Consider the following 57671-nt stretch of genomic DNA (forward strand, 5'->3'; position numbering starts at 1 on the left):
GCACCTAAACTTTGCGACAAGAAATAGCGGTTCCACTGAAAACATTCTCACCCTTCCGTACGATGAGAATAATGCTGCAGGTTTTAACCTGGCTATGATGACCTTGCACTATTTGAATCAAAACACATTTGATCTAAGTGCACAGCCTTGGAATGGTTATGCTTCTCTCGAAGAATTCTACAATAACTTCGATGACAATGATGTTAGAAAGCAAAGTTTCATAGCTGGTCCTCAATTCTCTTCTGATGGATCTCGTTTAGAGGATCTTTCTTTTGAAGCTACGGATCCTGATGGAGCACCATTAACCTTCACTCCTCAAATCAACATGCTTGCTCCAAATGCTTTAAGACAAGCTGGTGTTAGAGTAGGGAAATTTGAATTGGCTCCTGGAGCAGGACAGGAATTGAGTAATGATTATCCACTATTCCGTTTGGCTGATATGATTTTGATTAAATCAGAAGCTGCTTTTAGACAAGGAAAAGTTGCTGAATCATTGGATGCATTGAACCAAGTAAGAACAAGAGCGGGTCTTGACCCATTAACAGAAATTACTTTAGATGCGATCTATGATGAAAGAGGATTCGAAATGTTTGCTGAAGCGAGCAGAAGAACAGATATGATACGATTTGGTAAGTTTGGCCAAGCATGGTGGGAAAAAGGAGCTTCTGAATCTTTCAGAAATATCTTCCCTATTCCACTTCAGCAGATCAATGCCAACCCTAATCTTGTACAGAACCCAGGTTATTAAATAACCCTTATTTGATAGTATTAAAAGGAAGTGCAACTACTGCACTTCCTTTTTTCACTTAAATTGCCAAGCAAATTCTTACTGGTTTAAAGATTGAAATCTCCGGATATCCCAAATTCAATTATTTAGCCCCATTCGTTAGGTATTTACTAATTCATCTATCAAACGATATATTACGAATCATGAAGACCATCCATAAACAACTGTACCTTTTCTCTCACATTCTTATTGTAGCACTTCTAAGCTGTATTTCATGCAAATCTGATTATCAAAGAATGGAAGATAATGAACTGGCTTCAGGCGAAACCTTCAACGAACTATTTTTAGGATTAGAGCTGGGAATGGAAAAAAAGACCTTTTATGAAAAGTGCTGGAAAATGAATCAAGAAGGCATCTTGCTCAATGGTCCAACTGAACTTTCTATAGAATACAAGGTGGAAATGCCATCAGGGCTTCCAACAAAAATGCGTTTTTACCCTAAATTTGATCAAAACAAAATTGTACTTGATGCCCGCAGATTATTCCTACGATGGATGGGCTCCCCGAAATTGAAGACTTAGCTGTAGAAAAACTCAGAGCAGACGTTGTCGCATTGTATGAGCAGTGGTATGGAGATGGTTTTATAGAAGTCAATAGCGAGGATGGTTCGCAGGTGGTCTTTGTAAAAATGGACGGGAACAGGCGAGTTAGGATTTATAAGAAGAATCTTTCCACAGTGAGAGCAGAAATCGTGGATCTGAAGATTCAAAAGCAGCTTGAAGAGTATCCATCATGAACAGTAAGACACTAACATTCCTCATTTTTATTTTGGCTACTTCTTGCGCCGAGAAAATAGAAGAATCTCCCACTTTATTCCAGTCCATAGACCCTATTTCAGCTGGAATATCTTTTCGAAATGACCTTCCATTTGATGAAGAGTTCAATATTTTCACCTACCGAAATTTCTATAATGGAGGCGGCGTAGCACTAGGAGATGTAAATAACGATGGATTACTGGACATCTACTTCACAGGTAATTTAGGCCCTAACAAACTTTACCTCAATAAAGGCAATTTTAAATTTGAGGATGTCACGGAAGCATCAGGAACTGCCGGGACTAGAGCTTGGAGTACAGGGGTAGCCATGGCAGATGTCAATGGCGATGGCCAACTGGATATATATGTGTGTAACTCCGGAGATATCGCCGGAGACAATAAACAGAATGAACTATTTATTAACCAAGGAGATGGCACCTTCACCGAAGAAGCTGAAATCTATGGTTTAGCAGATCAGGGCTTTTCTACTCACGCCGTTTTTTTCGATTATGATAAAGATGGTGACCTGGATGTTTACTTGCTAAACAACAGCTATCAAGCTATCGGTAGCTTCAATAAAATGCAAAATGAGCGACCAAAAAGGGATGCAGTTGGAGGTGATAAGCTGTTCAGGAATGATAATGGCAAATTCATAGATGTAAGCGAAGAAGCGGGAATCTATGGTTCCCTAATAGGTTTTGGACTCGGGATAACCATAGGAGACGTTAATCAGGATTCTTGGCCTGATATTTTCATTTCCAATGACTTCTTTGAGAAGGATTACCTCTACATCAACAATCAAGACGGTACTTTTACCGAATCCTTGGAAACAGCCATGCGCTCCATTTCTGCTGCTTCTATGGGTGCAGATATAGCTGACATCAATGGGGATGGAATGCTGGATATTTTTGTCACAGATATGCTTCCCGAGCCACAACAACGCCTGAAGCAAATAACCACTTTTGAAAACTGGGATAAATTTAAATTCAACAAAACTCACGGATACCACTACCAATTTTCCCGAAACATGCTCCACATCAATAATGGAGATGGAACTTTCAGTGAAATGGGCAGGCTTGCCAATATGGAAGCTACCGACTGGAGCTGGGGAGCCTTGATTTTTGACATGGACAATGACGGCAGGCGAGATTTGTTTGTCGCTAATGGAATCTATCAAGACATTACTGATTTAGATTACCTTAACTTCATAGATGATGACGCAACCAAAAGCAAAATCATCTCTCAGGAAGGCGTTAATTATAAAGCACTGATTGATCCAATCCCGATTAATCCTGTCCCTAATTACGCGTTTAGAAATCTAGGGGACTTAAAGTTTGAAAATATAGCTGATGCTTGGGGGCTCGGAAAAGCCATTCACTCGAATGGAGGAGCCTATGGGGATTTGAATAATGACGGTACACTTGATTTAATTATGCAACGTTAGCAATTCTCCTTCCTTATTCAAAAACATAGGAAGAGAATTATTCCCTGAAAACCATTCCCTGCAACTACAACTGATCGGAAAAGATAAAAACTCGCAAGCTATTGGAGCACAAGTGAAGCTCCTTGCTGGCGATCAGATTTTCTATATAGAGCAAATGCCTAACCGGGGTTTTGAATCTTCTGTAGATCCAAAATTGACGATTGGTCTTGGCAAAATTAAAAAAGTAGATCAAGTCAAAGTTTTATGGCCTGATGGAACTTACACACACGTTGAAAACGTCCTAGCGGATCAATTACTTACACTCAAATGGAGTGAATCCAAACCTCTTGCAGAAGGTGAGTATTTCTTTGAGCAACCGACTGAACCTTTTTTTCATCAGGAGGATAAGGTAAATATTGATTTCACACACAAGGAAAATCCCATGGTGGATTTTGATCGGGATCGTCTCACATTTCATATGTATTCTACAGAAGGGCCAGCTTTTGCGAAAGCTGATGTGAATGGAGACGGCGTTGATGATTTGTTTTTTGGTGGAGCAAAAGGATTTGCAGCGAAGTTATTTATAGGATCTAGCGATGGAAATTACATGTTCTCAAATCAAGCAACTTTTGAAGAAGATGCTGTTTCTGAAGACATGGATGCTGTTTTCTTTGATGCAAATGCAGATGGGACGCTTGATTTGCTCGTCGCATCTGGAGGTAACGAATCTGGACTAGGAGCACCTGAACTTACAGATAGATTATACTTAAATGACGGAAAAGGTAACTTCACCAAAAGTCAACAATCAAGTTTCAATTTAAACCGTGTAAGTAGCTCAGTAGTCCAAGTTCTTGATATCAATGAGGATGGAGCCCCCGATTTATTTGTCGGCGGTCGACTTGTCCCTTTTGTCTATGGAGCACCTGCAAACAGTAGCGTTTGGATTAATGATGGAGTTGGAAACTTCAGCGACCAAACAGGAACTTTCGCTCCCGAATTGAAAGAAATAGGAATGATTACTGATGCCAAAGTAGTAGATTGGGACAATGACGGCTTGAAAGATCTTGTTCTTGTTGGGGAGTGGACAGCTCCTATTTTCTTCAAAAATACAGGCGGTAAACTGCAAAAAATAGAGATGCCAGAGCTAGAAAACCTCAAAGGTTGGTATAGAACTCTGGAAGTGGCAGACTTGGACGGCAATGGACTTCCGGATTTGATTTTGGGAAATAACGGATTGAACTCACGTTTCAAGGTTTCTGATAGTACACCTGTCCGAATGTATCTGAATGACTTTGATCAAAATGGGTCCATAGAACACATTTTCACGCGTCAGGAAGGGGAAGTGCAAGTTCCTTACACGTTAAAGCATGAGCTTGAACGACAAATTCCTTCAGTGAAAAAGCGGTACATGCGATACAGCAATTACAATAACCAGACGCTCACAGACATTTTCCCTCAGGAAGTTTTGGATAGGTCCATCATAAACGAACTGAATAGCTTGGAGTCAGGCGTTTTGATGAACAATGGAACTGGTAAATTCTCCTGGAAGCCTTTTCCAAGAATGGCTCAGAGGTCCTATGTATTTGCAATTCATGTCTCTGACCTCGATGGAGATGGAATCCAAGATTTGATACTTGGTGGAAATCTTTTCAATGCTAAGCCTGAGGTAGGTAAATACGATGCCAGCTATGGAGATGTACTGATAGGTAAGGGAGATGGCACGTTTGATTATTGGCCAAACTTTAAAAATGGACTGAAACTAGCGGGAGACGTCAGAGCTTTTTCATCACTCGGAGACGGCAAAATATTGGTGGTAAAAAACAATGCTAAAGCTGAGATTTGGAAGTATTGAGCGTGTAGAAATGAGGAGATTATCAATTGTCTTTCTGGTTGGACTTGGAGTTGTTTTTTCTTGCCAGGAGAAAAAAACAGAGACACTTTTTGAGTTGATGGAGAATGAGCAGATCGGAATAACGTTTGAAAACTCACTCACCTCAACCGACTCACTGAACATTCTTGAATACTTGTATTTCTATAATGGAGGCGGAGTGGCTGCTGGAGACATCAACAATGATGGATTGGTGGATTTGTATTTTGCAGGGAATCAAGTTTCAAATCGCCTCTACCTCAACAAAGGCAATTTTCAGTTTGAAGACATTACTGAGTCTGCCGGAGTAAGTGGAAATGGTGGCTGGTCTACCGGAGTAAGTATGGCTGATGTGAATGGCGATGGCTGGCTGGACATCTATGTCTCCCAAATTGGGAATTACAAAGGATTATTGGGCAGAAACAGGCTTTATCTCAATCTTGGCAACAGCAAATTCGAAGAGAAAGCGGAGGAATATGGAGTCGATTTTATTGGCTTTGGCACCCAAGCTGCATTTTTAGATTTCGATAGGGATGGAGACTTGGACCTGTATCTCTTAACTCATTCTGTAAAATCTCCCGAGGTTTTTGCGAAAGCTGATCAAAGAAACATTCCTGATGCTTTGGGTGATAAGCTATTTAAAAACTTGACTTCCGAAGGAGAAATTGGATTCGAAGATGTCACGAAAGTTTCAGGAATTTATTCCAGTATTCTGGGTTTTGGACTTGGAGTCGGCACAGAAGATATCAATGGAGATGGCTGGCAAGATATTTATGTTTCTAACGACTTTACCGAAAATGATTACCTCTACCTGAACCAGCAGGATGGTACATTCAGAGAATCTGCACAAACCCTCATTTCAAGCACCAGCAGGTACAGCATGGGTAATGATCTGGCTGATATAAATGGAGATGGATTACCCGAAATTTTCACAACTGATATGTTGCCGATAGATCCAGCGATTTGGATGAAATCCGTGGGGGAAGACAAGCAAGAAGTGTATCAGATTAAAAAGAAATTTGGGTATTCCGATCAATACGTCCGTAACCATCTTCAACTCAACCAAGGCAGTGAAGGCTTCAGTGAGATCGCACTTTTTTCTGGGGTACATGCTTCAGACTGGAGTTGGTCTCCCTTGATTTTTGACATGGATAATGACGGATTACCTGATATTCATATCACTAATGGAATTGAAAAGCGCCCAAATGATCTTGATTTTATTCAATACAGTCAGCAAGCAGAGCCAAATTTGAGCATGACTGAGCTTCGCCGAAAGCAAATTGAGATGCTTCCAACTGTAAAACTCCCAAATCTCAGTTTTAGAAATAAAGGAGGATTGAAATTTGAAGATCAATCCAGGATATGGGGCTTGGATCAACCTAGTTACTCAAATGGCTCAACTTATGCTGATTTGGACAACGATGGCGATCTGGATTTGATCATCAATAACCTAAATCAACCTCCATTTATCTATCAAAATCACGCTGAAAAATCAGGCAATTCTTTTCTCCGAATCAATCTAGCAGGCAAAGGAAATAACCCTCTAGGTATGGGAGCCAAAGTTGGAGTTTATTATAATGGCAATTCTATTTTCCAACAATATTCTGGAAGCCGAGGATTCATGTCAGGTACTTCCTCCACGTTGGTTTTTGGCTTGGGAAAAGCTCAATCTATAGATTCCCTGTCCGTAGCTTGGCCAAGTGGCGATAGTGAGATTTTTCAAGTAGACTCAATCGACCAAACTTATACCCTAACCCAAGGCACTGGAAAACCATACATCATCCCAGAAAGCAAGAATCTCCAAGAAAACTCATTCCCTGAAGTGCGATGGGTACACCAGGAAAAAAATAATATCGATGAAACTAAACGGGAGTATCTGACTCCAAAAAGCTTTGCAAGCATGGGGCCTTCTTTAGCTGTTGGTGATGTTAATAATGACGGTTTGGATGATTTTTACGTAGGCGGAGCCTTGGATCAGCCAGGTGCACTTTTCCTCCAACTTCCCGATGGAGAATTTGTTGAAAAGGAAAACATTGTCTTCGAGCAGCTAGCTAAGGCAGAAGATATTGTTGCAGAGTTTGCAGACTTGAATGGTGATGGGAATCTTGACTTATATGTAGGAAGTGGTGGAAATGAATATAAAAGCGGTGCGCTATTCAACTTTGATCGCATATTTTATGGAAATGGCAAAGGAGACTTTCAGTTTAATCCGATGGCACTTCCTAAAATTGGAGAAAATACCTCCACCATAGCTATTCACGATGTAGACGCAGATGGAGATCTGGATATTTTCGTAGGCAGTTCTGTGGTTAGCGGAGATTATGGAGCTACGCCCAAAAGCGCATTGCTGATCAACCAAGGCAATGGAATGTTCATAGACAAGACCAAAGAATGGTTTGGCACATCTACTGAATTAGGAATGATTAACTCAGCTGTATGGGCTGATCTCAATGCAAACGGAGAAAGAGAATTGATCCTCACAGGAGACTGGCAAGGAATACGGGTTTTCGAAAATAATGATGGTAAATCCCTTAAAGAAAGAAAGGTCAATGGGCTAGAATATTCTGCCGGTTGGATTCAAAGTCTTTCTGTTGCTGATATAAATGGAGATGGAACTTTGGATATTCTGACAGGGAATCTTGGATTGAATTCCAAATTGAAAGCCAGTGTTGAGAAACCGCTTTGGCTATATCATGGAGATTTTGACGAAAATGGTCAGGCTGATCCTTTAATCTTTCACTACATGGGAGATCGCCTGGTGCCTTTTGCTACCCGGGACGATTTGATGAAGCAGATTCCAGGAATAAAGAAAAACATAGCTCCTACCAACAATATGCAGCGTTGTCAAGCCCAGGAGATCTTTTCTCAGAGGAAGTGCTGGAAAAGTCCTCGAAACATGCTGTATATGAATTTCGCTCAGGAGCCTACCTTCAGCAAACTGATGGAAGTTTTATATTTGATCCCTTTCCAGATCAAGCCCAACTTTCCCCTATTTTCTCTGTTTCTTGGTCAGAGTCTGAGAAGGCAATCCTACTTGGTGGTAACTTTGTAGATTTTAGAGTAGACCGTGGCAGGAACACCGCAGCCCCCTTCATATCCTTCCAATGGTCTCCAAATGGCTGGAATGAGACCTTATTTCAAAATGATATTCTGTTGAAGTCCGAAATTCGAATTATTAAAAAAATCAAAGTAGGAACGAGTCATTTTGGCCTTGCAGCAAGTAATTCGGGGCCTCTCTATTGGATAGCTCTGGACTGAAACCTTTTGATAGTTACTTAATTTCCAATAGCTTTGACGCCCGAACAGGTCAAGAAGAAATCCGTAATACCAAAGAGAGCAAGGATTTCCATCCCAATAAAACCACAAAATTAAATCCTAAAATATGCGTACCGTTAAATTCATGCTCTTTTCAGGCTTACTCCTGATTGCAGCTTCATGCGCAGAACAAGCCGATTACTCCCAAGCCATCACTGATGGACACTATATAAGTGAAGCTCAGGAAAAAATCACAGAAGTGATTATTCATGATATTTTCTCTCCACCAGTGGCAGCAAGAATCTACAGCTATGCCTCTTTGGCGGCTTATGAAGTAGCCGCATCAGTTGACCCCAATTCTGAGTCCCTTCTTGGGCAATTAAATGGTTCGGAGAAAGTAACTTTCACACCATCTGAAAAGGTGTACCCACCACTAGCTTCGCTTGCAGCTTATTATTATGTTGGAACGGGCTTGATCTTTTCCGAAGAATTAATGAATGAGCACAGGGATGCAACCTATAAAACCCTGAAAGCAAAGGGTATCCCAGAGGATGTTTTTGAAGCATCTATTGCCTACGGCAAAGAAGTGGGAGACGTAATTAAAGCATATTCATCAAAAGACAATTACCACCAAAGTCGATCTTTCCCAAAATTCACCGTAACGGAAGAAGAAGGAACTTGGCAGCCAACTCCGCCCGCATACATGGAGGCGATTGAACCGCATTGGAATAAAATCAGAACCTTCGTCTTGGACTCAGCTTCCCAATTCAGCCCCTTACCACCTCCTCCTTTTTCTACAGATCCTGAAAGTGAATTTTTCAGAGTAGCCAAAGAAGTATATGACATGGATAAAGGTGCTACTCAAGAACAAAAAAACATTGCCCTATTTTGGGATTGCAATCCCTACAAAATGAATGTAAAAGGTCATGTGATGTTTGCAGAAAAGAAAATCACACCGGGTGGTCACTGGATGAGCATCGCTGCAATTGTATCTAAAGCTGCAAAGAAAGATTGGAAAGAGACAGCAGAAGCACTAGCACTGACTGCTATTTCACTAAATGAAGCTTTTATTTCCTGCTGGGATGAAAAATACAGAAGCAATTTGATCAGACCAGAGACCTACATCAATCAACATATAGATGAACAATGGGTACCGCTTTTGCAAACACCACCATTCCCAGAGCATACCAGCGGCCATAGTGTAGCATCGGCAGCGGCTGCTTATACCTTAGCTCATTTATTTGGTGATGAGTTTCACATTGTTGATAGTTCTGAAGTAGCCTACGGCTTACCAGTTAGGGAATATGACTCTTTTTCTCAAGCCGCAGAAGAAGCTGCTTTGAGCAGGTTTTATGGAGGGATTCACTATAGACCAGCGATCGAATACGGGATCACCCAGGGAAGAGAATTAGCAGAATTCATCTGGACCAAAGTAGACACAAAGCCCAAAAGTGTAGCTAGTAACTAACAAAAAAGCATCCGCCACAACGGATGCTTTTTTGTTACCAAATCATGAAATAAGGCTAGTGAATGAACTCATCAGAGCTCATCTTGTTTATATTCATGGAGATATTCTCTATCTTAACTCCTCACCTTTTTGAATTGGACTTTTCCATTTCTCGTTTTTAAACTACTTATATATGTCAAAAACCATTATCGTTTCAAATCGCCTTCCTATCAGCTTAAGACATCGCAACGGCCGATTCGAGTTCAAACCAAGTGCAGGAGGATTAGCAACTGGACTGGGATCTATCTATAAAGAAGGAGAGAATATTTGGATCGGATGGCCGGGAAATACCGTTGACGACCCCGAGCAAAGAGCGGAGATCATCCTCGAACTTCACGATCTCAAAATGGCTCCAGTATTCTTATCCAAGGAAGATGTGGAAGAATTTTATGAAGGATTCAGTAACGAAACGCTCTGGCCAGCTTTTCATTATTTCACACAATACATGGTTTACAACCCAGAGCATTGGGAGGCTTATGTTCGTGTAAACCAGAAGTTTTGTGATGCTATATTGAAAAAAGCAGGTCCAGACGACACCATCTGGATTCATGATTATCAGTTGCTTTTACTTCCACAGATGCTGCGTGAAGTACTGCCTAATGCCACCATCGCCTTTTTCCAACATATCCCATTCCCATCTTATGAGATTATCCGGATGATACCTTGGAGAAAGGAATTGTTGGAGGGAGTTTGTGGAGCTGACTTAATTGGTTTCCACACCTATGATGACATGCGTCACTTCCTAAGTGCAGTCGGTAGGATTACAGGATTGTCTAGCGAAAGCGGCTACATCCAAGCTGAAAATAGAATCATCAATGTGGACTCATTCCCCATGGGAATTGACTACGATAAATTTGCGAAGCAAGCAAAAAGCAAGCGAACGCTACGCTTTGTAGAGGAATTTGGTAAGCAGGTAGAAGATCAAAAATTGCTGCTTACCATTGATCGCTTAGATTATTCCAAAGGAATTCCGCAGCGAATTCAAGCTTTTAATCAGTTACTAGAGCAGCACAAAGAACTTCATGGCAAAGTATCCATGATCATGATCGTGGTACCAAGTCGGGACAAAGTGCAATCCTATAAAGAGCTGAAAGAGGAGATTGACCTATTGGTGGGCCGGATCAATAGTGAGTACTCAACTTTGAATTGGGTACCGGTACACTATTTCTACAGAAGTTTTCCATTCGAAGAACTCAGTGCTTTTTACAACATGTCAGACATCGCGCTAGTAACTCCGCTGCGTGATGGTATGAACTTAGTTTGTAAGGAATTTGTGGCAAGCAAAACTGACCAGACCGGTGTATTGATTCTCTCTGAAATGGCTGGTGCATCCAAAGAGCTTCAAGATGCTATTCTCGTCAATCCTAACGATCGTCAAGGCGTAGTCGATGCCATATTCAATGCGCTGTCCATGCCACTGGATGAGCAAAAATTCAGAATAAATAGCATGCAGGAAAGCTTGAAGAAATACGATGTATTCCAGTGGGTGAAAGTGTTCATGGATCGTCTGGATCATGTTAAGAGAAAGCAGGAAGAGCTTACCTCCAAAGATGTAGATGCTAAAGTAATGAACGAGATTCAGGCAAGCTTCAAAAAGGCAAAAAATGCTGTTTTGTTCCTAGACTATGATGGTACGCTAACTGGATTTCACTCGGATCCTCAGAAGGCTATACCAGATGCAGAATTGAAAGGGATAGTAAAAGACCTTAGCAAACTGGCTCAAGTAGTTGTTATCTCAGGAAGAGATAAGGATACACTTGGAAGATGGTTTGAAGGTCAACATATAGACATGATTGCTGAGCATGGTGTGTGGGTCAAAAAGAAAGAAAACAAGGGAGATTGGGAACTGTATGCAGAAGTAGAGGACGGATGGAAAGATGATATCCGACAGATCATGGAATATTACGTTCTAAGAACTCCAGGAGCCTTCATCGAAGAAAAACACCACTCACTCGTTTGGCACTATAGAAAAGTAGAAAGTGGTCTGGGAGATCTCAGGATGCGAGAACTTTTCAGTCATCTTAAATATATGGCCAGAGGTCACAACTTGCAGGTTTTGGAAGGAAATATGGTCTTGGAAATCAAACGCCCAGATATCAATAAAGGCCGAGCAGCCACAGCAATGATGAAAGGCGCAGAATACGACTTTATCTTAGCGATTGGAGATGACTGGACCGATGAAGATACGTTCAAGGCGATGCCAAAAAATGCCTATTCCATCCGGGTGGGCTATGCATTTACCCAAGCAAATTTCAATATTAAATCAGTTAAGCAAGTGAGGCAATTGCTTCAGAAGTTGACTTCTTGATATCCGTATTAATTATCAAAAATGATGTAGGGGCGAAAGATTTTTCGCCCCTACTTTTGTGGCCTTTGCGTCACACTCCGTACCCACTGTGGCTGACTACCCTAAAGGTATTTTTTATACAGATTATCCAAGATTCTCTTATCAGTTTCGGTCAATGCGGAATCTATATCCCGCTGAATAAAATGCAATTTAAATGATTGAATCGCAGCTTGTGGATCACTTACGTCATAGCCAATAATTCGTAATGCCAAAACTGGATCTAACATAGTCTGTGGCAATGAGTCTGACCTTTCTATAGCGATAGGTGAACTATCCTGAGAAGATAGAACCGGGAAAACTACATCCTCATCATACCATAAGCCATACCCTTCCTCAGCCAGCATTTTCCAAGGGAAATAGGTACTCGGGTCAACTTTTCTAGATGGAGCAATATCCGAATGACCGATAAAATTGGCAGTTGGAATTCCATACTTCCACTTCAAGCGCTTGAGCAAAACCAATAAACTTTCGATCTGAGCCACAGTAAATGGTTCACTTCCATTATTATCTAACTCTATTCCGATAGAAGCTGAATTAAGATCAGTGTCATTCCCCCATCTCCCTCTTCCAGCATGCCAAGAGCGCAAATAATCATTCAGCATCTGAACGATCTCACCATCTCTACCTACGACATAATGAGAACTTACCTGAGTTCTGCTTAATGTGAATGTATTAATCGTTTGCTTCAATGAGTCTTGAGCTGTGTGGTGGATGATCACATAATTTGGCTTTCTAATGCTGAAGTTTGTAGTCCCAACCCATTCATCAGTAATGCTGAGGGTATCGTAATCCAGCTCAGCCTTTGTTTTCGGAATTTCTTGAATGGTAGCCGTGGCTTCTTTGACGGCCTTTTTATGCGCTTTATTATTCTTACGGTAAATGTCTTTGGAACAAGAAAAAAAGGCTAGTGAAAGGCAGATCAATAAGAAGGCAGCTGTAAATCTTTGGAAACTCATAAGTAGTACTAGTTAATTAGAACGGGAAACTACAAGGATTGTACTAAGTCTGAAAACCAACTGTAGAAAATTGATGGGTTATAAGAATAACCTTTGAGGTCTTTTTTGGGCCTCAAAGGATTTTTGTTCAAAAAAATTAAATCTTCGAGGAAATCCCGAAGTCTGACGACATTCGGGATTACACCTCAAAGGTTAAAAACGAATTATAAGAAATTTGGTCTGTCCAGCTTTTTGCCAATACGGAAAGCAGCATTCATTAATCCTACATGAGAATACGCCTGAGGAAAATTACCCCATTGGCTTCCTGTCTTCTGATCTACATCTTCGGAGAATAACTGCAAATGATTACAGTATTTCACTAAGGTTTCGAAGCCCTCTACAGCCTCATTCAATCTTCCTACGCAAGCTAGTGCCTCAATGTACCAGAATGCACAAATTAAGAACGTAGTCTCTGGCACACCAAAATCATCCATGTGCTTGTAACGATAGAATAGGAAATCCTTTGCCAACAACTCATCTTCCAAAGCTTTCAGATGATCATTTGCCCGCTCCAGATCTTCTCCAAAATATCCCATAGTGATCAACTGTAACGTGGAAGCGTCCATATAAGTGGACCCAATTGCCTGGCCATACGCCTTACGATCCGGGAGATAACACTCCTCTATTTTCTTAACTGCCATATCCCGAAGAACTATTGCTTTTTGATACATGCTGTCATCCTTCAGACGAATACCAATTTTTGCGGCAGCACAGGCTCCTGCCCAGTGAAACAAGAAGGTATAGCAGTGCTCCTGAGCTAGATTTCTAAACTCCCAGAGCCCCGCATCTTTCTCATTCATCGTGGCTTCGATCTTATTCAGCAGATTCATGATCATCGGCTTGGAGCTACTTCTCTCTTCTTCCGTGAAACGCTGATCTGAATAAAGTGGCAGCAAGGAAACTGATCCCTGGCCGTAGAGATCATTCTGAATGTGGGTATAAGCCTGATTACCAAAGCGAACTGGCTTCTCACCCATATACCCATCCAAATCTGAAATCTCCTCTATCAAAAGCGAATCTCCAGTGATGGAATATAACGGCTGGTAACGTCCATCAGGTTCAGGTCGTAGGTTATGTATAAACTCGAAGTACTTTTCTAATTCCTCAAAGTGGCCTAAGCTATTGAAACAAGTCAGCGTATAATAGCTATCCCGAATCCAGCAATAGCGGTAATCCCAGTTTCTGGTAGATCCGGGAGATTCTGGCAAACTGGTGGTAGAGGCAGCGATGATTGCTCCCGTATCTTCGTACTGGTGGATTTTCAGGATCAAAGCCGAGCGTAGTACTAGCTTCTGATGAAAATTCGAAATACTGGTGGACTTCACCCATTCTTGCCAATAAGCTGTAGTGGCATGTAAAAACCGCTCCGAGGTAGTTTCTATAGGAGCTTCCAAAGGTCTACCATAGGTAAGCACCAAGTAAACCGGCTTGTTCAAAGCAAAAGCTTTCCTGTCCATAATGTAGCTCAGCGGAGCGTTGGTAGAAAGTCTGAGCTCCTGATCTGTATCCATAAAGCGGATATGATTAGATCCCATACTCGATTTTAGCAATCTGGCTCCATGCTCAGCCGAAGGTTGGCATTTGATCAGAATTTTAGGCGAACCTGATATCGCTTCGATCTTGCGAATCAGCATCAGTGGCTTGTAGTAGCGATCGAAGTTTTTGAATCTGGGAGCAAAGTCAGTGACAGCATAGCTTCCCTCTTCGGATTTGACCGTTGTCTTCAGGACATTGGTGTTTTCCAAATACTCCTGAGAGGACTTAAAATTTCCAGACTCCGGATGAATGGTGAATTCTCCACCCTTCTCCCTGTCTAGCATTCCCCCAAAAATAAAATCAGAATCAAATCTTGGCAGACACATCCAGCTGATATTGGTGTCCAGTTCCACATGGGCGATAAAGGCGCAATTGCCGATCACCCCACTTCCATAGGTATGTTTTTGCATTAAGGTCAGGTTTGAAGTTGAAAAGTTAGGGCTTTTGGGTCAAGGTTCAAGAAAGGGAAAAAGAGTGCTTAATCCAAAAAATACGGGGATTTTAGCATTGCTCCTTTATAAATATGACTAGCCTCCTGTAAGGATTAAAATAAAACATCACTCACTCTTCTCATATTCAAGAAAATCAATTACCTGCTTTTTAAACAAACTGGGAATTCCTGATTCTGCATTGATTATTACATCCTCGCCATCTACAAAATAAGACTGGATCGCCTTGACTTCATAAGGTATTTGATCAAGCTGATTCATTTCATAGAATTTATTCTTTTTATCATAAAGCACAGAATAGGGATATCCCATATCATCCAACATTCGAACTAGATCACTTTTATCAATTCTTTGATTTTTACCCGCAAACACCCAGATCACCTCCAGTTCAGGGTAATTGAATTTTAGATCAATCCATCCTTTAGAGTTCATCTCCAAGAAAAAAAGATCCCTTTGAGTTAAATCCAAATAACCCACGAATTTCTTAGGACATTCCAGACAAAGTGGCTTAGAGTTTTCACCAATTCGCAATTCTTCTAAGCCTTCTGGAAATTTTATTGTAGTAGGATGATCTCTGCATGAACTTAGTAAAGTGATAGTTAGAAAAAGGCAAAGCGAGAGATAAATTTTTCTTTTAATCATTAAACTTAGTTGTGAGTAATATTGGATAGTCATAGTTCATTTCTTGGAGGTTAGGTGGTAAATCCCCTTCCAATTTCTTTTTCAATACCGAGTGATAGGTCAAAAACGTAATTTCTCCATTTTCCATTGCAATAGGGTCACTGTACACCTCTTCTTCAGAGGATGTGCCATCCCAATAGTTTGAATCCCCAGTCTCCTTATTGATGAGAAGTAATTTCTTGAAAGAACCTGCCTTACTTTGAATATGGATGTTAACCAAGTAATTGCTATCATCTTCAAAGACTGATTTTATCGTTGCAAATCCGTTTTCCTGTAGTCGACTAAATCCTACCATGAGATCTACATCCCAAAAGTTATCTGGAAGTGAATACTTTCCCATATCAATTTCCAAAATAGGCATTAATCCTGCCTCAGAATATTCATAAACTCGGTTGTTGAAAATTTCGGAATAGAGCAGGTTTTCACCTGATTCATAGAAATTTCGCTCCCCCATTGGTAGCATTTCATTCTCATAATCATTAGGCAAAAAAGTAGATTGAATGATCCCAATTGAATCTGTCAAAACAACCCGGTCAGCTACAATTGGGAGGTTATATCCACCAGCCAAAAGAAAATTACCAGAAGATGGAATGGTAAATGACCCTGCCAAATAATCGGTTTCAAAAACTGTAGTGAGCTCAGCGGCGTCTTCAATTTTAATGATAGTGGACTTATCGCCCAATGAAGACAAAACCAGCAGGTTGCCTTCATTATCAATTTGAAAATCCTGCAAACCCAGCAGTTGACCTGGCCCTTCACCTATCGGAGGCTGCGGCACCTAGATATTTCCCATCAGAAGAAAATTGATGCACTGCATTTCTTGTCCCAATGTCCATCACATAATAACTCTCTTCATTTTGGCGCACCCTCAAATCGAGCCCCATCAAGTTAAATTGATTGGTTTCTAATGGGATGAGTTCCAGAATTTCAAACTTTTCTAGGTTCATTAGTTCTGATTCCTCAAGTAGAACGTGAAGAATACTTTCGTCAGAAACTTTTTCAGAATTAGTTTTGCAGGAAAAAAAGGTTATTAAAATAAAAATCAGGGATAAGCGAAAGTACATATAATCAGTTTTTTAATTCAAAAAAAACAATATAACAATTAGAGGCAAACGAGCCTCTAATTATCACCTATTTATAGAGAACACTTATAGCATGCTTCATAAGCTGCAGAGCATAAATGCCCAGTTTGATAGTTTTCACAGTTATAGACTACAACTTCCCCAGAGCACCAATACATTCTTTGATAGCAAGGTTTTACAGGAACGTCTGCTTTAGCGTGGAAAGATACTCCTGTGCTCATCATAGCCCCAATAAAGGCCATTCCAAATAATAACTTTTTCATAAAATTGAATAATTAAATTGTTTAAAAAATCCCGGCCGGAATCAGGTCTCACTTAAGACTTCGGTATAAGTTTATTATTTTTTTTTAATCGCAAGGATTAGTTTGAAAATAACTAGAAACTTATTTACACAGCAAATACCTGTGTATTAACCTCATTTTTTACAATGAAAGTTACTTCATCTGTTATGCAGCTGCATAACTGAGACTGCTTTCTTAAACAACTTCTTTCCTAGATATATTCTGACACTGCTTCATGAAGGCAAAAAAAACTCACATACCCTAATATTTAAAAACTGCAATACCTGGATTTTGATCTTCTGTTAACGCGTAGATTTTTGATTCCTCTTCATCCACAGCAATAGATATAATTGGCACATCAGTCTGGAAGTGCGCTATAGGCCTTCCCGCCAAATCAAACTGAAATATATCCCGTGAAGTTTCACCGAGAGCTCTACCTTCAGCTAAAGTTTTTCCAATAAAAACAAGGAAGATGAAGTTCTTCGTCACACAGACGTCACTATATCCATATTTAGTGTTTTCATCAAGAACCGCGAATTTAACATCACCATCATTTCCAACATCATATTTAGTGTCCTCATTAAAAGGTCCATTAACTTCAATATGCTTTTTATTGTTAAAATTAAATATTTCGAATTGGTCAAATTTCAACTTCGATAAAACATAGACCTGATTATCTTTATTGTAATACTTTGCTCCTTGATGCAAATCGCTCAATATAAAATTAGCATCCTCAGACAACTCTTTATTTGTCACCCAAAGACCAGCGCTATCTATCGTATTTCCCTGAATATCAAAAACTTTTAACTTAGAAGGGCCAAAATTCATATAAGAAATAATTTCGCCTGATTGTTTCCAGTTCATAGACATAGCCTGAAACCACTTCTGATTTTGAACAACTACTGATTTAGCCAGTGATAATGTGTCATATAAGGTGAACTCATAAAATGCTTTACCCATATTTGAATATGCCCAAATAGTGCTGTCATTAAAACCTGAATCTATTCCCCTAACATTTACAAATTCTCCAGGCCCCTCTCCTTTTACTCCTTTTCCAGTCACATATCCTAATGTAGATTTATCAAGTAGATGCATTAGTCGCTTATCCGATTGGCTACCAATTATTATAAATTTTCCCTTCAGATAAATTTTAAAGGGAGTCAAAATTTCATTATAAGTGTACTTTTGGGATTTCAGTTTTTCACTCCGTCCAAATGATCCTACTTCAAAAGTATTTTGATTCTCGAGTTTGTCTGAACTTGGACTTGGACTGCACGAACTCAAAATAAGGATGATAAGTAATATTCTTTTCATCAAATATTTATTTGCATGGTTTAAAGAAAAGCTGAGATGAATCTCAGCTTTTATATATTAGATTAAGAACAAAAATCTGCCTCAACCTTTTCTGTTCCATTATATGGCCATCCAAATCTATCAACACATTCACTTATTTTCCAAGTTTGACAACAAACCCATTTTGGTACAGGCTCCGTTGCCTGGACACTAACACTGCTAAACATCATAGCCCCAAAAAAGAAGGCCATTCCAAATAATAACTTTTTCATAAAACTTTAATATTGAACTAATTAAAAAAACTCGGCCAAGAATAAGGTCTCACTTAAGACTTCGGTATAATTTTACTATTTTTTTTTTTTTAATCGCAAGAGTTAGTTTGAAATAAAACTATCTTTTTATTCACAAAGTTGAAATAAGTATTTAAAATACGATTTACTTAGTTTAAAATAACTAAGTATCACAAATACAACTTCTTATCTCGGATATAATCTGCTATGTAATCAGGAAGGAGGTATTTGACAGAATCAATGATTAGTAATCAAACCGCACCAGATTTGGTTCGCGATCTACGGTCACTCCATAGATAGCTCTATTCTCCTCATCCACTGCAAATCCAAATATAGGATAGTCCAACTGATATTGGTTTAAGATATTCCCGTTGTAGTCAAATTCAAAGATTCGATTGAGATTATCCGGACTACTTAGTTCTCGATAAGGTTTTCCCCTAAATAAAGCAAAAAAAGAATTCTCACCTAAAGAAACATCAGAGTACCGGGTAGTTTTTTCTCTACCAAAATCAGGCATTTGATAACCCCTAGAATAAGCAATGTCAAATCTCTGAAGCTCTTGAGATGGACCTATAATCGTTTTGGATTTGTATCCATCTAGATCGATAATGTCAATATGGTCCACACCAGTTCCAACTTTCACTACCATTTCACCATTTGCATTAGCCTTGATCGGCCCCTGAAACATAGTACTGATTAAGTTGGCATCAAGGTCTTCTGGAGTATATCCGTTGGGTAGTTCCCAGTGACGGACTGTCTCTTTCCAGTCCCCCATCAAATGTAAGGTATCCCCTTGTTTAGTCAGGTGAAGGTATTTAGTCAGACCATCGACCGCACTTCCAAATAAGGTCTGACCCTTACCCCAAGTCAACCGAGTTAGAAAAAAACTAGTCTCTGGTGATCGAAATTCCTCTTCTGCAAGTTTATTGGAATCCAATAAATCATACTTCGAGAATTTGCGGATTTCGGGATCATAGGCCCATACTTTGTTTTTTTCTCCTGCATCCTCTATCTGAGAGATCACCGTAATTTCTCCAGGTCCTAGTCCATCGATTCCCTTAGACTGGAGGTATGTTCCTGATGCCAAATCAATTACATGGAACTTATTGTCATTGACATTTTTTATTTCAAAAACAACAGCAAGTCCATCTTTTATCATAACCCCTTTAGGATTGATTATTTCAGGGATATTGTATTTCTCTCCGACAAGTTCTGTAGGCTGAGGTAAATCCTCTTCAGTAAAATATATGATATTTTCATCCTCCTTAGAAGTACAAGAAAGAAGATATGCCACACCAATAAATGCCAAAACCCTAGTCAATCCAGCAAATTCAAATTGATGAAGAAGGGGAAAAACTCCCCCTCTTTTCATATTTAACAACCAGATACGCATCTAGTCCAGGTTGACAAGTAAACAGTACCAAATGTTGGATGATCACAATCCTCTTCAGATTGACAACAAACTCCTCCATATGAGTTCGTACTTCCTTCAGGACAAGGTTCTTCCTCCTCCTGTGCCATAAGTGTCACACTTGTAAACATCATCGACCCCATAAAGGCCATTCCAAATAATAACTTTTTCATAAAACATAGAGTTTTAATTAATTAAAAAATCCCGGCCGGAATCAGGTCTCACTTAAGACTTCGGTATAAGTTTACTATTTTTTTTTAATCGCAAGGATTAGTTTGAAATAAAATTATGTTTGTATTTACAACGTTAAAATCACCCTTTTTAAACAGCTTAAATTTAAACTACAAATTATCTTTAATTTTGAATGACAATAGTAAAAATTGATCTTCGAAAGAAATAGATTCATCAATCGAACCCCTCAGATCTTCACTTACTTTTTCTAAATCTAAATTGGACAAAGACTCTGGCGAAACAACATATGTAAAAATATTGTCCCTAAAATAAATATGTCTAAATAAAAAGATCCCATCAAAATCATTGTACAAACTTGTTCCTTGAAAAACAAAATTTGAGTGTGGAAAATAAAAATACCTCATAAATGATAATGCACCATTGTCTGACTTGATATAATTAAATGATATCACTTTATCATTTAACACTAAATAATCTATATTAGTAGAATAAGTCTTATCATTAAAAACCCTATCAATTTCATCAATAGAAGAAAAACTTCCGAACAACTTATTAGGAAAGTTAACTATGCTTTTTTCAACAATTCTATTTACATTCACATCAAATTTGTAAATAGTATCATTAAATGCTTGTGTAAAATAGATACTTTTACTCATCCTATTAAAATAAATAGAATTATCTTGAAATTTTATATCAGTAGGTCTTTGCAAAATATCAGAGAATGTGATTTGACCGTTATCCCAAATAATCAAATTATTAGATACATTTTTACCATTAAAAATATTTTCTTGAGCTAAATATATAAGATACTTTTTATCACTTATTTTTTCAAAATTCTCAAAAAACAAACCGATCTTTATCGATTCTTTAAATTTAAAATTTGAATCATAGATAATGATTTTTTGACCAACCTTATCATAAACTTCTATAGTTTTATTTTCAGTATCAACTCTAAACCTCTGTAAATACTGATATTCTTCAGGTCCTTCTCCTCGTTTTTCTAGAGTTGTTAATAGATCACCTTCTTTTGAAAATTTAAAAATAATACCAAAATTTTTATCCAAAACATATATATGATTATCCAAAAAATTAATTTGATCAATTTTAAGAAGGATATATCCGATCATTAAACTTGAGTCTCAGGATAGAAGGTTTTTCAAATATGGTTGATGTAAGTATTTTTTCGTGCTCTAGGGGAACTTCAATTTCCCCTAGAGTTTTTGTCGATTTTGACACGAAATTAGAATTATTACCAATCCGAAAATCATTAAAATTCTCATATTCAACTTCCTATTGATGGACATGTTGGAGTAAGTGGCGTATAAATTTGAACATGATACATAATTACACATAAAAACGCCTCCCGGTTCACAGCATTTACCTGTAACAGGTATTATAGATCCATCTGGACATTCAGACCTCCCCCCATAGTACCTTTTTTCTGACCCTCTATCGTCTGCTAATGATGAATTAGTAATAAGCTAATGCCCCAAAAAGGATCATCCCAAATAATAATTTTTTCATGATTGAAAATAGTTAAAGATTGATTCAAAAAATCCCGGCCGGAATCAGGTCTCACTTAAGACTTCGGTATAAGTTTACTATTTTTTTTAATCGCAAGAGTTAGTTTGAAATAAAACTATCTTTTTATTCACAAAGTTGAAATAAGTATTTAAAATACGATTTACTTAGTTTAAAACAACTCAGTGCTCACAAATACAACTTCTTATCCCGGATATAATCTGCCACTCCATCAGGAAGAAGGTACTTGACAGAATTTCCAGCAAGAATAGATTTGCGGATAAAGGTGGCTGAGATATCTAAAAGTGGTGCGTCGATCAGCTTGATATTCGGATGCTCAAAGGAGATCGCGTCGCCTGGTCGTGGATAGACGAAGATCTCATAGTTGTCCAGAATGGTCTGGTAATTCTTCCAGCGCTTCAGGCTGGAGTTCAGATTATCCGAACCTAAAAATAAGCAAAACTGGTGCTGTGGATGTTGGTCAGTCAGGTAAGCGAGTGTATCTATGGTGTAGCTTGGCTTGGGCATGGAAAACTCCACATCTGAAGCCCGAAACTGGTAATTGTCCTCGATCGCCAGCTCCACCATTCGCAGTCTATCAAACTCATGAATCAAAGACTGGCGTTTTTTGAGAGGATTCTGCGGACTCACTACAAACCAAACCTGATCTAGATCGGTGCGGTCATGAAGCGTATCTGCGATGATCAGATGACCAATATGTATGGGATTGAAAGAACCGAAGTATAGACCGATTTTCAAGATTTTATCTAGCTAAAAATTCGCTGACCAAATACTCAGCTTCTGCAGACGACTTCGAGAATTCGTCATTGACAACCGTCACATCAAACTGCGGCTCAAACTTGGATTCGAATTCCGCTTTGAATAAGCGGCGGGAAAGTGATTCTTCGGATTCCGTTCCTCTATCACTGAGTCGGGTTTTGAGCACTTCCAAGCTAGGTACTTTCACAAAAATCGCCAACGCCTGCTCTCCGAAATATTTTTTCAAGGCTAATCCACCTTTCACATCCACATCGAAAATAACTGCTTTACCTGAATCCCAGATACGTTGGATCTCTTCTTTCAGTGTACCGTAGAAGTTACCGGCATAGACTTCTTCCCATTCTATAAATGCGTCTTCGTCTATTTTCTTGATGAATTCCTCCTGAGAGAGGAAGTAGTAATCTTTGCCATGAACCTCATGTCTTCCCCGCTTGTCGCGTGTACAGGCGGAAATAGAAAATCCCAAATTTGGGATATTTTGGATCAAATGCTTGACTAACGAAGTTTTGCCTGATCCAGATGGGGCAGAAAAAATAATGGCCTTTCCTTGGGTCATGACTATTTAATATCCTGAATCTCTTTGCGAATACGATCCGCAAGTTCAGTAGGTACAGCGTGTTTAGTGCATTTTGTCTTCAATACATCGCGGATAGCCTGCTTCAGGTGGTAATGTTCAAAACACGGTTGGCATTTGGCCAGCTTTTCCTTCAAGACTTCCTTGCCAGAATCTTGCAGCTCACCGTCCAAAATACTTTCTAGCAGTTCGAAGCATTTGCTCTCGTCACTGCATTGCATCTTTCGCTCTCCAGATGGGTTGTCATTCATTTCCATGGGTAATTTTTTAATTATTCCTCCTCGTCCGTATTATATCCCATATTATGGGCATATCCTTGAAGCTTCTCTTTCAATAGATTTCTTGCGCGGTGCAGTCTGGATCTCACTGTCCCAATAGGGATATCCAGAATCTTGGCCATCTCTTCGTAGGTAAAACCTTCCAAATCACACAGGATAATTACCGTACGAAAATCTACCGCCAAACTATTCAATGCATTAGAGATCTCATCACCAAGCATATCTTTGACAGATTCTGCCCTGAGATCACTAGTACTTTGGTAGTGAACGTCATCCGAGTTGTAATAAGTTTCAACTTCCTGATAATCTACCTTCGTGGGCTGCTTTGATTTTTTCCGGTACTCATTAATAAAGCTGTTTTTCAGGATTCTGAAAAGCCAGGCTTTGGCATTCGTACCTTGCTCAAATGAGTTGATAAACCGATAGGCTTTCAGGTAAGTATCCTGCACAAGATCTTTGGCATCATCTTCATCGAAGGTGAGCCTGTAGCCAAAATTGTACATGGAGTCTATGTGTGGCATAAACTCACCATCGAAGATGGCATTTTTCTCTTCCTGAGAATATTTTCTGCGCTGAACTTCCGACATAAGCTCCAAAAGTAACAATTGGGTCAATTTATAACTAGAAAATGAGAATAAATCGAACGCATTCGTTTTAAAAAGCGTTCACAAATCTTCTAAATACACGCACTAACTTTAGTCTTAGCCGAGATGTTTATACTTAGACTCCTCTCCAGATTGCCTTTATCGGTACTATATATTTTTTCAGACATCCTGTACTTAATAGCTCGATATGTAATTGCCTACCGCAAAAAAGTCATCGACGAAAACCTTCTTTATGCATTTCCTGAAAAAACTCCTGCTGAAAGGAAGTTGATCCGAAACAAGTTCTACAGAAATTTTACCGATGCTTTTTTTGCTGAGACATTCAAGATGCTGACGATTTCCGAAAAAGAGCTTAGGAAAAGATTTCAAGTAGTTAATCAGCACTTAGTGGATGAACCAGTAAAAAATGGTAAAAGCTCCCTCATGATGGCAGGCCATGTCTTTAATTGGGAGATGGCAATTCTGGGAGTTGCATTAAATACCGAAGTGACTGCTGAAACAGTATATTTAAAGCTTAACAACCCCTTCTTCAACAAACTAATGTTGGCGATCAGGACTCATTTCGGAGGTATCATGACCGAGAAAACGGCCTTCAGGCGCAGCATGATTACCATGAGAAACACCCCAAGAATTGTCCATCTCGCTGCCGATCAGCGACCTCCCGTGTCGGACAGTCGTTATACTAAGAAATTCATGAATCGAAATGCATTATTTTTTGAAGGTGGAGAAGTACTTGCAAAAAAAATGAATCTACCGGTATTCTATGGTCAAATGACCAAAATAAAGCGAGGTCATTACCGTTTCGAATTCTCAGAACTTGCAAAACCGCCCTATGATGATCATGCCCCACATAGCATAACAGATGAGTTTAGCAGAAGACTTCAAGAAAACATCGTCTTGCAACCAGACCTATATCTGTGGAGTCATAAGCGCTGGAAATTGTAATGGTCAGCAAAGTTTCATTATGAAGAACTGAAGGCAGATGGATTACTTATGCTGACAAAGTTTTAGAAGAAGAAATCGGTTGATTTCCTTTTCTTTGTAAAGAACTCATCAGCTTGATATCCCTAAACCCAAATGACCTTTGTAATAAGGCTAATTTCTTTCTTACCTCTTTCCTTTCTATACCTTATCTCTGATTTACTTTATTTGGTAGCAAGATTTATTCTTCGTTACAGAAAGCAAGTAATTGATGAAAATTTGAAATTTGCTTTTGCGGAAAAGTCAGAAAAAGAGCGGATTAAAATCAGAAATCGATTTTACCGTAATTTCACCGATTCCTTGGCAGAGACTATCAAACTGCTGACAATCTCTGAACGAGAGTTTGAAAAAAGATTTCAGATGGTCAATACACATTACCTAGATGAAGTGGTCAATTCCGGCACATCTGCCTTACTGGTTTCAGGTCACTTATTTAACTGGGAAATGGGCGTAATTGGTATCAACCAGGCCGTTCAGGCACCCGTTGAAACAGTTTACCTGAAAGTCAATAATCGGTTCTTTGGTAACCTCATCAATACTATTCGGACACATTTTGGCGGAATAGTTACAGAAAAAAAGGCTTTTCGGAGGACCATGCTTACCTTAGCAAAATCACCAAGAATAGTATTACTTGGTTCGGATCAGCGTCCGCCGAGTTCGGAAAAAAGATACAAAAGGAACTTCTTACATAGACCTGCTGTCTTTTTTGAGGGCGCAGAGTTTCTCGCAAAGAAAATGAACCTCCACGTCGTCTATGGTAAAATGACCAAAATCAAAAGGGGGCATTATCGCTACGAAATGATCAAATTAGCTGAGCCACCATTTGATAAGACCTACGAACACAGGATCACCGATCAGTTCTGTGACATGTTGGAAGAAAACATTAGACTTCAGCCGGATCTTTATCTCTGGAGTCACAAGCGATGGAAAATTTAATTTCTGAATTGCAAGGACTTTTCCGCCGTGGCGGATTGAAAAATTGAAAGATTGGGAAATTCCCAAACACTAACTTAAATCTCAAATCTTGATACTAGCTACTTGATACTCTCTCTTGATTCTTGTATCTAGTTTCTTGCTTCAAAACAAAATGGATTACCTCGATAGTTTAAACCCAGAGCAACGACTCGCTGTAGAGCATACGGATGGACCCGTTATGATCATCGCTGGTGCTGGTTCGGGCAAAACCCGTGTACTTACTTACCGAATCGCCCACCTGATATTTGCCAAAGGAGTAGATGCCTTCAATATTTTGTCATTGACCTTTACCAATAAGGCAGCGGCTGAGATGCGCCATCGAATTGAGACAGTTGCAGGACTGGAAGCTAGAAATACATGGATGGGAACATTTCACTCCGTATTTGCAAAGATCCTTCGGGTGGAAGCTCCAAAAATCGGCTACCCTTCCAACTTCACGATTTACGATTCAGACGACTCCAAGTCACTGATCCGTACGATTGTGAAAGAAATGCGTCTTGACGACAAAGTTTATAAAGCAAACGCAGTACTCTCTCGAATTTCGGGAGCCAAAAAACCGCCTGATCACTTGGAAAGTATATCAGGATGATCCCTTTGTGAAAGCAGACGATGAAGCTGCCATGAAACCGAAAATGGGAGAAATCTACCAGCGGTATCAGGATAGGCTTTTCAAAGCCGGAGCGATGGATTTTGATGATTTGCTTTTCAATACAAACATCCTTTTCCGTGATCATCTGGATGTATTGAATAAATATCAGCAACGCTTTAGGTATGTCATGGTGGATGAGTTTCAGGATACAAACCTTTCCCAATATCTCATCACTAAAAAGCTGGCGGCTGTCCACCAAAACATCTGTGTGGTAGGTGATGATGCACAAAGTATCTATGCTTTCCGTGGAGCGGATATCCAGAACATCCTCAATTTTGAGAAAGATTATCCTGATCTATTTGTGGTAAAACTGGAGCAAAACTACCGATCTACCAAAATGATCGTAGATGCTGCGAACTCTATCATTGAGAAAAATAAAGCCCAGCTGAAGAGAGAACGTCTGGACTTCAAACGGTGACGGAGATCAAATTGAATTAGTCAAGGCTAGTACCGACAGTGAGGAAGGGAGAATTGTCGCCTCCACGATTTTTGAAGAGCGAAATACCAAAAAACTCAACAACAGTGATTTCGCGATCCTCTATAGAACCAACTCCCAATCCCGAGCTATAGAGGAAGCCCTTCGCAAATTGAACCTGACGTATAAAATCGTAGGTGGACTTTCTTTCTACCAAAGAAAGGAAATTAAGGATCTGATGGCCTACATGAGATTCACAGTGAACCCCGTGGATGAAGAAGCTTTCAAAAGGATTGTAAATTATCCAAAGCGCGGAATTGGAGATACATCGGTGGACAAGATTCTAGTCGCAGCATTTGATCACGATATGCAGCTTTGGGAAGTAGTGCAAAATGCACACAGCTTCATCGGAGGCAGAGCCGCCAGTCAGCTGGATGACTTTGCAACGATGATTAAAGCTTTCAAGATCGAAGTAGAACGCAAGGATGCTTTCGAAGCAGCAAGTAGCATAGCAAAGCAAAGTGGCCTGCTGCGTGAGCTCTATGAAGACAAAACCATAGAAGGTCTGAACCGCTATGAAAACGTTCAGGAATTGCTCAATGCCATCAAAGAATATGTGGACAATGAAGAGAATGAGGACAAGAGCCTTGGTGCTTTCCTTCAGGAAATCGCTTTACTGACTGATAATGACCGTGACAAAGACACCACAGACGCCATCACCTTGATGACAATTCACTCTTCAAAAGGATTGGAATTTAAGCAGGTTTTCGTGGTAGGAATGGAGGAAGATTTGTTCCCCTCACAGATGATGATGCAAAGCCGCGAAGATCTCGAAGAGGAACGAAGATTGTTCTATGTGGCCACGAGCAGGGCGATGGACAAATTATATTTCACCTATGCGCTCACGCGGTATCGCTACGGCAGGTTGCTGAATTGTGAACCAAGCAGATTCTTAGAAGAAGTATCCCCAGATTGCATAAAGGTTAGTAAAAAGGTGTCTTCGAAAGAAATGCCAGGCGCATTCCGAAAAGAGGATCACAGGGGCATCGGAGTCTTCCTCAGGTTATATAGGAATCAAGAAGAAGCCAGAAACTAGAATGCCTACGGCAATGAAACTGCACACACCAAGTCCTGATTTCAAGCCTTCCAACACGAACAATCTTCAGGCTGAGCAATTGGTAGAACATCCAAAGTTTGGCTTTGGAAAAGTTCAAAAGATTGAAACAGAAGGAATTAACCGAAAAGCAACGATTCAATTCGAGCATTTTGGCGAGAAAACATTATTACTTAGCTTTGCGAAGCTCAGAATTATAGACTAATCACCTGCTCCCCTGCCTTTTGGTAATTTTTTCATTACCTTAATTAGCGCAAAACGGGATGCAACATGGAGCCACTAGAACTTGACAAACAAAAACTAATTTTGAAAGAATACGGCAAAAATATTCAACGCCTCGTTGATCATATCACGGCGATTGAAGATCGTGATAAGCGTACCCAAAGCGCATATACAGCAATTGAAATCATCAAGCAATTGAACCCATCTTTGAAGCAGGAAAATGACCAGAAGCTTTGGGACGACTTGTACATCATGTCTGATTTCAAACTGGAAGTCGATGCTCCTTTCCCTATGCCGGAAAAGGAATTATTGGGAAAAAAACCATTACCAATAGGCTATCCAAAAGGGGAGGTAAGGTTTAAACACTACGGACGAAACATCGAAAAACTCATCGAAGGCGCAATCAAACTCGAAGATGATGAGGAGCAGGAAGCTGCTGTTATTTTCATCGGCCAATTGATGAGAAGCTTTCACTCTACTTGGAACAGGGAAAATTTTGACGATGCTATAATCTTGGATGACATTAAGACGTTATCCAAAGGTAAATTGCACATCGACCTTGAGAAGGTAAGAGAAAACGGTTTGTTTGAGTCCAACACACATAGGGACTTCAAGCCACCTCGTCAGGAAGAGCGCTCAAACAATAAAAACAAGCGATCTAATCATAATAATAAGCGTCGCTCAAATAACGGACACAACAAAAAACGTAGAAATTAATGGGGTCATTTCGGGTCAATGGTGGAATTAAACTCAAAGGAGAAATAATTCCTCAGGGAGCAAAAAACGAAGCACTTCAAATTCTTTGCGCAGTTCTCCTCACACCGGAGAAAGTTACTATTGAAAAAATCCCAAATATCGTTGATGTCAATAAGCTCATTGATTTACTGAGCGATATGGGCGTGAAGGTAACCAAAGAAGGCGCAGAAACTTATACTTTTCAAGCTAACGAAGTCAACCTTGACTTCATGGAAACAGAAGAATACCTCAAAAAAGCATCTGCTTTGAGGGGCTCAGTAATGCTTTTGGGACCTTTGCTGGCTCGATTCGGGACTGGAAAACTATCCAAGCCAGGGGGAGACAAAATTGGTCGAAGAAGAATGGATACGCACTTCACAGGTTTCCAAAAGCTTGGGGCAAAATTCAACTACGACGCCAAAAACGAGATTTTCCACATAGATGGAAAAAAACTAAAAGGCTGCTACATGCTTCTGGACGAAGCATCAGTAACCGGTACCGCCAATATCGTGATGGCTGCCGCTATGGCTGAAGGTACTACTACAATTTATAACGCAGCTTGCGAGCCATATTTGCAACAGCTTTGTGACATGCTAAATCGCATGGGGGCAAAAATTTCTGGTGTTGGATCTAACCTTCTTACTATTGAAGGAGTGAAAAAATTGGGAGGCACCACGCATAAGATGCTTCCTGATATGATCGAAATTGGATCTTTCATTGGTCTAGCTGCCATGACTCAATCTGAGATCACGATCAAAAACTGCCAAATCCCTAGACTTGGAATCATTCCGGAGACTTTCCGTAGAATGGGAATCCAATTGGAATTCCGGGGAGACGATATTTTCGTTCCTGCTCAGAAGCATTACGAGATTGAGACGTTCATTGACGGATCTATCCTAACAGTTGCAGACGCTATCTGGCCCGGATTCACTCCGGATTTGTTGAGTATAGTTTTGGTTACAGCTACTCAGGCAAAAGGCACTGTACTTGTACATCAGAAAATGTTTGAATCTCGCTTATTCTTTGTGGATAAATTGATCGACATGGGTGCGCAGATCATTCTTTGTGATCCACATAGAGCCACTGTAATTGGTCTCGACAGAAAAACTGAACTTCGCGGTATCAGAATGACTTCGCCAGATATTCGAGCGGGCGTGGCATTGCTTATTGCTGCTCTTTCTGCAAATGGGACATCCATCATTGATAACATCGAGCAGATTGACAGAGGGTATCAAAATATCGATGACAGATTAAGAGCTCTAGGAGCAGATATCGAAAGAATCTAATACATACCATCCGACTTCATAGTCGGATGGATTTTTTATACTAAACTTAGTTTTGTTAAGCCTTGCTACAAGAAGTTATCGTCAACAGAAATCCTCCCCTTAATCTTCGTACTGAAGATGAAAAACTTTTTTCGGGAGCTTATACGGCAAGTTTTAAGGTTTATCCCCTTCTAACTCTTGAAAAAGTCGCGTTACTTCAAGACACCTTTTTTTCACCTTCTAAAATACGATTTTACCATACGCACACCCATGTGAATTCCTTAGGGATTCTACCACTTGGAAAACGTGTTGTTAACTGCGCGTTTAAAAAGTGGCGTAAAATACCTCATGGAATTTGGATCATCGATGAATGGAGCGCAAACTATTTTCATTGGATGACAGATTGCCTTCCGAGATTATGGCTAGGGTTAGAAGCCAAAATTTCTAATCAAGTAATCTTACCAGAATCTTTCAAAAAATTGGGTTTCGTTACTCAAAGCTTAGAATTACTTAAAATAAGCCCAATTTATTATTCAGCTGACGAGAACGTTTGGGTAGAAAAATTAGTACTTACTCCTAGAACCTCCACCTTTCCAAATTTCAATGAGAAACTCACCAAATTAACTCAGGAAAGGTTAAGGATTCAGGCAGTAGATAAGCCTTCTAGAAAAATTTATATCAGTAGAAAACTTGCCCCAAAGCGAAAAGTCTACAATGAAGATGAAGTGATTCAATTGTTGCTGAGCCACGGTTTTGAAATTATCTATGCGGAAAACTTGAGCCTTTTGGGTCAAATTTCATTATTGTCCGAAACAAAACTTCTCGTATCACTTCATGGAGCAGCTTTGACCAATATGCTTTTCATGCCAGAGCATAGTAGTGTTGTTGAGCTTAGAAATCAAGGAGACGATACTACTCAGTGTTATTTTAATTTAGCAAATGCCTTAAGGCTAAGGTATTATTACACCCTAAATCAAGGTGATTCAGAAGATACTATTATGACTGATTTCAAAATAGATCTTATTGCTTTACAAGAAGTTATTTCTCAGATGCCAGATTAATTACCTTACAATCTTCTTTCATTTCTTTCCTTTGCAAAATTTTTGGTAAATTCTGGCTCGAAAAGCCAAAACAACCTATATGTCAAAGAAAAAAACTCCGGAGCCAAGATTGGTACGGACGCACAGGAAAAGACGGAATTATCTATCGTTCCTGGATGAAAAACCAAGGATTTCCTCACCACCTTTTTGAAGGAGACAAGCCTGTAATCGGAATATGCAATACTTGGTCCGAGCTTACTCCCTGCAACGCACATGTTTAGAGATCTAGCAGAAGCGCTGAAGCGCGGCATCTGGGAAGCCGGTGGGTTTCCACTTGAATTCCCCGTTATGTCATTAGGTGAGTGTTCTGTCAAACCTACTGCCATGCTTTTCAGGAATCTGGCCAGCATGGATGTGGAAGAAAGTATCCCGAGCAAATCCTATGGACGGCGTGGTTCTCATGTGTGGATGTGATAAAACCACTCCATCCCTAGTTATGGGAGCGGCATCCGTTGATATTCCTTCTATTGTTCTTTCTGGAGGACCGATGTTAGTCGGTCGTTATAAAGGAAAAAAAATCGGAACATCAGATATCTGGCGATTTGCCGAAGAGTTCAAACTCGGAAAAATGACCCAAGATGATATGATAGAAGCTGAAGCATCTATGTCTCGCTCAGTGGGGCATTGCGCACCTATGGGCACAGCATCTACTATGGCTGCCATGGTCGAATCACTTGGCCTCTCACTTCCAGATAATGCAACGATCCCAGCTGCCGATTCCAGACGAAAAGTCCTTGCTCACATGACCGGTATGCGGATCGTAGAAATGGTGAATGAGGACTTGAAAATGAGCAAAATCCTCACTCGCAAAGCTTTTGAAAATTCCATTATGGTGAATGCAGCTTTGGGGGGATCGAACCAATTTCATCTTGCACCTCACTGCGATTGCCAAGAGAATCGGAGTAGATGTTGACTTGACTGATTTTGATAAATTTTCGTCGATGATTCCGCTGATTGCTAATGTGCAGCCATCCGGCGAGCACTGGGTAGAAGACCTATTTTATGCTGGAGGCCTCCCGGCAGTAATGAAAGAAATAGAAAAACATTTGCATCTCGGAGAAATCACAGCAAATGGTAAATCTATTCGGAGAAAACTTTTCTAAAGCTCAATGCTACGATAGAAATCTAATTGGGACTTTCGAAAATCCAATTAAACCAGACTCAGGAATCGCAGTGCTGAAAGGAAATCTTTGTCCAAATGGTGCTGTCATCAAGCCCTCGGCAGCCACTCCTAGCCTATTGACCCATACAGGTCGAGCTGTTGTTTTTAATGATATTGATGATTACAAAGCTAGAATTGATACTCCCGAGCTGGATATAGATGAAAACTGCATCATGGTAATGAAAAACGTTGGCCCAAAAGGCTATCCTGGAATGCCGGAAGTTGGCAATATGGGATTACCTCAAAAGCTCCTTGCCAAGGGTGTCAAAGATATGGTCCGCATTTCAGATGGAAGAATGAGTGGAACAGGTTATGGTACCGTAGTACTCCATGTATCGCCTGAGTCAGCTATCGGCGGACCATTGGCATTAGTCCAAACTGGAGATATGATTGAGCTAAATGTCCCTGCTAGAACCTTAAACCTGATGATTTCTGATGAAGAATTTGCAAAGAGAAAAGCAGAATTTAAACCACTTAATTTGCCATATGAGCGTGGTTATGTCAATCTATTTTTAGATAAAGTCAACCAAGCTCATGAAGGTGTAGATTTTGACTTCCTCCAAGGCAGTTCAGGCTCAGAAGTGAAACGGGATTCTCATTAAAATGAAACCCAGAAAAACCGCTATAATCACTGGAGCAGGTCAGGGAATTGGATTAGCAATTGCCGAAAAACTTGCTTCCCAAAGCGTGAATATCATTATTAATGACCTTGAAGAAGGACTCATTGCTGAAGCCTGCAAGAGAATTTGTATTGCTCACGGGGTACAAGCCATTGCTATTGCCGGAGATTCTAGTGCTGAGGAAGTGATAGAAGAATTGATACAGAAAGCCATAACCAATTTCGGTTCGGTTGATATTGTAATAGCTAATTCAGGGATCACATTATTTGGACCGTTCTTGGAGTATTCCAGAGCAGATTTTATGGAAGTGACTAGAGTAAATCAACTAGGCACTTTCTTCCTAGCTCAGGCTGCTGCCAAGGTGATGAAAGAGCAGGTAAATGGTGGAGTTTTGCTTTTCACCTCTTCGGTCACAGCACATCAAAGCCATGAAAATCTCGCTGCCTATGCAATGAGTAAGGCGGCGATAGAAATGCTCGCCAAGAACTTAGTACTCGAGCTTGCTCCATTTAAAATCCGAGTAAACACCATCGCTCAGGGGCGACAGTTACTAACCGGACAAAACTCGACCCAGAATACGAAAACACTTGGTCAGAAATCACTCCACTAGGTAAGCCGGCTCTAGCACAAGATATTGCTAATCGCAGCAGCGTTTTTGGTTTCAGACGAAGCAAATCATATCACTGGACAAACACTCATTATTGACGGTGGCTGGACAAGTGTAAGCCCATCGCCCTATGCCTGAAAATCACCAAATATCTTTAAAGAATCAGAAACTTTATAAAAAAGCGTCTGCACCATGGAAATTAGAGGGTGAAGGAATTATTTTGGTTTATAAATTTTCAGAAAAATGGTTGGAGAATCACGGAGATTTACCCGATCATTTGAAAGGCAACTTTAAAGGAGGTTTGGGTTACCTGATGTTAGTTAATTATAAATCCTCCCCAGTAGGACCATACAAGGAACTGCTTTTCATACCAGGGAAATTTTCACTTTATAATAAGCAGTCAATTACCAAAATCTATGTGAGTACAGAAGTAAGTACTCAAAATGGCCGGTCAAATTGGGGAATCCCAAAGCAGACTTTAGCAATTTCTTGGGAGAAAAATAAGGGTAAAGAACTGATTCAGGTAACGTACGGTGACAAAATTGCTTTCTCCTGCGAAGTGAATTTTGGTGGAATTCCTTTTCCACTTTCAACAAGTTTTTTGCCTATAGATCTACATCAGCGTTGGGATGGGGTAGATTTCTTTACGAAGCCTTCCGGTCATGGATGGGGAAAGCTTGCCAAAGTTAAAAATATAAATAGCGATCCAGATTACTTTCCTGATCTTACTTCTAAGAAACCATTGTTCGCAGTAAAAATCAGCCCTTTTCATATGGAATTCCCTAAAGCGAAGTATGCTGTATAAACCATTTACAGAAGCTCATATCATTGTCACTGGTGCTGCTTCTGGGATAGGGAAATCACTCGTAAGGCAGTTAACACCTTCTAATCCTGAGATTCTGGCAGTCGATTTTGACTTGGCAGGTTTGGAGAAATTGAAACGTGAACTTCCAAAGCTCCATATTTTACAAGCTGACCTTGCTGACAAATCTGGCAATGAAAAGATTTTAGAATGGGTCTCCTCTAGGTGGGAACGAGTGGATTTTTTCTTTGCAAATGCCGGAAAAGCTCAGTTTGCTCCAGCAGAGAATCAAAACTGGAAAGAAATGGATCGCCTTTTCCAACTCAATGTCCACAGTCCGATTCAAATTGGAATGGCAATTCGGGAGCTTTTCCCTGGCGCAAAATTCCGTCTAATCATTACCGCTTCGGCCATGTCATTCTGGACTATTCCAGGTTACAGTTTGTATGCGGCCACTAAATCCGCTTTACTACAATGGGCTCGAACCGTATGGCTGGAGAAAAAAGGACATTGGCTCACCTTAGTTTTTCCCATTGCAACTAAAACCCAGTTCTTTGAATCTGCTGGCAAGGATATTCCAATGGCTTACCCCATACAATCCCCCAGCTGGGTAGCTACGGTGATTCTGAGAGGAACAGCCAAGGGAAAGAAAAGAATCTTCCCCTCTCCCCTTTTTCTCAGTATGCTGGTTTTAAATCGATTTTTGAGATTCATCAGAACCCTATATCAACGCTTTGAATACCAGAAGTATAAAAAGTGGCTAAAAAAAACAATCTGAAACTTAAGTCTGTTAACTTTATAAAAAACCAACGCCATGAAAAATTTTCTTTGTGCTCTTCTAGTGGTCTGCGCACTGCAGGCATGCCAACCTAAAGAAACAATACCAGACACCTTGCCTATGAAAGTGGCGATGGCGTATGGTTTCGACAAGTTTGATGAGGTCAATTCCATCGCCTATACCTGGAATGTACAGCGTGACTCGGTGAATGTACTTTCCCGTGATTGGAAATGGAATATCAAGGACAATACGGTCTATTATTCAGGCACGGATACCACATTTACCTATAGCCTAGCATCTGATTCTTTACCTGATAAGGATTCTGGATTTGTGAATGATAAGTATTGGTTCATGATGCCATTCCAACTGGCTTGGGACACAGGTTATACTTATGAAACAGAGGAAAATATTCCGACTCCGATAAAAGGGACAAATTCTACTAAACTGACCATACGCTATGGTTCTGGCGAAGCCAAATCTCCGGGAATGGGATATACACCGGGAGATGCCTATGATTTGTATTTAGATGAAAACCATAAAATTTTAGAATGGACTTTTAGAAGAGGGAATGGAGCAGAAGGAAGAACCTGGACGTGGGAAAACGAGGAAAAATTCGGCCCAATTACACTTGTCAAAGACCATATGGGACCAGATGGTAATCGGTTTATTTGGTTCACAAATATCTCTGTGAATTAATTCTAATAAAGATCTTATTACCTAGCCGTTTGTATCAAGCAAACGGCTTTTTTATGGCTTTTCCTGATTGTAATAAATTACAACTCAAACTTTTCGTCCATTCTCCTAATAGCCGAGTAAAAGAACCCGCCTCAAAAATCGCAGTTTCCTTTTGAGTGCAAATTGAAAAGCAATCCGTTGGCGGCTTATTCAAAGCAGACTAAAAGATAATTGTTGGCTAAAGTGTAAATAGCTTCATCGGAAAAGTATTAAAGGCTCCTTTTCTTCAAGTGCTGGATACGATGAAGTCTTGCTCCAATGAACAAAAAGTGGCAGGTATAACCCCTACTAGGTGGGCGATGCGAATGGTGATCCCGAAAGCAATAGAGTTGAAGGTAAATTTCATCATCGCCCTCGAACCTACTTTTTATAGTCATTTGGATGAGACTGCCAGTGAGGAAGCCGGATCTGAGTGTATGGAAAAAAAGAATATTTCAGGAGCTCCTGTAGCGCATATACTTCAATTGGAATTTCCTTAAAATGCGGAGAATCTATAAAATGTGGATCGAAGACGGCACACCAAAGTTTGTACCCCTTTCAAAAACCACTATTAAACAGATTGATTTATGCTATATTTGAAAATAGTGACATATAAAATCCTAATAGGCAATACTATTTTCAATGAGCTTAGGCCCCATTAATCTTTTACTCGCTGATGATGACGTAGATGATCGATTCTTTTTTGAAGATTCTCTCTCAAGGTTACCTATCGAAACGAATCTTACTACAGTCACAAACGGCGTAGAGTTAATGACCCTGCTTATGACTTCCGAGGACAAGTTGCCTGATGTGGTTTTTCTTGATTTGAATATGCCCTTGAAATCAGGTTTTGAATGCCTCGGCGAACTAATGGCGGATGAAAAATTCCGAAATTTGCCTATTATAATATATTCCACTTCAATGGATGAGCCAATAGTGAACTCTCTATATGATATTGGCGCATTTCGTTATATCAGGAAACCTGCCGAATATTCTAAACTGAAAGATGTGATATGTAAGGGACTTACCTCTTTGGCTAACAAATCCGAGAAACCCACCAAAGACAATTTTGTAATCCAATCTCATTAATAAGCTATGATTGAGCAAGGTTCAGCTATCGCTTCATTTCCAATAGGAGGCGGTGAAATGGGTCAATTGATCCGTGAAAAGGATTGGAGTAAAACCTACTCTCTAGGTGACTCCAGCTTTTGGCAACAAAGTTTAAAAACGACACTTAACATCCTCCTATATTCTAAATTCCCAAAGTTTCTTTGGTGGGGACCAGAATTACTTTGTTTCTATAACGATGCTTACAGACCAAGCTTAGGCAGAGATGGAAAGCACCCTTCAATTCTTGGCATGCCTGGGAAGAAGCCTGGCCGGAGATCTGGGAAACTATCAAGCCACTCATGGATCAAGTGCTGGAAGGGGGAGAATCCCTATATTTTGAGAATCTACTAGTCCCGATTCATCGAAATGGTCATATGGAAGATGCATACTGGACGTTTAGTTATAGCCCTGCGTGGGATGATAGTGGGATAATATGTGGCGTAATAGTCACCTGCGCTGAAACTACCCAAGAGGTTTTTTTGAAACGAAAACTGGAAAGTAGTGAACGTAAACTCAGGCTAATTATTCAGCAGGCACCTGCATCCATTGCGACTTTTATGGGGCCAGAATACCATACGGATATCGCTAATACAAACGCGCTTAACATGTGGGGAAGAAAAGCGGAAGAGGTCATGAATAAGCCGATTCTTGAAATTTTACCTGAACTCGAAAAACAGGGAATTAAGGGACTATTGGATGAGGTATACAAAACCGGAAATCGTTTTGCTGCATCTGAACTACCAGTTAAACTTTTGCGGGATGGAGAATTAAAAACTAGCTATATCAGCTTTAGCTATGAAGCCCTTTATGATGAAAGTGGTGAAATAAATGGGATCATCAGTATTGGACATGATGTGACTGAGCAAGTCATTGCTCATAAGAAAATAGAAGCGAGTGAAGAGAAACTCACTATGGTCATTGATGCTTCAGAGCTCGGGACCTTCGACTTTAATGTTAAAAATAAAATCCTGGATGGTTCAGACAGACTTCATGAGATTTTTGGACTCGCCCCTGGTTCAAATATTCACCATGAAGACTTTGTGAGTAATATCCACCCAAAGGATCTGAAGGTAAGACAAGCTGCTTTTGAAAGAGCATTCATTAGTGGAAATTTAGAGTATACTAGTCGGGTCATCACAAATGGAAACCAAATTAAATGGATCGAGGTAAAAGGAAGGGTCCATTTCGACAAAAAAAATAACCCGGAAAAAGTAATAGGAACGGTAAGAGAACATCACTGTAGAAAAATTAAATATCCAAAAACTCGAGGAGAGTGAGCAGAAATTCAGGCTTTTGGCAAACTCACTTCCTCAGCATATTTGGACTGCTGATAACGAAGGCAACATAAATTATTTTAACAAATCTGTTTATGATTTCTCAGGATACTCTCCCGAGCGACTTGAGGAAGAAGGGTGGATAGCTATCGTGCATCCAGATGATAGAGCAGGAAATATAAAAGCTTGGTCAGATTCAATATCCACAGGAAAAGACTTTTTATTTGAGCATAGGTTCCGCAAATATGACGGCACTTACAGATGGCAGCTTAGCAGAGCTAAACCTCAACTGAATGAAGATGGAGAAATTCAAATGTGGGTAGGTTCAAGCACTGATATTCATGATCAAAAAGAATTTATGAATGAACTGGAAAAACTAGTTGTCGAACGCACAGACGAACTCGCCAAGAAGGTAAAAGATCTAGCAAGTATGAATAAAGAGCTTCAATCTTTTGCCTACATTTCTAGTCATGATTTACAGGAGCCGCTTCGTAAAATCCAGACTTTCTCTACTCTCCTCCTTGAACAAGAATATGAAAACCTCACTGAGCAAGGGAAAGAATTTTTCAAACGAATGCAAAGCGCTGCTCAGCGAATGCAAAACTTAATTAGTGATTTACTTGCCTACTCCAGAACGAGCATTTCCGAACGTAAGTATGAACCTACGGATCTAAACAAATTAATAGTGGAGGTTAAGATGGATTTGAAGGAGGAATTAGCTGCGCATAATGCCACTGTAGAGTCAGATGAACTTTGTACCCTGGATATCATCCCTTTTCAGTTTCGGCAGTTACTTCAAAACCTCATCAGCAACTCCTTGAAGTTTGCAGTAAAGAATCGGGCCCCTATCATCAGCATCAAGAGCGAAAAAAGAAAAGGCAGAGAAATTGAAGCTGAATTTCTTTCGCCAGATATTAACTATTGCCACATCCGTATATCCGATAACGGAATTGGGTTTGAAGATCAATATAAAGAGAGGATATTTGAATTGTTTCAGAGACTAAATGGAAAGGATAAATACCAAGGAACTGGAATAGGCTTGGCGATAGTGAAAAAAATCGTTGAAAATCACAATGGATACATAGCCGCACACGGCAAGCCTGACCAAGGAGCTACATTTGATATTTACCTTCCGGAAAGTTAACCTGACATGGGTAGTTTATAGGAAAACAGGCTTGTAGATACAAATCATTTTTGGGGAATTGCTTCCCTAATGTCTTGACCTTTAGCAAATACGTATTTGTATTTTCTTGCTATATTACTTTTTACAAGATATCAAGACACAGTATCCCAACCCAATAACCCATGAAGGCGAAAATATTTATACTACTTTTTTTACTCCTAATTATCCTCAGAGTAGAAGCTCAGGATGGCTATAAATACGGCCCAAACTCAGAAGTCTATGAGACTATTCCTAAAGGAACTGTAACAAAACATTCTTGGGAAAGCACCACATTTCCAAACACAATCCGGGATTACTACATCTACATTCCGGCGCAATATGAAGCTTCCCCAGCCCGCTGCGTTGATGATTTTTCAGGACGGACATGCTTATGTCAATTCAGAAGGAGACTTCAAAGTTCCTACCGTTTTTGACAACCTCATTGCTCAAGGAAAGATGCCAGTTACCATTGGACTTTTCATCAATCCTGGCCACAATAAAAGTCTACCAGAACCCGAAAACCCTTGGAGAGCAAGTAATAGGAGTTTGGAGTACGATGACATGTCCTCGACATACAGTGATTTCTTGTTGAACGAAATGATTCCCGAATTAAAGATGAGTTATAATATCGCTGATGATCCAAAAATGCGAGCTATTGCGGGACTTTCTTCTGGGGCAATCTGCGCCTTCAGTGCAGCTTGGTTTCATCCGGAATCTTTTCATAAGGTACTCAGTCACTATGGAAGTTTCACAGACATCCGAGGCGGACATAATTATCCGCCGATGATCCGCAAAACCGATAAGAAAGACCTAAAGGTTTTCATGCAAGACGGCTCATCCGATTTAAACAATCACTATGGAAACTGGTGGCTAGCCAACCTACAAATGGAATCAGCACTAAAATTCAAAGACTATGAGTATGAGTTCGTTGGAGGCACAGGAGGTCATAACGGGAATCATTCCGGTTCGATTTTACCGGAATCACTAGCTTGGCTCTGGAGTGATGTGATGCCTAAGAGGGTCGTTTCTCAGGTATATTTTTATCCTTCAGGGAATACTGACACGCTACTTATGGAAGGAGAAACCATGCATCTTGACGATATGGTTTTTTCAGTGAATTTCATTAAGCCATCAGCACAGAAAACCTTCTTAAACGCCAAGAAAGAGCAAATTTTGATAATCAAGGAAGGAGAAGTAAAAGCAACTTTGGATGGCAAATCCAAAACACTCGGCGAAAACAGTGTGGTAGTCCTTATGCCTGGGGACCAAGCGAAGTTTACAAGCACATCGGAAGGCGCGGCATATTTCCAGATGGCATATACTTCAAAGGACATTGATATGAAGCGTGGAAAAAAGGCCGGATCAGAGATATTTGATTACAGCGAACTAGAATTTAAGGAACATGATCGCGGGGGAATTAGGGATTACTTTCACCGAGAAACTTCCATGTGTCCGTACTACGAAATGCACATGACAAATCTGAATCCTGGTATAAAAAGCCATGAACCTCATACCCACCTAGCCACAGAAATAGTCATCATGATAGAAGGCGAGACAGAAATGGAAATTGGTAATCAGAAATACCTGGGAAAAGCTGGAGATGTATATTTCCTAGGCTCATCCGTGCCACATGCGATTCGAAATACTGGAAATGAGCAAACGAGGTATCTGGCATTTCAATGGAATTAAATTTAAAGAACAACGCTAAACCAAACCCCATACTTAGTGTAAAAGACCGCACCTCAGATCCAAACAAATACCTCAAAAGCGAAACTTAGCTCCTAATAAAATGAATAGCTCAAACCTCAAGCTGGCAATCCATATAACTTGAGTATATTAAATACTTTCAATCAACCAGTTCCTCACGAACATGAAAAAAGCAGCTCAGATTATTATCGCCTTTGCCACATTTGTCGCTGTATTCTATTTTACTTTTTGGATTTACGGCGCTATTATCTCAATTTTTTTCGATTCAGATCCTCCGAAATGGGCAATGGTAATTTCGAGCATTGCAAGTTTTATTACAGCAGGCTATCTAGCATATAGTGTTTGGAATAAACAAACCAACAAGATGCCACGTCTAGGATCTTACATACTCGGTGGAGCACTCAGGCTAGGTGTAGTAGGCTTCGTACTAGGATTTTTTGGTCCTTTGATTTTAACCCCTGAAGCCAACCAAGGTCCTTTACTTGGAATTCTTATTACGGGTCCAGGTGGTATTGCACTGGGTGCCATAGCAGGCTCCATTTATTGGAAAGTAAAAAAAAGAAAAGCTATTAAACCTGCACAAAATTGATTTTCTCAAATTAGGAATAGGATCTTCGAATTGGAAATGGCAGGTACAAAATTGAGATTCCCCGAACTTTCATGCTTCTTATTTTATATCCTAAAACCTATCAAACTACAAATCAAGTACATGCTAGCTTGGCATTGTAAACTTTTGATACTAAGGATTTGAAAAATAAACTTTATAGTCCCCTCTCAACTCAAGTATCTAGTATATAGGACTTAACGGCTTAATATGTAAGCTTTCCCTAGCGTACATAAAAATGAATAATTCATAGTATTGGATTTATAACGTGTATTGAATCAAAAATCCTTTACTTGATGGAATATCTTCATCTAAAAAACTCCTAAAAGAGCACTAATTAGTTCTAAACAAATCCACCTCGGTAGATGTAATGATAGCAAAACCCAAACTCTTACAATAAGAAAAGAGATACTACAGCAACAAATAAAAATGAAAAAATTAAAATTCGATAAAACAGTTAATGCTGAATTCTCAAAAATATTACGAATTAGGGTTAATGATCACTTCAAAAAGAACAACAAGAATATTTATGGAAATGGAAACATGGTCTTCAAGACTATTGTTATGCTGTCAGTTTTTCTTATCCCCATCATCATTATTTGCACAGGAATAGTAGCTAGTCCATATTTACTTTTTGCGCTATATGTTACCAGTGGACTCGGAATGGCTGGAGTTGGCATGGGAGTAATGCATGACGCCATTCACGGGTCTTATTCTAAAAACCCAACCGTAAATAAATATTTGGGCTATACTATGAATCTCATAGGTGCAAATGCCAATGTTTGGAAGGTGCAGCACAATGTTCTTCACCATACGTACACCAATATTGAGCATGCGGATGATGATATCAATGCGCCATTTTTCTTGAGATTTTCCCCTAATGCGAAGCTGTATTGGATACACCGATTTCAATACTTATACATTTGGTTTTTTTATGGACTCTCTACGATCTCCTGGATCACCACCAAAGATTTTGTGCGGGTCAACCGCTATAAAGAAATGGGCTTTTTCAAAAAAGGAATAGAATTCAAAAAGGAGATCTTAAAGATTCTCGGATGGAAAATATTCTATTACTCTTACGCCTTAGTAATTCCTCTACTTATGGTGCCTCTGCCAACCTATATAATCATTCTAGCATTTTTGAGTATGCATTTTGTTACTGGGATATGCATCAGCGCGGTGTTTCAGACCGCTCATATTGTATCAGATGCCTCTTTTCCCCAGCCAGATTCTGAAGGTCAAATGGAAGGCAATTGGACAGTTCACCAACTGGCAACTACCAGTAATTATGCGCCAAAAAGCAGGTTCTTTTCTTGGCTGATTGGCGGTCTGAATTTTCAGGTCGAGCACCATTTATTTCCGAATATTTCACACATTCACTACCGTGAGCTTTCAGGGATCGTGTCGAAAACAGCTGAGGAGTTTAATGTTCCTTACTTTGTGAAAGCCACCTTTCTAGGTGCACTTAGAGATCATGTTTACATGCTGCGCCAGTTAAGTGTAGAGCTTAGGTGGTATGATAGACTAAAAGTATCTCAATTGTCTAAGTTGAAACTTGCAAGACTAGGCCAAGAGGTGATTGGAGGGCTTATCCATTTAAGGCAATTCTATTTAGCATAGGAATTAAAATTTTATGATCATGCGCTCAAAATAAAGACGAGGAACATTTTACATGTTCGCCGTTGACATTATAGTTCTTTGGAGTCACCTGCAGCTTTAGTATCTTAATGTGAAATCGACCTGTCCTGCAATCGCAACTATTTCATCCATGAAAACTGATTTCATATGTACTATTCCAGTCCTACCCTCTCAAGACATTGCTAGAGATTTAGATTGGTATTCTAACAATTTAGGGTTTGTGAAAACCTTCGGAGACCATATGTATGCTGGCATGCGCCTAGAAGAGATTGAGCTTCATTTACAATGGCATGCAGATACACCTGAAGATCCTCTTTTGGGAGGTTCGGTGGTGAGGATTTTCGTAAAAAACATTGAGCCCTATTTTGAAGCTTTGGTGATCAAAGGCATTTTAAAATCTGAAAAACTGATTAAAAATACTGCTTGGGGAACCCATGAATTTGGCTTGTATGATTTGAATAATAATGCAATTTTCATTGTCGAAGACATTGAATCCTCTGCTGAAAAAACTTCATGAATTAGTGACTAAGGTTTCAAATACCTTTTGCTTTTCACTACTTGCACCAATGAAACAACAACTAGGACAAATAGCCATTTTGGTAAGGGATTACGATGAGGCAATAGAGTACTATACAAATATTTTAGGTTTTGAATTAATCGAAGACACCCATATCAGTGATGTAAAGCGCTGGGTGAGGGTTGCTCCTCACTGGATCTACTTGCCATTTGCTACTGGCGAAAGCTGCCAACGAACTTCAGAGAAATCAAATTGGCTTTCAGTCTGGAGGTAGGGTATTTCTATTTTTATATACTGACAATTTCTACCGGGATTATCATAATTACACTGCTAAAGGAGTTGAGTTCATCAGAGAACCTTCCGAAGAAGCCTTTGGAACAGTGGCAGTCTTTAAGGATTTGTATGGAAACCTTTGGGATTTCATAGAGCCAACCCAGTAAACATGTGATTTTCAATACTTTTGAAAAAATCACTAATTTGTTACAATTCTAATTTTTCAACTAGACGAAATATGAAAAACCTCATCCTACTTAGTTGGTTCTGTTTGATTCTTTTCTCCTGCGAAACTCAAGTTGGTTCTGATATACCCACCACTATTTATGTTGGTGGAGATATCATCACGATGGAAGGGGATGAACCAGCGTACGCTGAAGCTTTGGTAGAAAAAGAGGGGAAAATTCTTTTTGTCGGCACTATAAACAAAGCCAAAGAAATCGCCGGGGAAGATCATCAGCTGAAAAATCTAGAAGGGAAGACCTTGGTGCCAGGATTTATAGATGGCCATGCACATTTTGGGGGATTTGGAGCACAGGCTATCGCAGCTAATTTATTGGCCAGCCCTGATGGTGAGGTCAATTCCATCCCCGAATTAGTCGCCGAATTGAAGTCTTGGCACTCAGAAAATGGAACTGATAAAACTCAGGGATGGATCGTTGGTTTAGGATTTGACGATGCTGTTCTAGTTGAAAATCGCTTCCCTACCAAAGAAGATTTGGATCAGGTTTCCACTGAAGTCCCAATTTGTATCATTCATATTTCCGGTCACTTTGCCGTGATGAACTCAAAAGGTCTCGAAATGAGTAATGTCACTGCAGAATCAAAGGATCCTGCAGGTGGAGTAATCCGAAGAATGCAAGGAAGCCAAGAGCCGAATGGAGTTCTCGAAGAACTTGCAGCTATCCCTTTATTTTTTCCAATTATTGGTCCTTCTGATCCTGAGTTAGCTTTTTATTATTTAGATAAATCTCAGGAAATGGCAGCCAAATTTGGCTACACCACTGCCCAAGAAGGAAGAGCAATGGCAAATCATGAGTTGATGGCAAGCTATGCGGAGAAGGGTAAATTTTATCTAGACGTAGTTTCCTACATCGACTATACAGCTCCTCAGTATTTTGACACCAAATGGTATGGAAAGGATTATACCAATCGCTACAGAATAGGTGGAATAAAAATGACGCTTGATGGATCACCTCAAGGAAGAACTGCTTGGCGGACAGAACCCTATTTAATCCCGCCAGATGGACAAAATAAAGACTATAAAGGATATCCTGCAATCGCTCAAGACGCCGAAGTACAACGAATAGTCAACATGGCTTTTGAAAATGAATGGCAACTACTTACGCACGCGAATGGGGATGCCGCAATGGACCAATTGATTCGAACTCTCCGACCTGCTATTACAAAATATGGAAACCAGGATCGTCGTAATGTGCTAATCCATGGTCAATACATTCGTCTGGATCAATTGGATAGCCTTGCTGATATGGACGTGATTGCTTCACTTTTCCCAATGCATACTTTTTACTGGGGAGATTGGCATAGGGAAATCATAGGTCAGGAAAAAGCTGATCAGATTTCTCCACTTCGCTCGGCTTTGGATCGAGGGATGAAAGTTACTTCTCACACCGATGCTCCAGTTGCATTTCCAAATTTGATGATGATCTTATGGACCACTGTCAATCGGGTTTCCCGAAGCGGTGAAATTATTGGTAAAGAAGAGCGATTAACTCCTTACGAGGCATTAAAATCTATCACGATCTGGGGCGCTTTCCAGCATTTTGAAGAAAATAGAAAGGGCAGTCTGGTGTCGGGGAAATGCAGCTCGACCTGGTTATTTTGGGACCAGAACCCCTTAAAGGTTGACCCAAATGCTATCTGAAAGACATTCAAGTAATGGAGACCATCAAGGAAGGAAAGACTATTTTTAAGAAATAATTCGAAAATAAATGTCTGACAATCCTATTCCTGAGTCACAACCCAACAATCCACTTCACGGCGTAAAGCTTGCAGATATGGTCGAGCATCTGGTAGAGTTCTATGGACGGGAGGAACTCGGTGAGCGGATAACTATTCGTTGCTTCACACATGATCCCTCGGTTAATTCTAGTTTGAAATTTCTTCGCAAAACTCCATGGGCTAGAGAGAGAGTGGAAGGTTTGTATTTGAAGTCTTTTGCGTGATGCGAAGAAAGGTTAATTGTAACCTTTGAGGTCTTCAAGACCTCGAAGGTTTTGATTGAATAGTGGATTTCTAGCAAATCGGTTCAAATCTACATGACTTGGACCATACCAAAATCAAGTCTTCAGACTTCTATTAAGTGTCAGCGTATTAGGAGGGACAGAAGACTAAATTTCATAGGTCACAAGCTAAAGAATTACGCCAGAAAGGATTATTGAATCGCATTTGTGCTCTCTGCGAAAACCTCCCTGCGCTTTGCGGTTCAACTTAATCAAGACCTTCGAGGTATTCCAAACCTCAAAGGTCATAAAAAAACCCGAAGGAATCTTCGGGCTTTTCGTTTTATGGTTTGTGGTTATTATACGTAGTTATTCAACATCACAGGCATTACTAGCATTAGGATGTCTTCGTTTTCATCCTGCTCAGCCGGAAGGATCAAACCTGCACGGTTAGGCGCAGAGAACTTCAAGCTAACTTCTTTGCAAGAAAGGTTATTCGGGACAGATTCTACCAGGAATTTAGCGTTGAAACCGATTTCGATATCCTCTCCATCGTGCTCACAGGAAAGTCTCTCATTCGCCTCGTTAGAGAAATCAAGATCTTCAGCAGAAATCATCAATTCGCTACCCGTCAATTTCAGTCTTACCTGATGGGTTGTTTTATTTGCATAGATCGCGATACGACGAAGTGAACTTAACAATTCTGAACGGTCAATAGTCATCACGTTCGGGTTTTCCGCAGGAATTACATTTTCGTAATCAGGGAAACGCTCGTCGATCAAACGACAAATCATCTTGATGTTATTGAAGTTGAAATAGGCGTTTGACTGATTAAACTCTACAGTTACCGGAAGATTTTCTGAAGGCAAAGTTGACTTCAAAAGGTTCAATGCTTTACGAGGAATAATCAAAGTAGCAGCATCCTGTGAAGCGATATCTACTCTTCTGTATCTTACCAGTCTATGTCCGTCAGTTGCTACGAAGGTAGTATTTGTTGGGCTTAGATTGATGTAAACACCAGTCATTGCAGGACGAAGTTCATCTGAACTAGTTGCGAAGATCGTGTTAGAAACAGCTGAAGAAAGCACCTCAGTAGACATGTCTACAGAAGTAGCGTTGCTTACAGTTGGAATTTTCGGGAAGTCAGTTGCATTCTCACCAGCCAATCTATATCGACCATTGTCAGAACTGATCTCAACCGCGTAAGTATCATGATCAATGCTGAAAGTAACCGGCTGCTCTGGTAGGTTTTTCAACGTCTCGATCAAAATCTTTGCAGGCACCGCGATATTTCCATCTTCCTTAGCCTCCACGTTGATTTCAGTAATCATAGAAGTCTGCAAATCAGATGCGGTAATGGTCAATAGACTCTCTTTGATCTCAAAAAGAAAATTTTCCAAAATTGGCACTACGGGATTGGTTGTTACCACACCGTTGATAGCCGAAAGCTGCTTTAATAATGCAGAAGAGGAAACAATAAATTTCATATGATTATAATTTTTCTATTGAAGGTCATATGGAATCTCGCATAGATTATGAACATCCCAATCTGAGAAGTTTAGTCATGCTCGATTTCATATCGTAGGGCTTAATATGTTTTTACTTTTGAATGGGGGTAAATTTATAAATAAATTCTAATTCGAACCGTCGTATAAATGATTCTCTGACAAAATAATGAAATAGAACCTATTTTTTTGACTCAGTTTATTCTGCGGCTATACTTATTCTTTCTAATCCACCACACCAATCCTCCAAAAATCACCAAAACAATCACCGGTGCTAGCACATTCAATCCTTGCCAGAATGCCTTTTGCTGCGCAATCTTAGCCTTATTCAAAGGACGAATCTGAAAAGATCGGGTACGGGAGGCAATAATTCCTTCCGGATCAGCAAGATATTGTGCTAGGTTTTTCAGGAAAAGCTTATTTGCAAAAGTCGTCTGACTAAAGGGATCTTCGCCCAAGGCCAAAGGCGTTCCATCCTCCAGATTTGTTAATGCTTGAAAAACATCACCATCACCTACTACGACCACTTTTCCTTTACCACTTTCCTTAAAATCTGCTTTCGCAAAGCCTTCTGGTAGGAAACGGTTTTTGTACAAGGAAGTAAATTCCCCTTCCAATAAATAGGCAAGTGGTAAATTTCTTAGCCCAAACTGCTTCACATCAGGCTCCTGCTCCATATCTGCAAAAGCCACACGCACGGGCGCTTGTAAAATACGTGACAAATCAGAACTAAAGATCAAAGGTGTTTTAGTTACTCCATCAGCTTTCACCGTATCCAGGCTACTTGCAAATCGAAACTCAACCACATCCAAGCCTTTGGTAATCGCATGCTCCTGCATCCTTCCAGCCAAAATATAAAATGGCCAAGGCAAAGAAACCATCTGCTGCTGATCTCCGAAATTCCCTCCCATCACAGGAATGTAGCCAAAGTTCAAGTCCTGAATCAAATCTTTATTCACACGAATTCCATAGCGGAAAAGAAGCTGATCCAAACCTACATCCACAGGCATTCCTAATGTGCCTTCACCTCCAGCATTCTCAATATCGACAGCCACGCCGTCTAGCAATACCACGAGATTTCCGCCTCCCATCACGTATTGATCAAGCAGGTAAATCTCACGTTCGGTAAATGCTTCCTTAGGTCCTTGGATAAAAATCATCTCAAACCCAGCTAAATCTGCTGGTGTTTTCGCTTGCTCAAGCGGCACCTTGAATAACTCAAAATCACCATCCAAGGCCTCTACCATGCCGTAGCCTTCATCCGAACCCATTTCTCCATGGCCCATAATCATGGCAATCGAGGAAGACTCAGGGGAAATCAATTGCCGGATCGCATTGCTTAACTCGAACTCCAAATTCTCAATGGATTGATTTAGAGTTTGATCTGGACTCATTCCGCGCTCTCCTTTGAGAATTAATGCTCCCGTTTCATATTCTTCATTGCTGACAAGAATACCCGGGAAAATAAGTTGCGTCTGCAAACCAGTAGGCTTATTGACAGAGAGATTGGTAGGGTTAATTCCGTACTGAGTTAAGGAAAGTATAAATTCCTCCTGCAGATCAGCTTCTATGCTTAATGGATCAAAATAAGAAAAAGTGATTTTCTCAGGACTGTAAGCATTAAAGGTGCGAACCGTTTCCTCAATAGATTTTTGCAATCTCCGCATGCCGCCGGGAAGGTCTTCACTCACCAAAAGAATATCCACGTGAAGCGGTTCGGTGATTTGCGAAAGCACTTCTTCTGTAGCAGGATGCAGAGAATAACGGTTTTCCTCAGTAAGATCAATTCTGAAATTCAGGAATTGAGCCAATAAGACAAATAACAAAACACCTCCGAAAAGTATCAACCAAGGCTTAGCAATATGTAAAGCGGCGTTTTTCATTTATTTCTCAAAGCCAATACTGCACCGCCCAAAAACAACCAGATCATCCCGAACAAAAAGAATAGATCTGCCGAATCAACCACCCCTCTACTCAAATTGATGTAATGAAAACTTAAGCTCACTTCATCTGCCCAATAGGAAATATTTCCAAGCTGCATATCCGCCAATGCCGAGAATCCAAAATACAAGACAAAACATAAAAACACACCCAACACGAAAGCAACTACTTGCTGTGAAGTAAGAGCACTCGCGAATAAGCCAACTGCAGCGAAAACCGCTCCTATCATAATCAAACCTATCCAAGAGCCAAAAAAACCAGCTTGATCAAGGTTTCCGACAGGATCACCAAGTTGTATAATGCTATAGAAATAAAGCAAAGTTGGTACAAGCGCTACCAGAACCAGACAAAGCAAGGCTAGGTATTTGGCCAAAATAATCTGCACCAACGACAGTGGTGAAGTTCTTAAAAGCTCCCAAGTTCCGGTTTTGCGCTCATCAGCGATAGCTCGCATAGAGAGGGCCGGAACCAGAAAGGTAAATACATAGGGAGTATAAGTGAAAAGTGCCTCAAGATCTGCATATCCATATTCCAATACGCTTGTTTCCGGAAAAACCCAGACGATCAACCCTAAAGCCACCAAGAATAAGGATAGCACTAGGTAACCTAACAGGCTACCAAAAAATGAATTGAATTCTTTTAGAAAAAGGCTGCTCATCTAGTGATCTCTCTAAAAATCTGTTCCAAATTCTTTTTACTCTGATTCAAACTAATCAGGTTCAAGGATCGCTCCTGCACGATGTTCATCACAGCTTTCCTTCCTAAAGCTGCATCTTGACAAGAAATCATCAGCTCTGAGGTTCCTTTGGAACCAAAGATCACAGTGCCAACATTCTCAAACCACTCCAGATGTAACTCCTCCTCTGTCTCCAGAATCAATTGAACTTCATTCGTTCCAGATTTCAACCTACTAAGTGAATCTGAAGCAAGGATTTTCCCTTTATTAATGATCACCACATCATGGCAAATAGCTTCTACCTCCTGCATGATGTGCGTGGAAAGAATAAGCGTTTTGTCTTTTGCAACTTCTTGAATCAGACTTCTTATTTCTACCAATTGATTTGGATCGAGACCGGTCGTAGGCTCATCCAAAATGATCACTTGAGGATCATGGATCAAAGCTCGCGCAAGTCCTACCCGCTGCCGATAACCTTTGGAAAGTTGTCCTATTTTCTTGTGCTGCTCCGGCTCTAGTCCGGTGCGATGAAGCAATTCCTTGGTTCGGGATTTTAAGATTTGACCAGACATTCCATATAAGCCTCCGGAGAATTCCAGAAATTCCCGCACATACATATCAAGATATAAGGGGTTATGCTCAGGCAGGTAGCCAATGAGTCTACTCACTTCCTTCGGTGAATTCACAGCATCCTTTCCCATCACAGTAACTCCGCCAGAGTTGGCAGAAATGTAACCAGTAATCACCTTCATGGTGGTTGATTTCCCTGCTCCATTTGGTCCCAAAAAACCAAGTATCCTTCCCGGCGTAGCCGAAAATGACACTTCATCAAGTGCTTTTTGTGTTCCGTAAATTTTGGTGAGCTGGGATACTTCTAGTGACATGTAGCTTTTTTAGTCATTCAAAAGTAGGGAAAAAATGTAGCTTTCATTAGCAAAGACTTGATTGACTTACTTAACGAAAAAAAGGGGCAATTCTGATTTTGATAATCTAGCCAAAATCAGAATTACCACCCCAAATTATTTACCAGCGCTCAATTTCTCAAGTAAAAGCTCAATCTTGGTGATCCCTACATATTCGGCAACCAATTGTTTTTTACCATCATAAACGTAAATTGAAGGCACACTTCTTACTTGATAGAAACTAGCTACTTTCATTTCAGAATCAAGTAAAAAATGAACATTGCTCTTGTCCTTAATTCCTAGACCATCTGCAAAATCTATCATTTCCTCCATAGGCTGCACCGTTGTTAGAATTAAGTTGTAGTCCTTAAACTCTTCAATTCTTTTGGAAATATTCCCGAGTTCCTCTTGGCAAAGATGGCAGGTGGAGTTGTAGTAAATGAATAGTGTCGGCTTTGCCCCCGCCACTCCGTGAATTGAGGTTGCCTTTCCATTGATATCATTCAAGGTAAAGTCTGGCAGTTCGCTTGGAGCAGTGAGAATAGCAGCTTCAGCGGAAGTTCCTAGTTGAGACAAATACCCCATGTAGGATGCACCACCTAAAAGGACTATCAGTAGAATTATCAGATTTGTTTTTTTCATAGCTCAAAAGATATTTTTCAAAATAAACACATAACTCGCTCAAAACAATTTTAAAGCATGCCAAATGGCTATTTTCTGGCTTCTAAAACCACAATAAATCTCATAAAAAACACCGATGAGCCTCTTTAAAATACTCATCGGTGTTTGAATTATTTTTACAGTATATTCTTATTTCTTGCCTTTTGGCCTCAAAGGTCTGCATTCCACATCAGCCACAAAGTAGTTCGGATGAGTTTCTAAAGTCTGTACCATAGTGGTCGCCACATCGATTGGCCTCATCATATTTTCGTGGGCATCCACACCCGGTATTTCGTCGAAAAAATTGGTTTGAATTGAGCCAGGATAAATCGTGGATACTTTAATACCAAAATCTCTTAGCTCCATATAAAGTGAATGGGAAATCCCTCTCACCGCATGCTTGGTACCTACGTATCCAGCAAACTTATTCACTCCATTCAATCCTGCGATAGATGCCACATTCAAAATATGTCCTTCATCTGCAGCTTTCATACTAGGAATCAAGCGCTTGGTGGTGTAGAAAATCCCATGAACATTGGTATCAAACATGGCTTTCCAGTCCTCTGAGGAGAAGGTTTCTGTATCCCCAGCTACCCCAAATCCAGCATTGTTTACAAGGATTCTAATATCTTTTCCAAGTTTTCCAGTAGTTGCTTGAAACGCATGTTCCACTGACTCTTCTTTTGCCACATCACAGCTAAAAAAATGGAAATTTTCATGCTGAAAGTCTGGTGCATTTCTCCCCCAGCCAGCGACTACAGTTCCTTTTTCAATTAACAATTTGACTACTTCCAGTCCTATACCTTTACTTACGCCAGTTACTACAGCTATTTGATTATTGAGTTGCATAAATTCTTATTATATGATTGTTCTATACAAAGTCATTTGAATTGAAATAGTTCTTTTCAATAAGACTTTTAAGCATTTGGCGTTGAAAAAGCTTGAGCATTAGCACATTTTTCTAAATTTGATAAATACCAATACATAGCACCAACCATGAAATACCTTTTATACTCACTGTTTTTTGTGTCAATGTTTGTAGGAACAGAAACGCTTTTGGCACAAACAGCACTCCGCTCAACTATCGACACAAAAGCAAAGGCAATTGAAGCCAAAGTGATCGAGTGGCGCAGGGATATTCACATGCACCCTGAGCTGGGAAATCAGGAGTTTCGCACTGCAAAGAAAATAGCAGACCATCTTCGCTCTCTTGGAATTGAGGTGACTGAAAATGTAGCTGTAACTGGAGTAGTTGGTGTGTTGGAAGGTGGAAAGCCAGGACCTACAGTCGCGCTTCGGGCAGATATGGATGGGCTCCCAGTCACCGAACGCAATGATTTGCCTTTTAAATCTGTAAATACAGCAACTTACAATGGTCAGGAAACCGGAGTAATGCATGCCTGTGGCCATGATTCTCACGTCGCCATATTGATGGGAGTGGCAGAAGTGTTGGCCAGCATGAAAGGCGAACTACAAGGCACAGTGAAATTTCTTTTCCAACCAGCAGAAGAAGGAGTTTTAGATGCAGATATAGCTGGTGCTGAGCTAATGGTAAAAGAAGGAGTGATGGATGACGTGGATGCCGTTTTCGGCTTGCATATCAATTCCCAAACCGAAGTAGGAAAAATCGGTTATAGATCTGGACCGATCATGGCAGCAGTAGACAATCTGGAAATCACCGTCAAAGGTGTACAAGCACATGGCGCTTATCCTTGGTCAAGTGTGGATCCAATAGTCACTAGTTCACAGATCATCATGGGGCTTCAGACTATACTTTCCAGAAGTGTAAACGTCACCCAAAATCCTGCTGTAGTGACAATCGGAGCTATTCATGGAGGAATCCGCCATAACATTATCCCAGAGGAAGTCAAATTGATAGGTACCGTAAGAACATTTGGCGATGAGCAGCAAAAGCTGGTACATAAGCGGATCAATGAGATCGTAATAAATATTGCTGAAAGCGCTGGGGCGACCGTTGACTTGAAGCTCGAGAAACTATATCCTTCCACGGTCAATCATCCAGATTTGACAAAGGAAATGCTTCCATCATTGGAAGCCGCAGCAGGAGCAGAGAATTTAATCTATCTCAATCCAGTAACCGGAGCAGAGGATTTTAGCTTTTTCCAGAGGGAAAAGCCGGGTGTGTTTATCTTTCTAGGAGGCATGAAAAAAGGTGGTGACCCATTGACTACACCTTCGCATCATACGCCTGGATTCTATATCGACGAAGGTGGATTTGTGCTAGGAATGCGAACCTTGAGTTATTTCGTTGTGGATTATATGGAAAAGAATAAATGAGTAGAATAATAGCTCATGATTATGAAATCAACTCTAGCCATACTTTTAATTGTAATCTTTTCTATTCTTGCTTTAATTCATTTTTACTGGGCAAGTGGAGGGGTTTGGGGATTTGAAAGTGTCATACCTACAAATGAACAAGGGCAGCAAATGCTGAGTCCGCAGACATTTGACAGCATAATTGTTGGGTCTGGACTAACTCTATTCGCAGCATTTTACTGGATAACCTTCATTTCGGCAAATCGCAAATTACCGTTTTGGGTTAGAATAATTGGGCTTTGGGCTGTCCCACTAATTTTTGGGTTGAGAGCTTTGGGTGATTTCAAATACATTGGTTTTTTCAAAAAAATTAAATCAACAGAATTTGCAAAATCAGACACCTTATTCTTTTCTCCTTTGTGTTTAATTATCGCGATAGTAGGTTTTATATTACTGTATAAAAGCCTTCAAATTTCAAGAAAAATCAGTTCTATTTGAACTGGTTTTTCTTTTTTAGGAATTCATAGTATAGATCAAAAAAGAGGTGGCACTTTAAAGTCACCCTCATAATATTTTTCGAAGATGAAGGTATCATCAGACAACTTTTTATAAGCTGCAATCTTTCCTGAAGTATCATTGCTAATGAAGGCATTTATTAAGTCATTGAAGGCAGAAAGCCCTAAAGCTTGCTGAAATCCATGACCATCTCTGAGTAAGAGCAACGTGCAATTAGTATAATACTCTGCGAGCACATCGTATGATTTGGAGTAAATCAAATGGTCAAAAGCTCCTCCAATCAGAATCATCTTCCCCTCAAATCCCAACAATCGATCGTAGTTGGTTCCATAGAAATCGAAGTTGTCATTTTGATAGGTGATCCAAAGTGGATTACTCAATTTTTTCAGTACTTCTAAGTTTGGATTGATCTTTTGAGAAGAATTTTGCATTCCCGAGACGGCTATAGCATGTTCAAATGCCCGCACAAGTAATGGGATATTTGTTGCAGAATCTTGGGTAGAAGCCAACCCCTTCAGCACATCCTGAAAAATCATAAACTCAATCAGATTGTGCTTCGCAGCGGCCTTTCGCCCCAAATTTACATTGTAGAAATTTGCATAATAACTGAAATCAAAGTTCTGCTCATCATTAAGTGTCAAACCTTGAAAGGTTAATCCTGAGGAAGAAAAACTCATGTTCTTTTGAACGTCAAAAACCAAGGGATTAACACTGATCATTGTGCTTACATGCTGAGGAAACAAGGAAAGGTAATGCTGCAACACCATGGCCGAAGATGAATATCCCAACAAAATCACTTGCTCTTCCCCGAGTAATTCCTCCCTGATCATTTCTACATCGCGCGCAACCTGATCTTGGTTAAAAAGAGTGTAAGCCAACTCATAATCTGGACTTCCAGTAAGCATCACGCCTCTTTTTAGCTCCTCATTATCCTTTCTCCCCTTGATCAAAACAAAATTGCTGGACTCAGAGAAATCCAGCAATTCATGAAAAGGCATATAAAGTTCATCGAAAGCATCCTCTAATAGAAATACCGTTTCCTTTTCTGCATCAAACTCATTTAAGAACTCAACCTGAATTTCGATTTTTCTTGAATCGGGTAGCTGATGGTTGTATGGAACCAAAAAAGATTGTGCCTGAAGGGAAGCACTGACAAAAACAAAAAATAAAACTAATCTCACATCTCAAATTTTATCATTACAAATAAAACTTCAAACAGATGGAGATTAGTTTTAGAGAAAATTAACCTTTCTTAGTTATAGGCTATTTCCCCTTATTTTTCTGATGCTTGGTCTTCATCTGATTTCTATTGGTCTTGGCTTTGGAATTTTTATTGCCACGCTTTTTCTCTTTCTCCTGTGCCTCTAGATGCGGGTTCGGCTTTTTATGTTCCTTTTTCTCATGAAAAGCTCCTTTGTAATCAGGATTATCGCGTTGGAGTAAACGATCCAATTCACGCGCATAGGCTTGTTTTTCTTCATAGGGAGTCGGCGTTATGTCCACTTCAGAAGGAATTTCAGCCTCTTCAACTTTCATTCTGATGATCTCCTCGATCTTGTCAAAGTGATATTCCTCGGCAGGATTCACGAAACTGATAGCCTTACCTTCATTCGTCGCTCTTCCTGTCCTCCCTATTCTATGCACATAATCCTCATAGATCAACGGCACATCAAAATTTACCACGTGAGATACCATTGTTACATCCAATCCTCTGGAAGCAACATCTGTCGCCACCAAAATCCGAACATCTCCACCTTTAAAATCCTCAATGGAATTGATTCTTGTATTCTGTCCTTTATTGGCATGGATCACGCGAACTTCTCCATAACTTCTATGACTCAGAAAGGCGAAAACCTCTTCTGCATTTCTTCTGGATCTGGTGAAAATGATGGCTCTGTTGATCTCTTCATTTTTAAAGAGATGAGCAAGAAGACTAAGTTTAGTCTTAATATTTGGAACCAAGTATTTCACTTGACCAATAGTCTCAGCCGTAGTAGCCTGAGGAGTAACTTCTACTCTTTCCGGAAATTCCAAAAACTCCGCTGCAAAGCGATCGATTCGTTCTCCAAAAGTTGCGGAGAAAAGTAGGTTCTGTCGCTTTCTAGGAATGATTTCCAAAATCGATCGGATCTGAGGCATAAAGCCCATGTCCATCATTTTGTCAGCCTCATCCAGCACCATGGTTTTTATTTCTTTGGTCAGGATTTTTCCTTTTCTATAAATATCCAGAAATCTCCCCGGGGTAGAAACGATGATATCCACGCCTTTTTCTAGGATTTCTATCTGAGTTTTTGGTCCCAAACCTCCATAAAGCGCAACCATTCTCAGGTCAGTATTCGCTGACATTTGAACCACCACTTCTTCGATCTGCATTACTAGCTCACGAGTAGGTGCCAAAATTACTGCTCTGGCATGATCCCCTTGGGCATATTTCACCTTCATTAGAACCGGCAACACATAGGCAGCAGTCTTACCAGTACCTGTCTGAGCGATACCTAATACATCGTGACCAGCAAGAGCAAGAGGAATTGCTTTTTCCTGAATTGGGGTAGGATGAACATATCCGGCGTCCGCCACGGCATTCAATAGCTGTCTATTTAGCTTAAATGCTTCAAATGTTGAGGCCTCATTGCTCATGATTCGTTAATTTTGGTTGAAATAGTAAAATCCAAAAAGGA

The 57671-nt window shown here is 40.1% G+C and carries 49 protein-coding genes and 5 pseudogenes; 32 read left to right on the plus strand and 22 right to left on the minus strand.

What is annotated here, in order from left to right:
- The 7 genes and pseudogenes from AC0L6R_RS00005 to AC0L6R_RS00035 all read left to right on the plus strand — a co-directional run.
- Nucleotides 1–748 (plus strand): RagB/SusD family nutrient uptake outer membrane protein (locus AC0L6R_RS00005; RefSeq protein WP_473269312.1); only part of this gene is annotated, 748 nt, incomplete at its 5' end.
- A gap of 182 nt (nt 749–930) precedes the next feature.
- A complete protein-coding gene (locus AC0L6R_RS00010; protein WP_473269313.1) occupies nt 931–1308 on the plus strand; it encodes a hypothetical protein in 378 nt (125 codons plus the stop codon).
- Complete coding sequence (locus AC0L6R_RS00015; RefSeq protein WP_473269314.1) at nt 1278–1523, plus strand: hypothetical protein; 246 nt, start codon at nt 1278–1280, stop codon at nt 1521–1523. The genes AC0L6R_RS00010 and AC0L6R_RS00015 overlap by 31 nt, the downstream gene beginning before the upstream one ends.
- Nucleotides 1520–4817 (plus strand): annotated as a pseudogene (locus AC0L6R_RS00020) (VCBS repeat-containing protein). The gene AC0L6R_RS00015 and the pseudogene AC0L6R_RS00020 overlap by 4 nt, the downstream one beginning before the upstream one ends.
- Entirely contained in the window at nt 4789–7884 is a 3096-nt protein-coding gene (locus AC0L6R_RS00025) for a VCBS repeat-containing protein (RefSeq protein ID WP_473269315.1), read from the plus strand. The pseudogene AC0L6R_RS00020 and the gene AC0L6R_RS00025 overlap by 29 nt, the downstream one beginning before the upstream one ends.
- A 330-nt stretch (nt 7885–8214) precedes the next feature.
- Entirely contained in the window at nt 8215–9555 is a 1341-nt protein-coding gene (locus tag AC0L6R_RS00030; protein ID WP_283414112.1) for a vanadium-dependent haloperoxidase, read from the plus strand.
- 172 nt (nt 9556–9727) lie between these two features.
- Complete coding sequence (locus AC0L6R_RS00035) at nt 9728–11902, plus strand: bifunctional alpha,alpha-trehalose-phosphate synthase (UDP-forming)/trehalose-phosphatase (protein ID WP_283414111.1); 2175 nt, start codon at nt 9728–9730, stop codon at nt 11900–11902.
- A gap of 101 nt (nt 11903–12003) precedes the next feature.
- Here the strand turns inward: AC0L6R_RS00035 and AC0L6R_RS00040 are convergent, their stop codons facing one another.
- From AC0L6R_RS00040 to AC0L6R_RS00105, 14 genes are all read right to left on the minus strand, one after another.
- A complete protein-coding gene (locus AC0L6R_RS00040; RefSeq protein WP_473269317.1) occupies nt 12004–12897 on the minus strand; it encodes an N-acetylmuramoyl-L-alanine amidase in 894 nt (297 codons plus the stop codon).
- Between the two features lie 203 nt (nt 12898–13100).
- Nucleotides 13101–14882, minus strand: a complete 1782-nt coding sequence (locus tag AC0L6R_RS00045; protein WP_473269319.1) for a glycoside hydrolase family 15 protein — start codon at nt 14880–14882, stop codon at nt 13101–13103.
- Between the two features lie 147 nt (nt 14883–15029).
- Complete coding sequence (locus tag AC0L6R_RS00050; RefSeq protein ID WP_473269321.1) at nt 15030–15563, minus strand: hypothetical protein; 534 nt, start codon at nt 15561–15563, stop codon at nt 15030–15032.
- Nucleotides 15556–16335: a 6-bladed beta-propeller gene (locus AC0L6R_RS00055; protein WP_473269322.1), complete on the minus strand. Its 780-nt coding sequence runs from the start codon at nt 16333–16335 to the stop codon at nt 15556–15558. Before AC0L6R_RS00055 ends, AC0L6R_RS00050 begins: the two co-directional genes overlap by 8 nt.
- 22 nt (nt 16336–16357) lie before the next feature.
- The gene (locus AC0L6R_RS00060; protein WP_473269324.1) at nt 16358–16666 is read right to left on the minus strand and encodes a 6-bladed beta-propeller; all 309 of its coding nucleotides are present in this window, start codon (nt 16664–16666) and stop codon (nt 16358–16360) included.
- Nucleotides 16667–16737: 71 nt separating this feature from the next.
- Nucleotides 16738–16947 carry a hypothetical protein gene (locus AC0L6R_RS00065; protein WP_473269325.1) on the minus strand — a complete coding sequence of 70 codons (210 nt, stop codon included), beginning with the start codon at nt 16945–16947 and terminating at the stop codon, nt 16738–16740.
- Between the two features lie 279 nt (nt 16948–17226).
- Nucleotides 17227–18279 (minus strand): BF3164 family lipoprotein, encoded by a 1053-nt coding sequence (locus AC0L6R_RS00070; protein WP_283414106.1) that lies wholly within the window; start codon nt 18277–18279, stop codon nt 17227–17229.
- A 513-nt stretch (nt 18280–18792) separates the two neighbouring features.
- Entirely contained in the window at nt 18793–19920 is a 1128-nt protein-coding gene (locus AC0L6R_RS00075) for a BF3164 family lipoprotein (RefSeq protein ID WP_473269326.1), read from the minus strand.
- A gap of 2 nt (nt 19921–19922) precedes the next feature.
- Entirely contained in the window at nt 19923–20132 is a 210-nt protein-coding gene (locus AC0L6R_RS00080) for a hypothetical protein (RefSeq protein WP_473269328.1), read from the minus strand.
- 168 nt (nt 20133–20300) lie between these two features.
- The gene (locus tag AC0L6R_RS00085) at nt 20301–21278 is read right to left on the minus strand and encodes a 6-bladed beta-propeller (protein WP_473269330.1); all 978 of its coding nucleotides are present in this window, start codon (nt 21276–21278) and stop codon (nt 20301–20303) included.
- A gap of 583 nt (nt 21279–21861) precedes the next feature.
- Entirely contained in the window at nt 21862–22431 is a 570-nt protein-coding gene (nadD, locus tag AC0L6R_RS00090) for a nicotinate (nicotinamide) nucleotide adenylyltransferase (protein WP_473269331.1), read from the minus strand.
- 4 nt (nt 22432–22435) lie between these two features.
- Nucleotides 22436–23008 carry a guanylate kinase gene (gene gmk / locus AC0L6R_RS00095; protein ID WP_283414101.1) on the minus strand — a complete coding sequence of 191 codons (573 nt, stop codon included), beginning with the start codon at nt 23006–23008 and terminating at the stop codon, nt 22436–22438.
- 2 nt (nt 23009–23010) lie between these two features.
- Nucleotides 23011–23283 carry an anti-sigma factor gene (locus AC0L6R_RS00100; protein ID WP_473269332.1) on the minus strand — a complete coding sequence of 91 codons (273 nt, stop codon included), beginning with the start codon at nt 23281–23283 and terminating at the stop codon, nt 23011–23013.
- Between the two features lie 14 nt (nt 23284–23297).
- A complete protein-coding gene (locus AC0L6R_RS00105) occupies nt 23298–23891 on the minus strand; it encodes a sigma-70 family RNA polymerase sigma factor (RefSeq protein WP_283414099.1) in 594 nt (197 codons plus the stop codon).
- 123 nt (nt 23892–24014) lie between these two features.
- Between AC0L6R_RS00105 and AC0L6R_RS00110 the strand changes: the two genes are divergently transcribed.
- The 23 genes and pseudogenes from AC0L6R_RS00110 (at nt 24015) to AC0L6R_RS00220 (ending at nt 46519) form a co-directional block, all read left to right on the plus strand.
- Entirely contained in the window at nt 24015–24854 is an 840-nt protein-coding gene (locus tag AC0L6R_RS00110; RefSeq protein ID WP_283414098.1) for a lysophospholipid acyltransferase family protein, read from the plus strand.
- Nucleotides 24855–24986: 132 nt separating this feature from the next.
- Nucleotides 24987–25826 (plus strand): lysophospholipid acyltransferase family protein, encoded by an 840-nt coding sequence (locus AC0L6R_RS00115; protein ID WP_473269333.1) that lies wholly within the window; start codon nt 24987–24989, stop codon nt 25824–25826.
- 151 nt (nt 25827–25977) lie between these two features.
- Nucleotides 25978–28248: pseudogene (locus AC0L6R_RS00120) on the plus strand (ATP-dependent helicase).
- Nucleotides 28249–28313: 65 nt separating this feature from the next.
- On the plus strand, nt 28314–28982 hold the full coding sequence (locus tag AC0L6R_RS00125; RefSeq protein ID WP_283414096.1) for a DUF4290 domain-containing protein: 669 nt from the start codon (nt 28314–28316) through the stop codon (nt 28980–28982).
- The gene (murA, locus tag AC0L6R_RS00130) at nt 28982–30286 is read left to right on the plus strand and encodes a UDP-N-acetylglucosamine 1-carboxyvinyltransferase (RefSeq protein ID WP_473269335.1); all 1305 of its coding nucleotides are present in this window, start codon (nt 28982–28984) and stop codon (nt 30284–30286) included. The genes AC0L6R_RS00125 and murA overlap by 1 nt, the downstream gene beginning before the upstream one ends.
- A gap of 62 nt (nt 30287–30348) precedes the next feature.
- Nucleotides 30349–31326: a glycosyltransferase family 61 protein gene (locus AC0L6R_RS00135; protein WP_473269336.1), complete on the plus strand. Its 978-nt coding sequence runs from the start codon at nt 30349–30351 to the stop codon at nt 31324–31326.
- Nucleotides 31327–31481: 155 nt separating this feature from the next.
- A pseudogene (locus tag AC0L6R_RS00140) lies at nt 31482–33129 on the plus strand (IlvD/Edd family dehydratase).
- Between the two features lies 1 nt (nt 33130).
- Nucleotides 33131–33892: pseudogene (locus AC0L6R_RS00145) on the plus strand (SDR family NAD(P)-dependent oxidoreductase).
- Nucleotides 33885–34559, plus strand: coding sequence for an acetoacetate decarboxylase family protein (locus AC0L6R_RS00150; protein WP_473269337.1), 675 nt, complete (start codon nt 33885–33887; stop codon nt 34557–34559). The pseudogene AC0L6R_RS00145 and the gene AC0L6R_RS00150 overlap by 8 nt, the downstream one beginning before the upstream one ends.
- On the plus strand, nt 34549–35334 hold the full coding sequence (locus AC0L6R_RS00155; RefSeq protein ID WP_473269338.1) for an SDR family NAD(P)-dependent oxidoreductase: 786 nt from the start codon (nt 34549–34551) through the stop codon (nt 35332–35334). Before AC0L6R_RS00150 ends, AC0L6R_RS00155 begins: the two co-directional genes overlap by 11 nt.
- Before the next feature lie 36 nt (nt 35335–35370).
- Entirely contained in the window at nt 35371–36030 is a 660-nt protein-coding gene (locus tag AC0L6R_RS00160; protein WP_283414089.1) for a hypothetical protein, read from the plus strand.
- A 308-nt stretch (nt 36031–36338) separates the two neighbouring features.
- Complete coding sequence (locus AC0L6R_RS00165; RefSeq protein ID WP_473269339.1) at nt 36339–36548, plus strand: hypothetical protein; 210 nt, start codon at nt 36339–36341, stop codon at nt 36546–36548.
- A 142-nt stretch (nt 36549–36690) separates the two neighbouring features.
- Nucleotides 36691–37137 (plus strand): response regulator, encoded by a 447-nt coding sequence (locus AC0L6R_RS00170; protein WP_283414088.1) that lies wholly within the window; start codon nt 36691–36693, stop codon nt 37135–37137.
- Between the two features lie 6 nt (nt 37138–37143).
- On the plus strand, nt 37144–37509 hold the full coding sequence (locus AC0L6R_RS00175; protein WP_473269340.1) for a hypothetical protein: 366 nt from the start codon (nt 37144–37146) through the stop codon (nt 37507–37509).
- Nucleotides 37458–38435 carry a PAS domain-containing protein gene (locus tag AC0L6R_RS00180; protein ID WP_473269341.1) on the plus strand — a complete coding sequence of 326 codons (978 nt, stop codon included), beginning with the start codon at nt 37458–37460 and terminating at the stop codon, nt 38433–38435. Before AC0L6R_RS00175 ends, AC0L6R_RS00180 begins: the two co-directional genes overlap by 52 nt.
- A 16-nt stretch (nt 38436–38451) precedes the next feature.
- A complete protein-coding gene (locus AC0L6R_RS00185; RefSeq protein ID WP_473269343.1) occupies nt 38452–39576 on the plus strand; it encodes a sensor histidine kinase in 1125 nt (374 codons plus the stop codon).
- Nucleotides 39577–39933: 357 nt separating this feature from the next.
- Nucleotides 39934–41283: a cupin domain-containing protein gene (locus AC0L6R_RS00190; protein WP_473269344.1), complete on the plus strand. Its 1350-nt coding sequence runs from the start codon at nt 39934–39936 to the stop codon at nt 41281–41283.
- A 181-nt stretch (nt 41284–41464) separates the two neighbouring features.
- The gene (locus AC0L6R_RS00195; RefSeq protein WP_473269345.1) at nt 41465–41890 is read left to right on the plus strand and encodes a hypothetical protein; all 426 of its coding nucleotides are present in this window, start codon (nt 41465–41467) and stop codon (nt 41888–41890) included.
- A gap of 444 nt (nt 41891–42334) precedes the next feature.
- A complete protein-coding gene (locus AC0L6R_RS00200) occupies nt 42335–43525 on the plus strand; it encodes a fatty acid desaturase family protein (protein WP_473269346.1) in 1191 nt (396 codons plus the stop codon).
- Between the two features lie 148 nt (nt 43526–43673).
- The gene (locus tag AC0L6R_RS00205; RefSeq protein ID WP_283414083.1) at nt 43674–44060 is read left to right on the plus strand and encodes a VOC family protein; all 387 of its coding nucleotides are present in this window, start codon (nt 43674–43676) and stop codon (nt 44058–44060) included.
- 49 nt (nt 44061–44109) lie between these two features.
- Nucleotides 44110–44500: pseudogene (locus tag AC0L6R_RS00210) on the plus strand (VOC family protein).
- A gap of 71 nt (nt 44501–44571) precedes the next feature.
- Nucleotides 44572–46218 carry an amidohydrolase gene (locus AC0L6R_RS00215; protein ID WP_473269347.1) on the plus strand — a complete coding sequence of 549 codons (1647 nt, stop codon included), beginning with the start codon at nt 44572–44574 and terminating at the stop codon, nt 46216–46218.
- Between the two features lie 67 nt (nt 46219–46285).
- The gene (locus AC0L6R_RS00220) at nt 46286–46519 is read left to right on the plus strand and encodes a VF530 family protein (protein ID WP_473269348.1); all 234 of its coding nucleotides are present in this window, start codon (nt 46286–46288) and stop codon (nt 46517–46519) included.
- A 356-nt stretch (nt 46520–46875) separates the two neighbouring features.
- On the opposite strand, the gene dnaN is transcribed toward AC0L6R_RS00220, so the two are convergent.
- From dnaN to AC0L6R_RS00250, 6 genes are all read right to left on the minus strand, one after another.
- Nucleotides 46876–48003: a DNA polymerase III subunit beta gene (gene dnaN, locus AC0L6R_RS00225; protein ID WP_473269349.1), complete on the minus strand. Its 1128-nt coding sequence runs from the start codon at nt 48001–48003 to the stop codon at nt 46876–46878.
- 212 nt (nt 48004–48215) lie between these two features.
- Complete coding sequence (gene gldG / locus AC0L6R_RS00230; RefSeq protein ID WP_283414078.1) at nt 48216–49904, minus strand: gliding motility-associated ABC transporter substrate-binding protein GldG; 1689 nt, start codon at nt 49902–49904, stop codon at nt 48216–48218.
- Nucleotides 49901–50620 (minus strand): gliding motility-associated ABC transporter permease subunit GldF, encoded by a 720-nt coding sequence (gldF, locus tag AC0L6R_RS00235; protein ID WP_473269350.1) that lies wholly within the window; start codon nt 50618–50620, stop codon nt 49901–49903. The genes gldG and gldF overlap by 4 nt, the downstream gene beginning before the upstream one ends.
- Entirely contained in the window at nt 50617–51522 is a 906-nt protein-coding gene (gene gldA / locus AC0L6R_RS00240; RefSeq protein ID WP_473269351.1) for a gliding motility-associated ABC transporter ATP-binding subunit GldA, read from the minus strand. Before gldA ends, gldF begins: the two co-directional genes overlap by 4 nt.
- Before the next feature lie 135 nt (nt 51523–51657).
- The gene (locus AC0L6R_RS00245; protein WP_473269352.1) at nt 51658–52182 is read right to left on the minus strand and encodes a peroxiredoxin family protein; all 525 of its coding nucleotides are present in this window, start codon (nt 52180–52182) and stop codon (nt 51658–51660) included.
- A 168-nt stretch (nt 52183–52350) separates the two neighbouring features.
- Entirely contained in the window at nt 52351–53049 is a 699-nt protein-coding gene (locus AC0L6R_RS00250) for an SDR family oxidoreductase (RefSeq protein ID WP_473269353.1), read from the minus strand.
- Nucleotides 53050–53196: 147 nt separating this feature from the next.
- On the opposite strand from AC0L6R_RS00250, the gene AC0L6R_RS00255 reads away from it, so the two are divergent.
- The gene (locus tag AC0L6R_RS00255) at nt 53197–54498 is read left to right on the plus strand and encodes an amidohydrolase (protein ID WP_473269354.1); all 1302 of its coding nucleotides are present in this window, start codon (nt 53197–53199) and stop codon (nt 54496–54498) included.
- A gap of 21 nt (nt 54499–54519) precedes the next feature.
- Entirely contained in the window at nt 54520–54975 is a 456-nt protein-coding gene (locus tag AC0L6R_RS00260; protein ID WP_473269355.1) for a DUF3995 domain-containing protein, read from the plus strand.
- A gap of 35 nt (nt 54976–55010) precedes the next feature.
- Here the strand turns inward: AC0L6R_RS00260 and AC0L6R_RS00265 are convergent, their stop codons facing one another.
- Together AC0L6R_RS00265 and AC0L6R_RS00270 are read right to left on the minus strand one after the other, a co-directional pair.
- Nucleotides 55011–56174, minus strand: coding sequence for an alpha/beta fold hydrolase (locus AC0L6R_RS00265; RefSeq protein ID WP_473269356.1), 1164 nt, complete (start codon nt 56172–56174; stop codon nt 55011–55013).
- Between the two features lie 82 nt (nt 56175–56256).
- The gene (locus tag AC0L6R_RS00270; RefSeq protein WP_473269357.1) at nt 56257–57630 is read right to left on the minus strand and encodes a DEAD/DEAH box helicase; all 1374 of its coding nucleotides are present in this window, start codon (nt 57628–57630) and stop codon (nt 56257–56259) included.
- Between the last annotated feature and the right edge of the window lie 41 nt (nt 57631–57671).

It is taken from the genome of Algoriphagus sp. 10J20-15, assembly GCF_055809615.1.

Excerpts from the sequence above, each read along its gene's own strand:
- AC0L6R_RS00010 (WP_473269313.1), top strand. The coding sequence starts at position 931 with ATGAAGACCATCCATAAACAACTGTACCTTTTCTCTCACATTCTTATT.
- AC0L6R_RS00015 (WP_473269314.1), top strand. The coding sequence starts at position 1,278 with ATGGATGGGCTCCCCGAAATTGAAGACTTAGCTGTAGAAAAACTCAGA.
- AC0L6R_RS00025 (WP_473269315.1), top strand. The coding sequence starts at position 4,789 with ATGCTAAAGCTGAGATTTGGAAGTATTGAGCGTGTAGAAATGAGGAGA.
- AC0L6R_RS00030 (WP_283414112.1), top strand. The coding sequence starts at position 8,215 with ATGCGTACCGTTAAATTCATGCTCTTTTCAGGCTTACTCCTGATTGCA.
- AC0L6R_RS00035 (WP_283414111.1), top strand. The coding sequence starts at position 9,728 with ATGTCAAAAACCATTATCGTTTCAAATCGCCTTCCTATCAGCTTAAGA.
- AC0L6R_RS00040 (WP_473269317.1), bottom strand. The coding sequence starts at position 12,897 with ATGAGTTTCCAAAGATTTACAGCTGCCTTCTTATTGATCTGCCTTTCA.
- AC0L6R_RS00045 (WP_473269319.1), bottom strand. The coding sequence starts at position 14,882 with ATGCAAAAACATACCTATGGAAGTGGGGTGATCGGCAATTGCGCCTTT.
- AC0L6R_RS00050 (WP_473269321.1), bottom strand. The coding sequence starts at position 15,563 with ATGATTAAAAGAAAAATTTATCTCTCGCTTTGCCTTTTTCTAACTATC.
- AC0L6R_RS00060 (WP_473269324.1), bottom strand. The coding sequence starts at position 16,666 with ATGTACTTTCGCTTATCCCTGATTTTTATTTTAATAACCTTTTTTTCC.
- AC0L6R_RS00065 (WP_473269325.1), bottom strand. The coding sequence starts at position 16,947 with ATGAAAAAGTTATTATTTGGAATGGCCTTTATTGGGGCTATGATGAGC.
- AC0L6R_RS00070 (WP_283414106.1), bottom strand. The coding sequence starts at position 18,279 with ATGAAAAGAATATTACTTATCATCCTTATTTTGAGTTCGTGCAGTCCA.
- AC0L6R_RS00075 (WP_473269326.1), bottom strand. The coding sequence starts at position 19,920 with ATGAAAAGAGGGGGAGTTTTTCCCCTTCTTCATCAATTTGAATTTGCT.
- AC0L6R_RS00080 (WP_473269328.1), bottom strand. The coding sequence starts at position 20,132 with ATGAAAAAGTTATTATTTGGAATGGCCTTTATGGGGTCGATGATGTTT.
- AC0L6R_RS00085 (WP_473269330.1), bottom strand. The coding sequence starts at position 21,278 with ATGATCGGATATATCCTTCTTAAAATTGATCAAATTAATTTTTTGGAT.
- gmk (WP_283414101.1), bottom strand. The coding sequence starts at position 23,008 with ATGACCCAAGGAAAGGCCATTATTTTTTCTGCCCCATCTGGATCAGGC.
- AC0L6R_RS00100 (WP_473269332.1), bottom strand. The coding sequence starts at position 23,283 with ATGGAAATGAATGACAACCCATCTGGAGAGCGAAAGATGCAATGCAGT.
- AC0L6R_RS00105 (WP_283414099.1), bottom strand. The coding sequence starts at position 23,891 with ATGTCGGAAGTTCAGCGCAGAAAATATTCTCAGGAAGAGAAAAATGCC.
- AC0L6R_RS00110 (WP_283414098.1), top strand. The coding sequence starts at position 24,015 with ATGTTTATACTTAGACTCCTCTCCAGATTGCCTTTATCGGTACTATAT.
- AC0L6R_RS00115 (WP_473269333.1), top strand. The coding sequence starts at position 24,987 with ATGACCTTTGTAATAAGGCTAATTTCTTTCTTACCTCTTTCCTTTCTA.
- AC0L6R_RS00125 (WP_283414096.1), top strand. The coding sequence starts at position 28,314 with ATGGAGCCACTAGAACTTGACAAACAAAAACTAATTTTGAAAGAATAC.
- murA (WP_473269335.1), top strand. The coding sequence starts at position 28,982 with ATGGGGTCATTTCGGGTCAATGGTGGAATTAAACTCAAAGGAGAAATA.
- AC0L6R_RS00150 (WP_473269337.1), top strand. The coding sequence starts at position 33,885 with ATGCCTGAAAATCACCAAATATCTTTAAAGAATCAGAAACTTTATAAA.
- AC0L6R_RS00155 (WP_473269338.1), top strand. The coding sequence starts at position 34,549 with ATGCTGTATAAACCATTTACAGAAGCTCATATCATTGTCACTGGTGCT.
- AC0L6R_RS00160 (WP_283414089.1), top strand. The coding sequence starts at position 35,371 with ATGAAAAATTTTCTTTGTGCTCTTCTAGTGGTCTGCGCACTGCAGGCA.
- AC0L6R_RS00170 (WP_283414088.1), top strand. The coding sequence starts at position 36,691 with ATGAGCTTAGGCCCCATTAATCTTTTACTCGCTGATGATGACGTAGAT.
- AC0L6R_RS00175 (WP_473269340.1), top strand. The coding sequence starts at position 37,144 with ATGATTGAGCAAGGTTCAGCTATCGCTTCATTTCCAATAGGAGGCGGT.
- AC0L6R_RS00180 (WP_473269341.1), top strand. The coding sequence starts at position 37,458 with ATGGATCAAGTGCTGGAAGGGGGAGAATCCCTATATTTTGAGAATCTA.
- AC0L6R_RS00190 (WP_473269344.1), top strand. The coding sequence starts at position 39,934 with ATGAAGCTTCCCCAGCCCGCTGCGTTGATGATTTTTCAGGACGGACAT.
- AC0L6R_RS00195 (WP_473269345.1), top strand. The coding sequence starts at position 41,465 with ATGAAAAAAGCAGCTCAGATTATTATCGCCTTTGCCACATTTGTCGCT.
- AC0L6R_RS00200 (WP_473269346.1), top strand. The coding sequence starts at position 42,335 with ATGAAAAAATTAAAATTCGATAAAACAGTTAATGCTGAATTCTCAAAA.
- AC0L6R_RS00205 (WP_283414083.1), top strand. The coding sequence starts at position 43,674 with ATGAAAACTGATTTCATATGTACTATTCCAGTCCTACCCTCTCAAGAC.
- AC0L6R_RS00215 (WP_473269347.1), top strand. The coding sequence starts at position 44,572 with ATGAAAAACCTCATCCTACTTAGTTGGTTCTGTTTGATTCTTTTCTCC.
- AC0L6R_RS00220 (WP_473269348.1), top strand. The coding sequence starts at position 46,286 with ATGTCTGACAATCCTATTCCTGAGTCACAACCCAACAATCCACTTCAC.
- dnaN (WP_473269349.1), bottom strand. The coding sequence starts at position 48,003 with ATGAAATTTATTGTTTCCTCTTCTGCATTATTAAAGCAGCTTTCGGCT.
- gldG (WP_283414078.1), bottom strand. The coding sequence starts at position 49,904 with ATGAAAAACGCCGCTTTACATATTGCTAAGCCTTGGTTGATACTTTTC.
- gldF (WP_473269350.1), bottom strand. The coding sequence starts at position 50,620 with ATGAGCAGCCTTTTTCTAAAAGAATTCAATTCATTTTTTGGTAGCCTG.
- gldA (WP_473269351.1), bottom strand. The coding sequence starts at position 51,522 with ATGTCACTAGAAGTATCCCAGCTCACCAAAATTTACGGAACACAAAAA.
- AC0L6R_RS00245 (WP_473269352.1), bottom strand. The coding sequence starts at position 52,182 with ATGAAAAAAACAAATCTGATAATTCTACTGATAGTCCTTTTAGGTGGT.
- AC0L6R_RS00250 (WP_473269353.1), bottom strand. The coding sequence starts at position 53,049 with ATGCAACTCAATAATCAAATAGCTGTAGTAACTGGCGTAAGTAAAGGT.
- AC0L6R_RS00255 (WP_473269354.1), top strand. The coding sequence starts at position 53,197 with ATGAAATACCTTTTATACTCACTGTTTTTTGTGTCAATGTTTGTAGGA.
- AC0L6R_RS00260 (WP_473269355.1), top strand. The coding sequence starts at position 54,520 with ATGAAATCAACTCTAGCCATACTTTTAATTGTAATCTTTTCTATTCTT.
- AC0L6R_RS00270 (WP_473269357.1), bottom strand. The coding sequence starts at position 57,630 with ATGAGCAATGAGGCCTCAACATTTGAAGCATTTAAGCTAAATAGACAG.